Below are 54,819 nucleotides of genomic sequence, written 5' to 3'. Positions count from 1 at the left end.
ACCGAGATCACCGCGCGGATCGCCGCCGGCTCGGTCCCGCTGGAGGAGGTCGTCCGACGGCTCGCGCTGTGCGCCGACCCGGAGTGGACGCACAAGCGGCGCGTCGCCGACGAACTGTTCGCCTACCTGGTGGTCGAGCGCCCTGCGCTGCCGGCCGGCTGGCTGGAGGAGCTGACCGGCTGGTGCGCCGAGCGCGGCTGGGCGGTCTCGCTGCAGGGCCGCAAGGTGTACGCCGTCCCGGCGCCGCTCACCAAGAGCGCCGCCCTCGCCGAGGTCGTACGGCGCGGCGGCGCGACCACCGTGCTCGCGGCCGGGGACTCGTTGCTCGACGCGGACCTGCTGCTCGCGGCGGACGCGGGGTGGCGGCCGGGGCACGGCGAACTGGCGGACAGCGGCTGGACGGCCCCCGGCGTCACCGCGCTCGAAGAGGTGGGGGTGACGGCGGGGGAGGAGATCGTCCGACGGTTCCTGGCGGGGGCTACGGCGGGTTAGCAGTCCTGGGCAGCGCGCTCTGGCCAGTGCTGTGGCTGACGCTTTGGCCAGCGTTTGGGTCGGCGTTTTGGCCAGCGTTTTGGTCGGCGCCCTGGTCAGCCCCCGCAGCAGCCGCCGCCACAGCAGCCGCCCCCACCCCCGCCGCCCGGGGCGGGGGCCGGTCGGCCGGCGGCCGCGCCGGTGACGGCGACGGTGGACAGCAGCTTCACGGTGTCCTCGTGGCCCTGCGGGCAGACGGCGGGGTCGCCGGCCTGCGCCATCGGACGGCGGAGCTCGAAGGTGGCGCCGCAGGAGCGGCAGCGGAAGTCGTAGCGTGGCATACCGGCAGGGTACCGAGGTGACCCGCCGGTTTCCCGCGGTCACCGGCTAGTGGTGTCCGCCCAGGTCGCCGCGGATCAGCCCGATCACCTGCGTGGCCGTCTCCCGCACCGCCGCCAGCTCGGTGAGGAAGACCCAGTAGTCGGGATGCCTGCCGGCCGCCTCCAGCGTGGCCACCGCGCGGTCCAGCCGGGCCACCGCCTCGTCCAGCGGGGCGGCGTGCCGCGGGTCCGGCGCGCTGCGCCCGGCCATCGCCAGCCGCTGCGCGTCCCGGATGGCGAAGCGAGCCCGCTCGATCTCCCGGTTGGGGTCGTGCTGCACCTCGTTCAGCTGCCGCAGCCGGTCGTTCACCGCGACCACCGAGCCGTCCGCGGCGTCCAGCAGCGCGCGAACCGTCCCGATCGCGGCCGTGGCGTCCGCCCAGCGCTGCTCGTCCCGGGCACGGGCGGCCTCGGCGAGCTTGCGCTCGGCGGCGCGCCCGGTCTCCGCGACCTGGTCCGGCACCCGCTGCAGATCCTGCCAGCAGGCGGTGCTGAAGCGGCGGCGCAGCTCGCTCAGGGCGGGCTCGACCGTCGTGGCCTTGGTCTCCAACGCCTGGATCCGGGTCCGCAGGCTCGCCACCCGCCGGTCGATCTCGCGCGCCCGCTCCGGCAGCTGCGCGGCGTCGGCGGCGATCGCCTCGGCGCGCTGCTTCACGTCGTCTGCGCGCCGCAGCGTGCCGGCCACCCCGTGCCGGGCCGGGCCCTCGTTCAGCCGCCCCAGCTCCGGAGCCAGCTCGGCCAGCCGGGCCGCCAGGTCGTCCGCCCGCAGGCCGGCGCCGCGCGCCTCGTCCAGCGCGTTGGAGGCCGTGAGCAGCGCGCGCTTGGCCTGCTCGACCGCCGGGGTGACCCGCATCAGCTGCTGCTCGGCGTGCTGGATGGTCGGCTGCAGGCGGCGCAGGAAGTCGTTCAGTTCGGCGCGGGCGGAGCCGAGTTGGCCCTTCACGTCCTCCAGCTGGCGCCTGGCCTGCGCGGCCGCGCCCGCGTCCAGGGTCTCGCTGTCCAGGTTGTGGGCGTCGAGCGCGCCCAGGTAGTTCACGGTGACCTGGTCGACCCGGCCGGAGATCGCCGCCAGATCGGCCAGCGCGCGCTGCGTCGTCGGCCCGTCCTCCGCCGCACGGACCGTCTCCACCGCGAGCTGCACCTCGCGCTGGGTCTCCTCCAGCTCGTAGAACGCCTCCTGCGCCGCGGCCCGGGCCTCCCTGGCCCCCGCCCGTACGCCCTCCCCGCCGCCGCGTCGGCCCCACCAGCCGCCGGTCCCGGCCGACGCCAGGCCGACCGCCCCCAGCGCACCCGCCAGCACCACGGGCAACACCAGCGCGTCCGCCAGCGCACTCCCCGCCCGACGCCGCCCCCGCCCGCTCCCGCCGGCCACCGTCACTGCGCGCTCCCTGCTCCGACCCGCTGATCCGGCCCCCATTCTCCCCGATCACCCCGCCGACCCGTCACCCCCTCCCACCCCTTTCGCCCCCGCCTCGCCGCCCGTGCCCCGCCCCCTCCACACGCCACCCGGACTCCCCTCCGCCGCCGCCAGTCCGCCGCCACCACGGCCCTCCGCCACCACGGCCCCCGCCCCCAGCCCTGCACCGCCAACCCCCACCCCACCCGGGCGCCTGGCCCCCACCACCCCCCGGGACCAGGTACCCTAGGCACTCGTCGTGCGCCCACCGGGCCACGACCGGGGGCGCGTAGCTCAGCGGTAGAGCGCTGCTCTTACAAAGCAGATGTCGGCGGTTCGAAACCGTCCGCGCCCACCAGCGCAAAAGGCCCGCAGCGATCATGCTGCGGGCCTTTTGACTGCAACAACTGACGGCAACGGCTGATGTCAGCCCGTCTTGCGCCGCCTCTTGAGGAGGCGGTCCATGTGCGCGAGCGCCTCGCGCCGGGTCTCCTCCGTGCTTGTAGACGTTCACGTCACGGCGATCTGCGAGTGCCCCAGGATCTCCATCACCACCCGCGCGGCGACGCCGGCCGCGAACAGGATGGTCGCGCAGCCGTGCCGCGTGTCGTGGAGGCGGATACGCGGCAGACCGGCGTCAGCACCGATCCGCTCGAAGGACCGGCTGAGGTTCCGGGGCTCGATCGGCCGGCCGGTCCGGGTGGTGAACACGTACTCCGGGTCCTGCCACTCCCTCCCCGCGGCCTCGCGCTGCTGGGCCTGCTGGAGCCGTCGCCAGCGGAGCGGAGCGACGCACATCGACGGCAGCGGGATCACCCGGGTCCGCCGGTTCTTCGTGCTGTCGGCGTACAGCTCCTTCTGCACCCGCTGGAGCTGGTTTCGAACCGTGAGCGTGCGGTGGTCCAGGTCGATGTCGCTCCAGCGCAATCCCAGGATCTCCCCACGCCGCAGGTCCAGCGTGATGGCCAGCACGAACGCCGTGTAAGCGGGTCCGGGCGAGCTGCCTCCAGGAAGGTGATCGTCTGGTCCAGCGTCCACGTCTTCATCTCGCGCACCTCCACACGCGGGGCCGGAACAAGGGTTGCGACGTTCCGGCTGATCAGTTCCTCGCGGCACGCGGCCGTAAGGGCCGTACGGAGCACGCGGTGCGACTCCTTCGCCGTCGCGGTGGAGGCCTGACGCGTCACCGCGCCGACGAGGCGCCGAACGTCGGGAACGCTCACCGACTCCAGGCGCTTCGTTCCGAGGTGCGGGATCAAGTAGAGCCTCATGTGGGTCTCGTACTTGGCGTACGTGGTCTTCTTGCGCTGCGGCCGGATGAATTCGTCCCGGGCACCCTTCACCAGCTCCTGGCGCTTGGCGTCGCACTCCTCCCACGTGTCGCCGTAGACGGTCTTGCGCTTGCGGGTGCCGTCCGGCTGCGGCACGTTCACGCGCCCCTCGTAGCGGCCGTCCTTGCGCTGCCAGGTGCTGGCGGCGCCGTTCGGGTTCGCACCTGTGTGAGCGCGGCCAGGTGGGACCCAACACCTGAGTCAGGCGCAGGAGTTCGTCCATGTTCTTGATCACGCGTTTCCCGCGTTCCAACAGTGAGACGTGCGACTGGTCGTAGCCGAGCAGGTCGGCGAGGTCCTGCTGCTTCAGCTGGTGGAGCGCGCGGTAGGCCTTCAGGACGTCTCCGAGGTTGGACCCATCCGGCGGCGCGGTGCGCTCTGCCGGGGCGGAGAGCCAGCTGACCGGCTTGGCCACCGGGCAGCCTGCGCGACTGCAGCAGCCGGCCCGATCGCACGGCGGCACGGGCTGCACACGGTGTCGGTGTTGGTGCGGCTCAGGCGGGTTCCGCACCGGCCGCAGGTGGCGGGGACTTTCGAAGTGATGGTCACGAGGCATCCTTCCTTCGAGGGATCGACTGATCATCTGGGGGAAAGGTCTCTGCCCAGCAGGCAGGCGGTGTCCACGCCAGAAGCATTCAACTGCACAGATCGCGCGCCGATGAGCGGTTCACCGAAATGAGGACAAGAGGTCCTGTCCTCCCGCTCATGCGCCCTTTCTATAGGGGAGCGGGTCAACCACCATGGGCCGCGAGCGGATCTCATAGCGAAGTGACACGTTGTCTCCCAAGCTCGCCGCGACCCTCACCCTGCGCAGTCGTATAGCTTCCAGGCCGTCGGCGCCTGTCAGGCCAGCGAAACTCCAGCGGAGCGGGGCGCTCTTTCGCTTCAACTCGCTTGCCCACACTGCCTTTCACATCAATCCGAGGTCACCACACTAGGGTTGGCCAGTCATGCCGCAAGGCGACTATGCTCTCAGCACCCAAGGGTGAGGGCGGATCAATCTTTCTATGATTGAACAGACTTGAGGGGGCAGCTTTGGAGACAGCTCGCGTTGCACTTGGCATCGCTGCGGCCGTGCTTGTCCCATGGGGACTGGGATTGAACGGGCCGCCAAGCGCTACCGGCGAGCCCAAGCGATACCCCCGACTGACCTTGGCGTTCTTTGCCGTATACGCCTGTTACACCTTGGTGGGTACGCCAAAGCATCTCTGGCCCGTCGCGCTTGTCGGAGCGTGTCTCGCACTTGTCTCCGTTCTTCGATCAAGGCCGTGGCCCCCACGCAGTACAGACCTTCACCAGCGCCTCTCAGATGCCTCCGCCAGTATCGGACGCGCTGCTGTCACGCTTCTCGCACTGGCTCTACTGATCGGCATCTGGGCAGCCGGGCCATGGTCAACGATGCGCGCACACCACATCGCCCTTGACGACCGAGTCGCGGTGATTTCTTCGTGCCTTCTTCTCACGGTCTTCTGCGGCGGGAAGGTAGCACTGTGGGTGACGCATCACGTCAAGGTGGAAGTCGAAGCGCTAAGCGATGCCAACCAGAGGACGCATGCGCTGGACTTCATGCATCGAGGGCTCGTGATCGGGTGGCTGGAACGAGGTGTGCTCTTCGCGTTCCTGATTGCTGGACACTCCGAGGCAGCGGCCCTGGCCCTGGCGGCGAAGTCCCTGGCCCGGACTCCTGAGCTCGACAAGGGGGGCAAGTACGTGTCGGAGTTCTTTCTCCTCGGTACGCTGACGAGCGTCTCCACCGCACTCGCTATGGGTGTGGTCGCCCGCTTGGCGATGGGACTGTCGCCGCTATAGGAGGTCCAGTGGACCTGAGCCAGCACCCGCTAGTGCAGAAGCTCATGTCCCTGCACCTGCCAACCTGCGACTATGTGGTCGCAGGGAGCGGACCCCTGCTCGCACACGGCCTCAAGCTGGACGTTGGCGACCTGGACATCGTGGCCCGCGGTCAGGCATGGGAGATCATCACGGCGCTCGCGCCCCCGGTTTCCGCACCTTCGGGCCACGGACGAATGGCCCTGCTGTTCGATGGCGCGATCGAAGCCTTCGACATGTGGCTTCCGGGGACGTGTGAGCGCGATGAACTGATCGAAGAAGCAGAACTGATCCATGGCATCCCATTCTCACCCCTTCGTCGCGTACTCCGCTGGAAGCAGCTCTACGACCGCAGCAAGGACCGCGCTGACGTCGTACGGATCCGCAAGCATCTCGCAGGCTCGGGCGAGCCGCTGCTTTGATCCGTGGCACCTTCCGCCCTCCTCAGTCACCCCCGTCGCTAGCGGGCGAGGCTCTGAGAACCGCGCCGCGGCCTCACCACGGGCACGGACGCCGTGCTGGCCGTTCTGGAGACCGAAGCCGTCCGGGTCGGCCGGCGACACAGCCCTGTTCCCCGATGCGGTCCACACCCAGGCCTGGGAGAATTCCGGGAGAAGATCTTGAGATCAGGGCCCCTCCGACCAGGGCATAGCCAACGTGGACCAACACTCTGACCAGCGCGTTCGAGTATCTGTTCAGCTTGGCCGCCGACCCGGACCTCATTCGGGACGAAGAGGTTGCGGGTTCAAGCCATCTCCGCTGCTGGACTCCGCTGACGGCAGATCCTGACGGCAACACCGACGGACGTGAGGCGGCAGCGGAGGCTGCCTGCGCCCGGCTACCGGCAGGGGCGTGCGGCTTCGCCAAGCCTGCCCGGGGCGTCGAACGAGCTTTCAAAGCAGATGTCGGCGGTTCGAAACCGTCCGCGCCCACCAGTGCGCTGAGGGCCGGTCCGGGAGGTACTCACCTCCGGGGCCGGCCCTCGGGCGTTGTCGGTGGCGGGGGTTGCGGTCGGCCTGGTGCGACCGGTTGCCGGGAGATCCAGCTCCGTAGGGCAGCTGTCCCCCGGTCTTTCCGGGGGGCCGGGGGAGACCCGGGCCCAACTGTCGGCCGGGGTTAGCCGAGGGCCAAGAGTGGGCCTCGTCAGCGCCGGCCGCACCCCGTACCCCGTACCCCGGTCTCCGGGTGTGGTGCTGCTGCTGGTAGGGAGGCGGGATGACTGCCAGGGCGTTTGATGCGGTGCTGTGTGACGTGGACGGTGTGATCCGGTTCTTCGACGGGGCCGGGGTGGCGGCGTTGGAGCGGGCGGCGGGGGTGGGGGAGGGGAGTACGGCGGGTGTCGGGTTCGCGTCGGAGAATGACCTGCCGTTGTTGCTGGGGCGGATCGGCAAGGCGGAGTGGGTGGAGTCGATCGCGCGCGGGCTGGTCGGGCGGGTGTCGGAGGCGCAGGCGCGGGGGCTGGCGGAGGCGTTCGCGAACTCGCCGTTCTGGGCGGACGAGGTCGCGGTGGGGCTGCTGCGGCAGGTGCGGGAGCACTGCCGGGTGGTGCTGGTGACCAATGCGACGGTGTGGCTGGACGAGGACCTGGCGCGGCTGGGGCTGACGGAGCTGGCGCACGAGGTGGTGAACAGTTCCCTGGTGGGCAGTGCCAAGCCGGATCGGAGGATCTACGAGATCGCCGCGGAGCGGGCCGGGGTGGCGCCGGAGCGGTGCCTGTTCGTCGATGACCGGCAGGAGAACGTCGATGCGGCGGTGGCGCTGGGGATGACCGGGGTGCTCTACCGGGGATCGGAGGATCTACGGCGGGCGTTGGCGCCTGTGTTGGGCCGGCGGGTGGTGCGGCCCGGCCGTTGACGCGCGGTGTCCGGTCGGCGGGGTGGCGGGGCGGTGGGTGGTGCGGCCCGGCCGTTGACGCGCGGTGTCCGGTCGGCGGGGTGGCGGGGCGGTGGGTGGTGGGTGAGGATCGGGGGGTCGGTCAGGTGTCGGGGAGTGGTGGGCGGTGGCTGGGCAGGTCGGGGAGACACGGGCGGAGTTGTCGGCGCGCCTGAACTGGCTGCGGGCGGCGGTGCTGGGGGCCAATGACGGCGTGGTGTCGACGGCGGGCATCGTGACGGGTGTGGCGGGCGCGACCGGTTCGCGGACGGCGCTGCTCGCGGCGGGGGTGGCCGGGTTGTTGGCGGGGGCGATGTCGATGGCGGCCGGCGAGTACGTGTCGGTCAGCACCCAACGGGACACCGAGCGGGCCGCGTTGGCGAAGGAGCGGCGGGAGCTGGCGGACGACCCGGAGGGGGGAGCTCGACGAACTCACCGACTACTACCGGGGCAGCGGGCTGACGGACGACCTGGCCCGGGACGTGGCGGTGGCGTTGACCGAGCGGGACGCGCTCGCGGCCCACGCGCAGACCGAACTCGGCATCGACCCGGAGGCGTTGACCAATCCGTGGCAGGCGGCGCTGGCCAGCGCGGCCGCGTTCACGCTGGGCGCGCTGGTGCCGCTGCTGGCGGTGCTGCTGCCGCCGCAGGCGTGGCGGCTGCCGGTGACGGTGGTGTCGGTGGTGGCCGCGCTCACGCTGTCGGGCTGGGCGAGTGCCCGGATGGGCGGGGCCGGTCCGGCCCGGGCGGTGGGGCGCAATGTCGCGGGCGGGTTGCTGGCGATGGCGGTGACGTACAGCGGCGGTGTGCTGCTGGATCGTTTCACCGGCTGACGGCTGACGGCGGGCCGTTGACGGTGGGCCGCTGACGGCGGCTGTGGGAGGCGCCGTCCGACTCGACAGGCGCGGTCGCACGGCCTGTGTTTGTGTGGCTGCAAACCGCTTGGGAAAGGTGAATCGCCGTGACCATGCCCCCGTTCGGATCGAACGATCCGTTCTCCGATCTCCTCAGCCGGTTCTTCGGAATGAGCCCGCTGGCTTCCCCGCCCGCCGTGCAGCGGGTGCCGATCGGGCGGCTGCTCAGCGAGTCCTCGCAGGAGTTGCTCGCACTGGCCGCGCGGCGCGCGTCCGAGGACGGTTCCAGTGACCTCGACACCGCCCACCTGGCCTGGGCGGCCACCCAGGTGGACCCCTCGCGGCGGATGCTGGAGCGCGCGGGCATCGACCCGGACCAGCTGTCCGGCGATCTGGAGCACGCCCTGCCGGTCGGCAACCCCGACGCGGTGGACGGGCAGCCGGCGCTCACCCCTTCGGCCAAGCGCGCGCTGCTCGCCGCGCACGCCCGCTCGCAGGCGGCCGGTGCCTCGTACATCGGGCCGGAGCACATCCTCGGCGCGCTGCTGGACCAGGAGCGTTCGGGTGCGGGCGTGGCGCTGCGCAAATCGGCGCCCTCGCAGGAGGTGCTGAAGTCGGTGCTGGAGGGGCGCGGTACCGGTGGCGAGCGCAGCAGTACGGGCGCGCACCCGAGCGAGACGCCGACGCTGGACGAGTACGGGCGCGACCTCACCGCGGAGGCGCTCTCGGGCCGGCTGGACCCGGTGGTGGGGCGGGCCGAGGAGATCGAGCAGACCGTCGAGATCCTCTCCCGGCGGACCAAGAACAATCCGGTACTGATCGGGGAGCCGGGCGTCGGCAAGACCGCGATCGTCGAGGGCCTGGCCCAGCGGATCGTCTCCGGGGAAGTGCCGCGGAGTCTCAAGGAGAAGCGGGTGGTCGCCCTCGACCTGACCGCGCTGGTGGCGGGCTCCAAGTACCGGGGAGAGTTCGAGGAGCGGCTGAAGAACGTGATCGACGAGGTCACGGCCGCCGAGAAGAGCGTGATCCTGTTCCTGGACGAGCTGCACACCGTGGTCGGCGCGGGCGGTGGCGGCGAGGGCTCGATGGATGCCGGCAACATCCTCAAACCGGCGCTCGCGCGCGGCGAGTTGAGCGTGGTCGGCGCGACGACGCTGGACGAGTACCGCAAGCACGTGGAGAAGGACGCCGCGCTGGAACGGCGCTTCCAGCCGGTACTGGTGCCCGAGCCGAGCGTCGAGGAGACCATCGAGATCCTGCACGGGCTGCGCGACGCCTACGAGGCGCACCACCAGGTGCGGTTCACCGACGAGGCGTTGGACGCGGCGGCGGCGCTCTCCGACCGGTACGTCAGCGACCGCTTCCTGCCCGACAAGGCGATCGACCTGCTGGACCAGGCCGGCGCGCGGGTGCGGCTGCGCAGCCTGAGCGGGTCCACCGAGGCGACCGGGGTGCAGGACCGGATCACCAAGCTGAAGCGGGAGCTGGACGAGGCCGTCGCGGACGAGGAGTTCGTCCGGGCCGCCAATCTGAAGACCGAGCTGCGGCAGACCGAGGACGAGCTGGCGGCGGTCGCCGAGTCCCGCGAGGAGGTCGTCGACGTGACGGCCGACGACATCGCGCAGGTGCTGTCCTCCCGGACCGGCATCCCGGTCGCGGAGCTGAACGCGACCGAGAAGGAGCGGCTGCTCAAACTGGAGGAGCACCTGCACGAGAAGGTGATCGGCCAGGACGAGGCGGTCACCGCCGTCGCCCAGGCGGTGCGCCGCGGCCGGGCCGGGATGGGCGACCCGGAGCGGCCGACCGGTTCCTTCCTCTTCCTCGGCCCGACCGGCGTCGGCAAGACCGAGTTGGCGAAGGCGCTGGCGGCGCTGCTGTTCGGCGACCCGGACCGGATGATCCGCTTCGACATGAGCGAGTTCCAGGAGAAGCACACCGTTTCCCGGCTGGTGGGCTCCCCGCCCGGGTACGTCGGCTACGACGAGGCCGGGCAGCTGACCGAGGCGGTGCGCCGCAAGCCATACAGCGTGCTGCTCTTCGACGAGGTGGAGAAGGCGCACCCGGACGTCTTCAACCTGCTGCTCCAGGTGCTGGACGACGGGCGGCTGACCGACTCCCAGGGGCGTACGGTCGACTTCCGCAACACCGTGGTGATCATGACCAGCAACATCGGCTCGCAGCGGATCCTGGACCACTCCGGGAACGTGGACCAGATCAGGGACGACCTGATGCGGGACCTGCGCGGGCACTTCCGGCCCGAGTTCCTCAACCGGATCGACGAGGTGATCGTCTTCCACGGGCTCACCCGGAAGGACCTGCTGTCGGTGGTGGACCTGCTGCTGGAGCGCAGCCGGCGGCGGCTGCGGGCACAGGACGTCCGGCTGGACGTCACCGAGGCGGCCAAGGAGTTCCTGGTCAACCGCGGGTACCAGCCGGAGTTCGGGGCCCGGCCGCTGCGCCGGACGATCCAGTCGGAGCTGGACAACCGGATCTCCAACCTGCTGCTGGACGGCTCCGTGCGGGAGGGGGACACGCTGATCGCGGACGTGAGCGACGGGGAGCTGGTGGTCACGCTGGCGCGGCCGGAGGCGTCGGCGACCTTCGAGAAGGCGGAGGAGGAGGCGCGGGCTGCCACCGAGGACCGCTAGACCGCCAGACCGTTGAGACGGGCAGGGCGGGGGAGTAGGGCGGCCTTCGGGCGTACTTCAGCGGGAGTACGTCCGAACGCCACCCGTGGAGGACGCGCGGGGGCGGGGAGCGGGTCTAGCTTGTGGGCATGATGCCGCCCACGTCCCAGCCGCCGGAGCCGCCTGCGGAGGAGCCGCCGGAGCCGTCCGCGGAGGATCCGGCCGCGCCGGAGCCGCCCGAGCCGTGGCGCCCGCCGTGGGTGCGCGCGGCCAAGGCGGGCCTGCCGCTGGGGCTGGCGGCGGCGGTCGCGGTGGTCCAGCTGGTCGGCTCGCGGTTCGCCGCGCACAACCAGCCCGGGCGGGCGCCGCTGGACGCGTTCGGCTACCTCCTGCTGCTGCTCGGGCCGGCCCTGCTGGTGCTGCGCTGCCGCCGTCCGGTCGCGGTGGTGGCCGGCACCTCGGTGGTCACCGCCGGGTACCTGGCCGCCGGGTACCCGTACGGGCCGGCGTTCCTGAGCTGGCTGATCGCCTGCTGCGCCGCGATCGCCGCCGGGCACCGCCGGGCGGCCTGGGCCGGCCTGGGCGGGGTCTACCTGGTGCACGTGCTTGTCACCTTCGTGCTGCCCGCGAGCTGGCAGCGGGCCGCCCCGCCGTCCGGCACCGCCTGGCTGCAGGAACTCGGGCTGCTGGCCTGGCTGCTGCTGGTGCTGGCGATCGCCGAGATCGTCCGGTTCCGGCGCGAGCGGATCGCCGCCCACCGGGCCTTCCGCCAGCAGCTGGAGGAGCGCCGGGCCAACGAGGAACGACTCAAGATGGCCCGGGAGTTGCACGACATCCTGGCGCACAGCCTGTCACTGATCAACATCCAGGCGGGGGTCGCGCTGGCGCTGCTCGACCGGCGGCCGGAGGAGGCCCGCACCGCGCTGGTCACCATCAAGTCGACCAGCAAGGAGGCGCTCGGCGAGGTCCGCCAGGTGCTGGCGACGCTGCGCGGGCCCGGGGCGGCGCCGCGCGGCCCGGCCCCCGGGCTGGACCGGCTGGACGAACTCACCGAGCAGGCCGACCGGGTGGGACTGGAGGCCGAGGTGCACGAGCGCGGCGAGCGCCGCGCGCTGTCCGCCACCGTCGACCTCACCGCCTTCCGGATCGTCCAGGAGGGCCTCACCAACGTCATCCGGCACTCGGCGGCCCGGCAGGCGGTCGTGGTGCTGGACTGGACGGACCCCGCCCTGCTGGTGGTCCGGGTCGAGGACCCGGGGCCGACGGTGGTCTCCGACGTCGGCGGGTCCGGCAGTGGGCTGGTCGGGATGCGGGAACGCGCGGCCGCGTTCGGTGGCACCATCACGGCGGGGCCGCTGCCCGGCGGCGGCTTCCGGGTCCGGGCGGAGCTGCCGACACCGAAGGCGGGGAATGAGTGATTCGGGTACTGCTGGCGGATGACCAACTGCTGGTCAGGGCGGGCTTCCGGGCCCTGCTGGACCTGCAGGACGACCTCACGGTGGTCGGCGAGGCGGACGACGGGGAGGCGGCGCTGCAACTCGCCCGCGAACTCGTGCCGGACGTCGTGCTGATGGACATCCGGATGCCGCGGATGGACGGGCTGGAGGCGACCAGGAGGATCGCCGAGGACCCTGCGCTGTCCTCCGTACGGGTGGTCGTGCTGACCACCTTCGAGCTGGACGAGTACGTCTTCGAGGCGCTGCGCTCGGGGGCGGCGGGCTTCCTGGTCAAGGACACCGAGCCGGCCGACCTGCTGCGGGCGATCCGGGTCGCGGTCGCGGGGGACGCGCTGCTCTCGCCGGGGGTGACCAGACGGCTGATCGGCGAGTTCGCCGCCCGCTCCAAGGCCCCCGAGGCGGCGCCGAAGGGGCTGACGGACATCTCGACGCTGACCGAGCGGGAGCGCGAGGTGCTGGCGCTGGTCGGGATGGGGCTGTCCAACGAGGAGATCGCCCGGCGGCTGGTGGTCAGCCCGCTGACGGCGAAGACGCATGTCAGCCGGGCGATGGTGAAGCTCGGGGCGCGGGACCGGGCGCAACTGGTGGTGCTGGCCTACGAGTCGGGGCTGGTGCGGCCGGGCTGGCTGGGCTGAGCGGCGGATTCCGTCCCGGCGCGGACGCTCCCGGTGGGCTACTCCCTGCGTGCCTACGCCCGGGCGTGCCTACTCCCGGGCGCGGGCGCTCCCGGGTGCGGCTACTCCCGGCCCGGCGTGTCACCGGCCGCTCGTACTCTCCCGGGAGTATCCCGACTGCCGCTGCTGGTAGGACGCGTGATGAGACCCCTCGGCGGGACGCTTCGGACACCTCGGGAACCGCCCGAGGTCCTGAAGGCCCACGGCCGAGGAGATGAACCACCATGTACACGCAGCTCGCCGACTGGCACGGGCCTGGACCCTGGATCCTGCTGATCCCCCTGGTCTGGATCGCCGTGGTGTTCCTGGTGATCGTGGTGCTGCGCCGCACGGTCTGGCGGCGCCGCGGCTGCGGCTTCGGGTACGGGGCCGGATCCGCCGCGGAGCACCCGCTGGCCGTCCTGGGCCGCCGCTACGCCGAGGGCGACATCGACGCCGAGGAGTACCGCGCCAAGCGGGCCGTGCTCAGCGAACCGCCGCGGGACGACGCACGGGGAGGTGGCGCCAAGTGACCACCCTCGACGTCGTACGCGGCACCGCCGCGCGGGTCGCCGACGCCGTGAAGATCCACGGCGTCGGCGGCACCGAGGTCCGGGCGCTGGACCACGTCACGGTGGAGTTCCCGTCCGGGCGCTTCACCGCGATCATGGGCCCCTCAGGCTCGGGCAAGTCCACCCTGATGCACTGCGCGGCCGGGCTGGACACGCTCACCGCCGGCAGCGCCTGGATCGGGGACACCGAACTCGGCTCGCTGAGCGACCGGCGGCTCACGCTGCTGCGCCGGGAGCGGATCGGCTTCGTGTTCCAGGCCTTCAACCTGGTGCCCACGCTCACCGTCCGGGAGAACATCACCCTCCCGCTCGACCTGGCCGGGGCCGCCCCCGACCGGGCCTGGCTGGAGGCGCTGATCGACGTCGTCGGCCTCGGCGACCGGCTGCAGCACCGTCCGAGCGAGCTCTCCGGCGGCCAGCAGCAGCGGGTCGCGGTGGCCCGGGCACTGGCCGGGCGGCCGCAGGTGGTCTTCGCCGACGAGCCCACCGGCAACCTCGACTCCCGCACCGGCGGCGAGGTCCTCGGCCTGCTGCGCCGGGCGGTGGACGAGATGGTCCAGGCCGTGGTCATGGTCACCCACGACCCGACGGCCGCCGGCTGGGCCGACGAGACGCTGTTCCTCGCCGACGGCCGACTGGTCGACCGGATGGAGCGGCCCAGCGCCGGGCTGGTGCTGGACCGGATGAAGGCCTTCGAACGGGGGCAAGCATGAGTGGGCGCATGAACACCGCCACCCTCAGGCTCAGCCTGCGGTCGCTGCGCGCCCACAAGCGGCGGCTGACCGGCACCCTGCTGTCCATCCTGCTCGGGGTGAGCTTCCTGACCGGCACAATGGTGCTGGGTGACACCCTGCGGGCCAACTTCGACACCCTCTTCGCCGACGCCAACGCGGGCACCGACGTCGTGGTCCGCAGCGCCGACGTCCTGGACTCCCCGGGCACGGCCGGCGGGGTGCGGGCGCCGGTGGCGGTGTCGCTCGCCGACCGGCTGCGCACGATCCCCGGCGTGGCGGCCGTCGAGCCGTCCGTCCAGGGCGCGGGTCAACTCATCGGGAGCGACGGCAAACCGATCGGCGGTCAGGGCCCGCCCACGCTGGCGGGCAACTGGCTCACCGACGGCCGGCTCAACCCGTACCGGCTGGCCGAGGGCCGGGCGCCGGCCGCCCCGGGCGAGGTCGTGGTGAACCGGGGCGCGGCGAAGTCGGGCGGGCTGCACCTCGGCTCGACCACCGTGCTGCGCACCCCGGACCCGGTGCCGGTCACCATCGTCGGCATCGCGACCTTCGGGGCGAGCGCGGACGGCATGGGGCCGAGCACCTTCACTGCGATGACCTTCGCGGACGCCGAGCGCTACCTCACGCCCAAGGGGGCAGGGCAGGCCGGTTCGATCCAGGTCCGCGCGGCCGGCGGGGTGTCCCAGCGGGAGCTGGTCGACCGGATCGCCCCGCAACTGCCCTCCGGCGTCGAGGCGATCACCGGTACGGCGGCCACCCAGGAGTCCACCCAGCTGCTGTCCGGGCGGTTCCTGACCATGTTCACCACGCTGCTGCTGGTCTTCGCCGGGATCGCGCTGCTGGTGGCGACGTTCACCATCCACAACACCTTCGCCATCGTGGTCGCCCAGCGGAGCCGGGAGAACGCGCTGCTGCGGGCGCTCGGCGCGGTGCGCGCCCAGGTGCTCGGGGCGACGCTGGCGGAGGCACTGGCGGTGGGCCTGCTGGCCTCGCTCGGCGGGCTGCTGGGCGGGATCGGGGTGGCGACCGGACTCAAGGCGCTGTTCTCGGTGCTCGGCTTCGCCCTGCCGACCGGCGGCATGGTGATCAGCGCGGCCGCCGTCCTGCTGCCGCTGCTGGTCGGGACGCTGGTCGCGGTGGGTTCGGCGCTGCTGCCGGCCGTCCGGGCCGGGCGGACGGCTCCGCTGGCGGCGCTGCGGGAGACCGGTGTCGACCGGGCGGCGCAGGGGCGCTCGGGCACCGTCCGGGTGGCGCTCGGCGGACTGCTGCTGGCCGGGGGTGTCCCGGTGGCCGTCCTCGGCGCCACCGACGGTCCGTCCGTCCTGCTGACGGCGGCCGGGGCACTGGCGGTGCTGGCGGGCACGGTGGTGCTCGGGCCGGTTGCCGCGGCCTTCGCGGTCCGGACGCTGGGCGCGCCGCTGCCCAGGCTGCGCGGCGTCTCCGGGGTGCTGGCCCGGCGCAACGCGGCCCGCAACCCGCGCCGGACGGCGGCCACGGCGAGCGCGCTGATGATCGGGGTCGCGGTGGTCACGCTGTTCACGGTCTTCGGCGCGTCGATCAAGGCCACCCTGGACTACACGGTGAGCAAGTCCTTCGCGGGCGATCTCGCCGTCACCACCGCCTCGTTCGGGGCCGGCGGCAGCGGGATCAGCCCCAAGGTGGCGGACGCCCTGGCCGGGCTGCCCGAGGTGCGGCAGACGGTCGGGCTCGGCCGGGGCGTCGCCCGGATCGACGGGCACGGGCGGACGCTGGACGTCACCGACCCGGCCCGGCTGTCCGGCATCGTCGACCTCGGCCGGGTCGACGGTTCGCTCGCCGCGCTCGGCACGGACGGGCTGGCGGTCTCCCGCAGCGAGGCGCAGCAGCACGGCTGGCGGCTCGGACAGACCGTCACCGTGGGTTTCACCGACGGCGCGAGCGGCCCCTTCACCGTCCGTGCGCTCTACGAGGGCGGCGGGCTGGCCGGGGACTACCTGATGACCAGGCAGGCCTGGGCCCCGCACCGGGGGCAGGACGCCGACACCATGGTCGCGGTTGGGCTGCGCGACGGCGTCTCACCGGGCGCCGGCAAGGCGGCGGTCGAGAAGGCGCTGGTCCCGTTCGGCAGTCCGCAGGTGCAGGACCGGGCGGAGTACGCCAAGAGCGCGGCCTCCGGCGTCGACATGATGCTCTCGGTGGTCTACGCGCTGCTGGCGCTGGCGGTGCTGATCGCGCTGCTGGGCATCGCCAACACCCTGACGCTGGCGGTGCACGAGCGGACCAGGGAACTGGGGCTGCTGCGGGCGGTCGGCCAGACCCGGGCGCAGCTGCGCGGCATGGTGCGCTGGGAGTCGGTGCTGGTGGCGGCGTTCGGCACGGTCGGCGGGCTGGGGCTCGGCGCCTTCCTCGGCTGGGCCCTGGTCCGGGCCTCGGACAGCGCCGGGACGGGGTCCTTCGCGATACCGCCCGAGCAGTTGGCCGTGGTCCTGGCGGCCGGGCTGCTGGCGGGCGCGGTGGCCGGCCTGCGCCCGGCGGGCCGGGCGGCGCGGCTGGACGTCCTGCGGGCGATCGCCACGGAGTAGGAGCCGATCGCGACGGAGGAGAAGGCAGAGAAGGAGGAGAAGGCAGAGAAGGAGGAGACGGAGGAGGAAACGGTGGGGTGACGGCGCGAGGAGGGCGTGAGGAGGAAGAGCCGGAGCAGGGAGTCAGTCCGCGGTCTGCGGGAACACCTCGCGCAGCAGCGGGTCCGGCAGGCCGCGCTTGCGCCACTCACGCGGGTAACCCAGCGAGACCTCCTCGAAGGGCACGCCGTCGTAGCTGGTCTTACGGGGGATGTGCAGGTGGCCGTAGATCATCGCCGCGGTGTTGAAGCGGCGGTGCCAGTCGGCGGTCAGCTCGGTGCCGCACCACTGGGCGAACTCGGGGTACCAGAGGATCTCGGTGGGGTGGCGGACCAGCGGGTAGTGGTTGACGAAGACGAGCGGGACGTCCGGGTCGCAGGCCGCCAGCCGCGTCTCGGTCAGCCGGACGCGCTCTCGGCACCAGGAGTCGAGGTCCGGGAACGGGTCGGGGTGGAGCATCCGCTCGTCCGCGCAGACGACGCCGCTCTCGTACGCGGCCGCCAGGGACTCCTCCTTGGTGGTCGTGCCCGGTGCACGGAAGGAGTAGTCGTACAGGAGGAAGAGCGGGGCGATACGGACCGGCCCGCCCGCGCCCTCCCAGACCGGGTAGGGGTCCTCGGGGGTCACCACGCCGAGGCGGCGGCAGAGTTCCACCAGGTGTTCGTAGCGGGCCACACCGCGCAGCTGGACCGGGTCCTCGGGGTGGGTCCACAGCTCGTGGTTGCCGGGCACCCACACCACGCGGGCGAAGCGCTCGGCGAGCAGGCCGAGGGCCCACTCGATGCTGGTGGTGAGTTCGGCGACGTCGCCGGCGACGAGCAGCCAGTCGTCGGGGTGGGTGGGCTGGATCTTCTCCACCAGGTCGCGGTTCTCCTGGTAGGAGATGTGCAGATCGCTCACCGCGAGGAGTCGTCCGCCCGTCGGGGTGGGCCGCGCCGGCTGTGCGTCGCTGCGGTTCTCCGTGGCCACTCCTGCCCCCTGAGGTCGTCCGGCCGATGTGGCCCACCCTATGTGCCGGGCCGGGGGAGCGGGGCGGATTGAAGGGATCAGTTGTTCGACTGTCGGACGGATCGACTGCCCGGCGGTTCGATGGCCCGACGGGTCGACTGTCCGGCGGATCGGCCGAGGAGCTGAGGACGGCTCAGGAGCTGAAGTCCATGAGCACACCGTGGGAGGTGGCGGTGGTGACGGCGAGGATCGCCAGCGAGGCGATGCCGAGCGCGAGGCCGAGGACGGCGCGGCCGCGGCGGCTGGTGCCACGGAGCAGGGCCAGGGTGGCGAGGGTGATGGCGATCGGGCCCAGGACGATGTTGAAGAGCAGCAGGCCCGGCAGGCCGAGGAGGAAGGAGGCGATGGCCAGGTTGTCGGCCTCGGCGGTCTCCCGGCGGCCGGCGTTCTGCGGGGTGGTGACGGTGCTCATGGCTGTGCGGGTCCTCTCTGGGAGTGGTCGCGGGAGTGGACGCGGGCGTGGTCCGGGGAGCGTCCGGGTCAGCGGTGGCGCAGGCGGGCGATGCCCTCGCGGGCGCCGAAGGCGAGCAGCCAGGCGGTGATGGCGGCGGAGGCGGCGAGGAACACCGGGAGCGAGGTGTGGGCGGCGGTACCGATCAGGACGGCCATGGCGACGAGGGCGGAGAACAGGATCACGGCTGACTCCTTCGACGGCGGCTGCGGTGGCGCCGGTTTCGGTTGACAAGTGTTTACTGACTTCGGCACCACTGTACCCCGGCTGGCCAAGTTCGGCAAACAACTGTTTACTGAATGACGTGAGTCACACCGTAGGGGTCAGACAGGCCCAGAAGCAGCAGAGTCGGCGGGCGTTGCTGGACGCGGGGTTGCACCTGCTGGCCGATCAGAACCTGGCGAGCCTCGGCGTCCGCGAGGTCACCCGGGAGGCCGGGCTCTCCCCGGCCGCGTTCTACCGGCACTTCCCGGACCTCGCCGCGCTCGGGGTCGCGCTGGTCGAGGAGTCGCTGGCCAGCCTGCACGTCATGATCCGCTCGGTGCTCGCCGAAGCCGGTGGCGCCGAGGAGCTGATCGACCGCGCGGTGGACGTGATCGAGCGGCACGTCCGCGAACACCGCGCGCACGTCCGCTTCCTGTCGCGCGAGCGGCACGGCGGGGTCCGGCAGGTGCGCGAGGCGATCGACGCCGAACTCGGCCGCTTTGCCGCCGAGGTGGGTGCCGCGCTCGCGCTGCAGCCGGTGTCGCGGGGGTGGAGCGAGCGGGACCTGCGGATGCTCGCCGAGTTGTACGTGGACCACATGGTGTCCACGGCCTCCGCCTTCCTGGAGGCGCAGGAGGCGGACCCGGCCCGGGAGCGGCGGATCGCCGCCACCGCGCGCCTGCAACTGCGCCTGATCAGCCTGGGTCGGCGCCACTGGCAGGGAAGTTGACCCGCGGGGCAGGGGGCACGAAGGCGCCCCGGCCCCGACGGCGGTGCCAACCGGGCATGGCGGATCGGGATGGCCTCTTTGTCGCGCTTTGCCTCTTGACAGGACGTCATGTCCGCGACAGCTTTGGTGGACCCCCACGTGGACCCCCCCCACACCGAGAGGTCTCTCATGAAGAAGCCGCTCATAGGCATGCTCGCCACGCTCCTGGCCGCCGGAGCCACCCTCGCCGGAGCCTCCCAGGTCCAGGCCGCCCCCTCGGCCACCGTCAACTTCGCCGGAGCGGTCGCACTCAGCAACTGCTCCGGCTCGCTGGTGCGGATGCCCGGCTCGGCCGCGAGCGACCCCGCGCTCGTGCTCTCCAACGGCCACTGCCTGGAGTCCGGCATGCCCGGCCCTGGCCAGGTGGTCCTCGACCAGCCCTCCAGCCGGAGCTTCACCCTGCTCAGCGCCAGCGGCGGACGTCTCGCCACGCTGCGCGCGACCAAGGTGGTCTACGGCGCGATGACCGACACCGACGTGTCGATCTACCAGCTGAACACCAGTTACTCCTCGATCCAGTCCCGGTACGGGATCGCCCCGCTGACCGTCGCCACCACCCACCCCGTCCAGGGCGCCTCGATCCGGGTCGTGTCCGGCTACTGGAAGAAGATCTACTCCTGCTCGGTCGACGGCTTCGCCTACCGGTTGAAGGAAGCCGACTGGACCTTCAAGGACTCCGTCCGCTACACCTCGAGCTGCGACGTGATCGGCGGCACCTCCGGCTCGCCGGTGGTCGACGCCTCGTCCGGCCAGCTGGTCGCCGTCAACAACACGATCAACGAGAGCGGCGAGCGCTGCACCCTGGACAACCCCTGCGAGGTCGACCAGAGCGGCAGCGTGACGGTGCGCCAAGGCATCGGCTACGCCCAGGAGACGTACGGGATCCCGGCCTGCTTCGCCACCGGAAACCGGTTCGACCTAACCCTCCCGGGCTGCGCCCTGCCCCGCCCTTAGGCGCCCGCCCCGCCCATAGGCGGCCGCCCCGCCCTTAGGCGCCCGCCCGCGCGTGGGCGAACCAACGGCCCAACGGCCCAACGGCCCAACGGCCCAACGGCCCAACGGCCCAACGACCAGCGCCTTTGCCCCGATGGGCCACCCGCCGACGGCGGATGGCCCATTCGGCCGTCCACCGGGCGGCCGCCGTACCACCCGCACCGCAGAGTTGTGTCCACACGGCGGCAGTCATGTCCGTTGACCAGATGGAGAGTTGATGACCACCACGCTGAGAAGACTGTTGATTTCCACCCTGCTGTTACCGCTGCTCGCGTTCGGCGGGCTGGCGTCCCCGGCGCTGGCCGCCGACGCCCAGGGCGCCCGGGCGGCCGGGTCGGCCCACGGCCGGAGCCCCGCCGACGACCCGAACGCCGACATCAAGGACCGGCTGGTGGCAATCCCCGGGGTGACCATCACCGAGGAGAAGCCGACCGACGCGGACCACCGCTACTTCCTCGCCACCTACACCCAGCCGATCGACCAGTTCCGCCCCTGGCTGGGCACCTTCCAGCAGCGCTTCAGCCTGCTGCACCGCGGCTACGACCGCCCGACCGTCTTCTACACCAACGGCTACACCCTGGGCACCACCCCGTCCCGCACCGAGCCGACCCGGCTGGTGGACGGCAACCAGGTCTCCATCGAGTACCGCTTCTTCACCCCCTCGCGCCCCGACCCGGCGGACTGGTCCAAGGCCGGCATCCGCCAGGGGGCCGCCGACTCGCACCGGCTGGTGACCGCGCTCAAGCGGATCTACCAGCAGGAGTGGCTGTCCACCGGTGCCAGCAAGGGCGGCATGTCCTCCACCTTCTACCGCCGCTTCTACCCGGACGACGTGGCCGGCACGATCGCCTACGTCGCGCCGAACAACACCGACGTCAACGACTACGCGGCCTACAGCGAGTTCTTCCGCACCGTCGGCACCCCCGAGTGCCGGGACCGGCTGAACGCCGCCCAGCGCGAGCTGCTGGTGCGCCGCGACCGCCTGGAGACCCGCTACGTCGCCGACAACAAGGCGGCCGGCTCCACCTTCAACACCCTCGGCACCCCGGACCGCGCGTACGAGGCGGGCGTGCTGGACGTGGTCTGGGCGTTCTGGCAGTACAGCCTGGAGGCGGACTGCGCCAAGGTCCCGGTGGCCGCCACCGCGACCGACGACGAGCTGTACGCCTGGTTCGACGCGCAGTCGGGCATCACCGGCAACAGCGACCAGTCGCTGGCGAAGTACACCGCGTACTACTACCAGGCCGCCACCGAGCTGGGCGCACCGTTCTTCGACGTCTCGCGCCTGAAGGACCTGCTGCACTACGACTACAAGGAGCTCTACTCGGCCCGCACCTACGTGCCGAAGGAGATCCCGACCGCCTTCAACCGGAACGCGATGCCCGACATCGACCGCTGGGTGAAGCGCGAGGGCGAGCGGATCATGTACGTCTACGGCGGCAATGACCCGTGGGGCGCCAAGCCGTTCCACCTCGGCCGGGGCAGTGAGGACAGCTACGTCTACACCGTGCCCGGCGGCAACCACGGCTCCAACATCGGCAAGCTGCCCGCCGAGCAGTCGGCGGAGGCCACCGCCAAGGTGCTGGAGTGGGCCGGCCTGGGCGACCAGGACGCCGCCCGCTCCCTGGCCAAGTCGCCGCAGCTGATCCCGGCCTTCGGCCCGCTGGACGTCGAGGGCCAGCGGCAGGAGCAGGAGCGCCGCCCGCTGTAGCGCGTCGGCGATCACCACGAACTGAGGAGGCTGCCCCGCTGCCCGGGGTGGCCTCCTCGCGTCGTCCGGGGAGACCCGACCCCGGAAACCCCTACCCCGGCAGCCCGGACCCCGGAAGCCCGGCCCCCGGCGGCCCAGCCCCCTCCCCGAAGCGCTGAATCAGTGCTTCAATGCTTCCGTGGCCTACCGACGCACGCCCGCCGTACAAGCCCGTCTGGACGCCCAGCGCGAGGCGGTGCTGCAGTCGGCCGTCCTCCTGCTCGCCGAACGCGGTTACGGCGGCTGCACGATGGCCGCCGTGGCGGACCGCGCCGGGATCGCCACCGGCAGCCTCTACCAGCACTTCGCCAACAAGGCCGAGCTGTCGGTGCAGCTGTTCCGCCGGGTGGTCACCCGCGAGATCGACGCGGTCAACGCGGCCGCCGCCCAGTGGGACACCCCGCAGCGGCGGATCGCCGCCGTCGTCGAGACCTTCGCCACCCGCGCCCTGCGCGCGCGCCGGCTGGCGTACGCGTTGCTGGTCGAACCCGCCGACGCGGTGGTGGACGGTGAGCGCCTGGTGTTCCGGCGGGCGTTCCGCGATGTGATCGCCACCGAGATCGCCGCCGCCGTGGCGAGCGGCGAACTGCCCGAGCAGGACCCGGTGCTGACCGCTGCGGCCCTGGTCGGCGCGGTCGGCGAGGCGCTGGCCGGCCCGCTCGCCGGCGAATCCGCCGAGCCTGCGGGGCCCACCGGGCCCACGCCCACCGATCCCGCCGGCCCTGCCAGGCCCCCCGGGCCCGCCACGCCCACCGATCCCCGGAGGGCCGCCGCCGAGGTGGTCCCCGCCCTGGTCTCCTTCACCCTGCGTGCCCTGGGAGGACGCGATGACAGCGACGCATGAGGTCACCAACCAGGTGCCCCTGCCGTACGGACACGACACCGCCGCCGACCCCGCGCTGCTCGCCGCCCTGCGGCGGGCCGGCGCGGGCTGGGCCGAGCCCGAGCTGCGCGAGCTGGGCCGGCTGGCCGGCTCCGAGCAGGCCGCCGAGTGGGGCCGGCTGGCCAACGAGAACCCGCCGGTGCTGCGCACCCACGACCGCTTCGGTCACCGGATCGACGAGGTCGAGTTCCACCCGTACTGGCACGAACTGATGCGCACCGCCGTCTCGTACGGCCTGCACGCCGCGCCCTGGCGGGACGAGCGCCCCGGCGCCCACGCCGCCCGCGCCGCCAAGTTCTTCGTCTGGAGTCAGGTCGAGGCCGGCCACACCTGCCCGATCTCGATGACCTACGCCGCCGTCCCGGCGCTGCGTGCGACCCCCGCCCTGGCCGAGGAGTGGGAGCCGCTGCTGGCCGCGAAGGAGTACGACTTCGGGCTGCGCGAGCCGCGCACCAAGCGCGGGCTGATCGCCGGCATGTCGATGACCGAGAAGCAGGGCGGCTCGGACGTCCGCACCAACACCACCACCGCGGTCCCGCAGCCGGACGGCACCTACCGGATCACCGGCCACAAGTGGTTCACCTCGGCGCCGATGTCCGACCTGTTCCTGACGCTCGCCCAGGCCCCGGGCGGGCTCAGCTGCTTCGCGCTGCCGCGCGTCCTGCCGGACGGCAGCCGCAACCGCCTGCACCTGATGCGGCTCAAGGACAAGCTCGGCAACAAGTCCAACGCCTCCGCCGAGCTGGAGTACGACGGCGCGGCCGGCTGGCTGGTCGGCGAGGAGGGCCGCGGGGTGCCGACCATCATCGAGATGGTCAACATGACCCGCCTGGACTGCACCATCGGCGCCGCCTCCGGCATGCGCTACGGCGCCACCCGTGCCGTCCACCACGCCCTGCACCGGCGGGCGTTCGGCAAGGCGCTGGTCGACCAGCCGCTGATGCGCAACGTGCTGGCCGACCTGGTGGTGGAGTCCGAGGCGGCCACCACGGTCGCGATGCGGCTCGCCCAGTCCACCGACCTCGCCCTGGCCGGGGACGAAACCGAGTCGCTGGTACGGAGGTTGGGCCTGGCGGTGGCCAAGTACTGGGTGTGCAAGCGCGGTCCGGCGCACGCCGCCGAGGCGCTGGAGTGCCTGGGCGGCAACGGCTACGTGGAGGAGTCCGGGATGCCCCGGCTCTACCGCGAGGCGCCGCTGGTGTCGATCTGGGAGGGCTCCGGCAACGTCGCCGCCCTGGACGCGCTGCGCGCCATGGCCAAGCGCCCGGAGAGCGTGGAGGCCTTCCTCGGCGAACTCGACGCCGCCGCGGGCGCGGACCGCCGGCTGGACGCGGCCGTCGCCGCGCTGCGCAAGGAACTCACCGACCTGACCGACCTGGAGTACCGCACCCGCCGGCTGGTGGAGTCGATGGCGCTGGCCTTCCAGGGCTCGCTGCTGGTCCGGTACGGCGACCCGGCGGTGGCCGACGCGTTCTGCGCCGGCCGGCTGGGCGGCGACCACGGCGCGGCCTTCGGCACCCTGCCGGCGGGGGTCGACACCGAGGCGATCATCGACCGCGCCCGCCCGGTGCCCGCGTGAGCGGCCGGGAAGTGAGCGCCCGAGAGGCGGGCTGCCAGGAGGTGGCGGAGGTCCGCGCGTTCTGGCAGGCCCTCGGGCTGCCCGGCCTGATCGACGTGCACACCCACTTCATGCCGAAGAACGTCCTCGACAAGGTGTGGGCGTACTTCGACGCGGCGGGGCCGCTCATCAACCGCCCATGGCCGATCACCTACCGCGAGGCCGAGGACGAACGCGTCCGGCGGCTAAGGGAGTTCGGCGTACGGGCGTTCACGTCCATGCTGTACCCGCACAAGCCCGGGATGGCCGCCTGGCTGAACGCCTGGTCCGCCGACTTCGCCGCCCGCACCCCGGACTGCCTGCACACCGCGACCTTCTTCGCCGAACCCGAGGCGCCCGGCTACGTGGCCCGGGCGATCGAGGACGGCGCCCGGGTGTTCAAGGCACACCTGCAGGTCGGCGGCTACGACCCGACGGACCGTTCGCTGGACGAGGTCTGGGGACTGCTCGCCGAGACCGGCACCCCGGTGGTCAGTCACTGCGGATCCGGGCCGGTGGCGGGCAAGTTCACCGGTCCCGGCCCGATCGGCGCGGTGCTGGACCGGCACCCCGGGCTGCTCCTGGTGGTCGCCCACCTCGGCATGTCCGACTACCGCGAATTCCTCGACCTGGCCGAGCGCCACCCGGCCGTCCGGCTGGACACCACCATGGCGTTCACCGACTTCGTCGAGGCCGACGACCCGTTCCCGCGCGACGAACTGCCGCGCCTGCGCGAGCTGCAGGACCGGATCCTGCTCGGCAGCGACTTCCCCAACATCCCGTACCGGTACGTCCACCAGCTGGACGCGCTGGCCGGGTTGGGGCTGAGGGAGGAGTGGCTGCGGGCGGTCTGCCACGACAACGCGGCCGCCCTGTTCAAGCTCAGCTGACCTGAAGCTCAGCTGACCGCCCCCAGCACCCCCAGCGCGTCCGCGTGCAGCCCGGGCGCGGCGGCGAGGAAGCTGTCGGCGTCGGCCGTCCAGGCCGCCCCGGCGGCGTCCGTCACCGCCGCGCCCGCCTCGCTCGCGATCAGCGCGCCGGGCAGCAGGTTGCCCGCGTCCAGGCCGTACTCCCAGAACAGTGCCAGGTGCCCGGAGCCGACCTGCGCCACCTGCAGTGCGGTCGGGCCGAGGTTGCGCACCGCCAGCACCGCGCCCGCCATCGCGGACAGCGACTCGCCCGCCCGGCGCAGCGCCACCGGGTCCCCGGCCACCCGCGGCGGCTGGCTGGTGGCGGCGACGGTGGCCGCCAGCTCGCGCTCCAGCGGGGTGATGGCGCGACCGTCCAGCTCGGCTCCGCCGCCCAGCACCGCACGGTAGGTCCGTCCGCCGTTCAGCTCCGGGGCGTGCACCACGGCGAGCACGGCGGCGCCGTCCCGGACCAGCGTGGCGGTGACCGCCCAGTGCGGCTGGCCGAGCAGGTACTGCACCGCGCCGTCGGTCGCGTCGCAGAGCCACCACTCGCCCTCGGCGGGCACCGAGTCGTCCGACTCCTCCGGCACCCAGCCGGCCTGCGGGCGCAGCGCGGTCAGCCGCTGCCGCAGCTCGGCGGCGGCCGGCCCGTCCAGTTCGGCGAAGCGGGCCCCGGCCTCCTCGAGCGTCCGCGCCGTGACGGGTTCGGTGGACCGGCGGGCCGCCAGCTTCGCGCCGACCTCGCGCACCGCGGCCTCCACACCCTGCGCCAGCGTCCACAGCTCGTTCATCACGGTCTTCCTCACCTGCTCACGGCCGGTTCGCTCCGGCCTCCCGAGACAAGTAGTACCGTCAGGGCTGCCGAATAGGACGCTCAAGCCGCCGAGAATGACGGGAATCGGACACCATGGACCTCTCCGCTGCCGATCCAGACGCCGTACTGGACGCGCTCGACCGCCGCCTGATCTGCGCCCTCCAGGTGGACGGACGGGCCGAGCCCGGCCGGATCGCCGAGGTGCTGGGCGTCTCCGCCCGTACGGTCACCCGCCGCATGGCCCGGATGCGGCAGGCCGGGGTGCTGCGGGTGGTCCGGATGCCCGACGTCGAGGACGCAGCCGTGGGTGCGCTGCTGTTGCGGGTCCGGGTGCTCAGCGGCCGGGTGGACACCATCGCGCAGGCGCTTGCCGACCGCTCCGACGTCCCCTTCGTCGACGTGATGCTCGGCGGCCACGAGATCGGCGCCGTCATGATGACCGACGCCAGCGCCCGCGACCGGCTGCTGTACGGGCAGCTGCCCGCGACCGGCGCCGTCACCGAGACCACCACCCACGCCGTGCTGCACGCCTTCGCCGACGCCGGGCAGTGGTGGGCCGGCCACCTGACCGAGGCGGAGGCCGCCGCGCTCGCCCGTCCCGTCGTCCCGCGCCCCGCCGCACCCCCACCGCTGGACGGCCTCGACCGCGCGCTGCTGGATCGGCTGGGCGAGGACGCCCGGCAGTCCCACGCCGTCCTGGCCGCGGCCGTCGGCGCCCCCGAGTCGACCGTGCGCCGCCGACTGCACCGGCTGGACGAGCTCGGACTGCTGCGCACCCACGCCACCGTCGACCCGCGGCTTCTCGGCATGGCTGTCGACGCCAACCTCTGGCTGGACGTGCCGCCCGGCCGGCTCGCCGAGGTCGGTGCGGCCCTGGCCCACCACCCGCAGGTGCACGGCGTGTTCGCCACCAGCGGCCCGACCAACCTGCTGGCGACGCTGTTCTGCGCGGACCACGGCGAGCTGTACCGCTTCCTCACCGACACCCTCGGCCCGCTCGGGGCTGCCCGCGTCGAGACCACGATCACCGCCCGCGCGGTGAAGCGGGCGGGGGTCCTGCTCCGGCAGCCGCCCCGGCGGCCGTAGCGACCGTACCGGCCCCGGAGTCGGTAGCGACCGTACGGCCCCGGAGGCCGTAGCGACCGTACGGCCCCAGCGCCCGGAGCGGCCGTTACCTGCGGGGTAATCGACGCCCGCTGTCGGGCCGGGCAGGGTGGGGGCAACCCGGTGAGGCCGTCAAGGCCCCGGGATCCCACCCCCGACAGGAGGCGATCCGTCATGTCCGCCCACGCGAACACCCTCACCCCCGCCCGGCCGGGTTCCGCGTTCTCGCCGTGGACGGTGCGCGGCGTCCTCGCCCTGGACGCCCTGGTCACCGGCGGCAACGGCCTGGCCTACCTGGCCTTCCCGGGCCCGCTCGGTGAGCTGCTCGGCCTCGGCCGCGCCACCCTGCTCGGCCTCGGGGCCCTCCTCGCCGTCTACGCGGTCGCGGTCGGCGCGCTGGCGGCCCGTCGGCAGCCGCCGCCGCTGGGCGTGCGGACGGTGATCGACCTCAACCTGGCCTGGGTGGTGCTCAGCCTGGTGGCGATGGAGGCGTGGCTGGAGCCGACCACCGCCGGCTTCGTCTGGATCCCGGTGCAGGCCGCGGCGGTCGGCCTGTTCGCCGTCCTGCAGTTCACCGCCCTGCGCCGGAGCGGGCGCAGCGGCGGGAACGACGGCAAGGGCGGGAACAGCCGCAACGGTGGGAGCGCCCGCTACAGCTGACGCTCCGGCCCCACCGCGGACTGCAGGAACCGCACCGTCGCCGCGTCGGCCGGGAGGAAGGTCTCCATGGCCAGCTCGGAGACGGTCACGTCCAGCGGGGTGTTGAAGGTCGCGATGGTGGAGAGGAAGGACAGTACCTGCCCGTCGTGGCGGATCCGGACCGGTAGCGCGAACGGGAAGCCGTCCCCGGCCGCGTCCTGCGCCGGGTCGTCGGCCGGCTCGGGGTAGCCGCGGACCTCCTCGTACAGCCGCCGCAGCGGTTCGGCGCGGACCAGCTCCAGCTGGCGCTCCATCCGCTCCAGCAGGTGGTGGCGCCACTGCCGCAGGTTGACGATGCGCGGCGCCAGCCCGTCCGGGTGCAGGGTGACCCGGATCGCGTTGAGCGGCGGCTCCAGCAGGTGCGGGGCGACCCCGTCCAGAAGCAGTCCGAGCGAGCGGTTGGCCGCCAGTACCCGGAAGCTCCCGTCGACGACGACCGCCGGGTACGGGTCGTGGGCGGCCAGCAGCCGCTCCACGCCGCCGCGCAGCGCGTCCATCGAGGGGTCGTCCAGCGGTGTCTCGGGGTAGTGCGGGGCGTAGCCGGCCGCGAGCAGCAGGGTGTTGCGCTCACGCACCGGGACGTCCAACTGCTCGGCCAGCCTCAGCAGGAGCTCCCGGCTCGGGCGGGAGCGGCCGTTCTCCACGAAGCTGAGGTGCCGGGCCGAGGAGTCCGCCCGCAGCGCCAGTTGCAGCTGGCTGAGCTGTCGTCGTTCCCGCCAGCCGCGCAGCAGCGGGCCGACGCCGGTTCCCGTCGGGCTGCCCATGCCCGCCATGATCGTCATGGCCCAGGACGGTACTCGAACGAGCCCGGTCGGCGGGAGGGGGCGAGGGGCGAGGGGGACGGACGGACCGGACGGGGCCGGGTGAGGCCGGGTGGGCAGGGTGGGGCAGGGGGACCGCGGGGATCCGGGGGATCAGAAGGGATCAGACGCCGGTGCTGGAGCCCGGCCGGATGACCATGAGGACCACGACCACGGCCCACAGCAGGTTGAACACCCCGGCCGTCATCGGCAGCAGGCGCAGGCCGTTGACGGCCTTGGCGCGCTGCTCGTCCGCCGGGTCGAGGCCGAGCGCCTCCACGGCGGCCTGCTGGCCGGGCAGCACGAACAGCAGCAGCGAGAGCGCGGCGATCGCGGTCAGCACCATCGAGACGATCACCCAGGACTGGCCCATCACGTCCATCACCTGGGCCAGGCCGATGCCCAGCACCGGCACCGCGACCCCCAGCAGCGCGTAGACCTGGGTGATCCGGTGCAGGACGCGCAGCACGCCCGCGTCGGAGGCCTGGTCCGGCCCGCCGGCCAGCGCGGCCTTCGCCCGGCGCGGGAACATGCTGACGGCGACCGCGACCGGGCCTATGAACAGGACCGACACGAGGACGTGCAGGCTCAGCAGGAACTTGGCCATGGCGGGGCACCCTTTGGATCCGGTGGGCAGCTGGGAAGCGGGCGCGCGCGGTCGGCGCGCCCACGAGCAGGCACGCTAACACCGCTTATCCACGGGCCCGCCGCTCGGGTCGGCGGTGGCGAGAGCCCGGGCCCGCGGTTCAGCCCGCGGCCGTCAGCTCCACGATCCGCGGCGCGGCGGTGCTGACCGCCGCGACGGCGGCGCCGTGCTCCGGGTCGGTCCAGTCGATCAGGTGCAGGTCTTCGTACCGGCTGCGCACCGGCGCCCCCGGCGGTACGGCCAACGGCAGGGCGGAGAGGTCGATCCGGCCGAGGGTGTCCAGGGTGGCCCGCCCGATCTTGATCAGCGACTCCTTGCGCACCCACAGCCGCAGGAACGCCCGGTCCGGCTCCGGGTCCGCCTCGACCAGGGCGAGCTCCGCCGGGGCCAGTACCCGGCGGGCGACCGCCCGCAGCGAGCCGCCGCGGCCGGACAGTTCGACGTCCACGCCGATCGGCCGGTAGCCGGCGCCCGCCGCGACCACGCCCCGGGTGTGCGACAGGCTCACGTGCACTCCGGGGTGGTCCGGCAGGTACGGCTTGCCGTGGTCGGCGAGCCCGCAGTCCGGGCACTGCTGGGCGAGCACCAGGCCCGCCGCCGGGACACCGAGCAGCCGCGCGGCGCAGAGACGGACCAGCAGGTGCCCGGCGGTGAAGTCGACCCGCCCCGACTCGTGCCGGAAACGCGCGGCGCGTTCCCGTTCGAGAGCGGTCAGCAGGTGCTCGCCCGCCTCGGGGTGCCGCAGCACGGCGTCGGCGGACGCGACGGCGACGAGCGGCGCGCTCTGGTCCTGGGCCTCGGTGGTCATGACTCCAACCTAGAGCTTCGCGGGCAGGGGAGCGCACCCGGGAGATCGCTGGGCCGTTCGTAGGAATTCCGGATCGGACCTGAGGGTCCATAGGGTGCGAATAGTCCGATATAGGGTTGGATGTACCGGATTTGTGGGATCGCCAGCAGATCACACGGACCAGGGCAGGTCATCCGAACCTGCCCTTTTCTCTGCGCGGAGGAACAGTCGATGGGGCAGGCCGCCAGTTCGCCGGATCACCGAACGACCGCCGTGAGAACACCCGCCACCCGCAGCCGTCGGGCCGTCCGCGTCGCGGTGGTGACAGCCGTCGCCGCGCTGCCGCCGGCCGCTGTGCTGACGGTCGGTTCGGCCGCTCCGCCGGCCCCGCCGCTGGGCGCCTGCACCGGACCCGACTGCCCCGGCACCTGGCCGCCGTCGAACAACGGCGACTTCACCGGACGGGACGCCGCTGCGCTCGAAGCTGATGTACAACTTCCCCACCGCGACCACGGCCCAGATCCTCGGTGGCGCCCAGTTCCAGGGCTCGGTCCTGGCCGGCAACCCGGGCGGCACCACCACCATCGCCCAGCCGGGCATGAACGGCCGGGTGTACCTGGCGGGCAACCTGATCCACACGGGGACCGGCGGCTACGAGATCCACAGCTACCCGTTCGACGGGGACCTGCCGGAGTGCACGGTGACGCCGAGCCCGTCGCCGACCTCGCCGTCTCCGTCACCGACCTCGCCGTCGCCGGCGTCCCCGTCCCCGACGCCTCCCTCGCCGACGTCTCCGAGCCCGACCTCGCCGTCGCCCACCTCCCCGAGCCCGAGTCACCACTCGCCGTCGGCCAGCGCTTCGACATCGAGCGCGCACCCGGCCCCGACCAGCCACCATCCGACCAGCCACCACCCGACCGGTCACCCGACCAGCCACCACCCCGGTGGGGGCGGTGAGCTGCCCTCCACCGGCGCGGGCAATGCCCTGGTGGTCTTCGGCCTGGCGGGCGTCGGCCTGCTCGGCCTCGGCGGTCTGGCCGTGATGGCCGCCCGCCGTCGTGGCCGCCACAGCTGACGGCCCGTACGGGACGGCTGAACGGCTGAGCACCTGAAGAGCAGAACGGCTGACCGGCCGAAGAGCAGAACGGCTGAACACCTGAAGAGCTGACCATCGGCCCAGGCCGCCCGCGTCGACCCGACCGGGCGGCCTGCGCCGTCCCGGGCTCCGGCGCGGGACGGCCGGGGGCGGGCCGACGGGGGGCCGAAGGCGGGGTCTACCGCTGCGCCGGGTAGTCCGCGAGCCCCGAGGCGAGCAGGTCGAATGCCTGCTCCGCCGCCGCCCGGACTCGCGTCCGGACGGCGGCGGCCGGTTCGCCGGCCACCATGGCCCGCCGGATCTCGCCGAGCACCGCGCGGTGGGCCCCCGCGATGGCTCCGGCCACCACGTGGGGGAGCGGGTCGTCCTCGGCGGCTCCCGACTGCTCGGCCAGGACGGCTGCCAGTGCCGCCTCGGCCTGCTCGCCGAGTTCCAGGAGCCGGGCCCGGAGTGCCGGGCTGTCCGCGACGATCCGCCAGAACGCCGCCATCCCGGGGCTCAGTCCGACCGTCGGTTCCCCGTCCTCGAGGGCGGCCAGCAGGTCGGCCCGGACGGCGGCCACGGCGGATCTGCCGGCCGGGCGGCGCCGGACCACCTCGGCCAAGTGGGCGACCACGGCGTCCTGCCGGTCGAAGAACAGGTCTTCCTTGGTCGGGAAGTAGTTGAAGACCGTGTTGGGCGAGACCCCGGCGGCCCGGGCCACCTCGACCACCGTGACCTGGTCGAACCCGCGCTCGGCGAACAGGCCCATGGCGGTGTCGGCGAGGAGCTCCCGGGTCTGTTGCTTCTTGAGTTCGCGAAGTCCCATGGCGGGATCCTATGCGCCAGAATCATGGTGTCGCAGCAAATTTGCAGTGACATCAAAAATATCGAGTATGGTCGCGGCATGACCTTCACCTTCGGCATCTATCCCGGCGGACTGCTCGGTGACGACACCGGCGTCCTCGCTCCCGTCCGCCCCGACGACCCGGCGCTGATCACTGCGGCGCTGCGCGAACTCCAGGGCGATGCACCAGAGTTCCTGGTCCGCGCCTACCGCTCGTACGCGGACCCGGCGCACGCCCCCGATCGGCCCGAACAGTACGCCGTGGACGGCCGGAGGCTCGACCTGGTGCTCCAGTACCGTGACCGCAGCGGGGAATTGGCGGGCTGGCTGGACTTCGTCCGGAGCACGGTCCGGGCCGAGGGCCACCGCGTCGCCCTGCTTCAGATCTGCGAGGAGCCCAACCTCGACCTGCCGCCCGTGGACGGCAGCATCCCGAACGTCCGCCGGGCGCTGGTGGCCGGCGTGGTCGCGGCCAAGGAGGAGGCGCTGGCCCGCGGTTACGACCACCTGGCCGTCGGCTTCAACGCGGTGCCGTCCTTCGATCCCGCGGACACTTTCTGGCCCGAGCTCGGAAAGCTCGCCGACGAGCGCTTCCACCGCGCCCTGGACTACGTCGGCCTGGACTTCTACCCGGACGTCTTCGGGCCCGTCCCGCCCGGCGGACTCGCCGACGCGGTACGGGCGGTGGTCACCGGATTCCGTCGCGACTTGCTGCCCAGGGCCGGTATCGGGCCCGCCGTACCGGTGCGGATCTGCGAGAACGGGTGGCCCACCGGCCCCGGGCGGAGCGAGGCGCGGCAGGCCGAGGTGGTCGAGGAGCTGGTCCGGACGGTCGCCGGGCTGGCCGCCGAACTCACCGTCACCGGTTACGCGTTCTTCGCCCTGCGGGACGCCGACAGCGCGGGTGCGGGGCTGTTCCACCACTTCGGCCTGCTGCGCGACGACTACTCGCGCAAGCCGGCCTTCGACACCTACCGGAAGCTGGTGGCCGAACTGACCGGCTGAAAAGGCTAGTTCGCCTCGAAGAAGCGGTCCACCGTGCGGCGCCGGGCGGCGACGGCGTGCACCGGCTCGCCGATCACCCGCCCGGCCAGGGCGACGGCCAGTTCGCCGACGTCCCGGCGGAGCCGGTCGGTGGCCGCGGCCCGGTCGGCGGCGATCTGCGGGTGGGCGGTGGCGAGCAGTTCGTCCCGGTCGCGGAGACCCTCCGCGCGGGCCGCGGCGATCGCCGCCGCGCCGCGCTCGGCGTAGTCCTCCCGGATCCGGGCTGCCTCGTGCCGAGCCTCGGCCAGTTCCCGCAGGTGGGCGTCCCGGACGGCCGCGGCCTCGGCGTGCAGGGTCTCGGCGCGTCCCGTCCGGCTTTCGGTGATCTCCCGACGCTCGGCCTGCACCCGCTCGATGCGGGGGAGCAGGTGCCGGCCGAGTATCCACAGGATCAGGAAGAACTGAGCCAGGCCGAGGAGCACGACCGGTTCGGGCTTGAGTTCGAGGTTCACGCGACCCCCCTGAGTCCGACGTTCCGTCAATCAGGGGTCTCCCCGGGGCCGATCGCGCTGGAACTCCACCCGGGCATGACGTCCGTCACGGTGCCGATGTCCCGAACAGCATTGCCCTGTCCGGCACTTGACGATCAGTCCGGTGGTTCCGAAGCCGTTCGGGTACGCCGGGTCGACCGCTACGTCACCTCGCCCCGGCGGGAGAAGCGCTCTGCCCGCCACTCGCCGCTCTCCAGTACCTCCGCCAGCTGGCGGGCGGCGTCCCAGACCTCGGTGTACGAGAGGTAGAGCGGGGTGAAGCCGAAGCGCATCAGGTCCGGCGCGCGGAAGTCGCCGATCACCCCGCGCTCGATCAGCGCCTGCACCACCGGGTAGCCGTCGGCGTGCCGCAGGGCGACCTGGCTGCCGCGCCGGGCGTGCTCGCGCGGGGTCACCACCTCGATCCCGTCCAGGCCCTCGGTCAGTGAGATGAACAGATCGGTCAGCGCCAGGCTCTTCGCCCGAACCGCCGCGAGGTCGGCCCGCTCCCAGATGTCCAGGGAGGCCTCGAGGGCCGCCTGGCCGAGCAGCGAGGGCGAGCTGGTCAGGAAACGGCCGATGCCCGGCTTGGGGTCGTACCCGGGCTCGAAGGCGAACGGGCGGGCGTGTCCGAACCAGCCGCTCAGCGGCTGCAGCGGACCGGCCGCCAGGTGCCGCTCGGCGACGTACAGGAAGGCCGGCGAACCGGGGCCGCCGTTCAGGTACTTGTAGGTGCAGCCGATCGCGAAGTCCACGTTCGCGGCGCCGAGTTCGACCGGCAGCGCGCCCACCGCGTGGCACACGTCCCAGATCATCAGCGCGCCCGCGGCCTGCACCCGGGCGGTGATCCCGGGCATGTCCAGCAGCTCGCCGGTGCGGTAGTCGACGTGCGACAGGACGACCGCGGCGACGTCCCCGTCCAGGTGCCGGTCCAGGTCCTCCGGCCGGATCAGCACGCTGCGCGCGCCGTCGACCAGGCCGGTCACGCCCTCGGCGATGTACAGGTCGGTCGGGAAGGCCTCGGCGTCGCCGAGCACCGTGCCCCGGCCCGGGCGCAGCCGCAGCGCGGCCGACAGCACCTTGAACAGGTTCACCGAGGTGGTGTCGCAGACGACCACCTCCGCCGGATCGGCCCCGATCAGCGGCGCGATCCGCCGGCCCAGCCGGTACGGCTGCTCGAACCAGCCGGCGTCGTTCCAGCTGCGGATCAGCTCCCGGCCCCACTCCTCCTCGACGACCTGGCGCACCCGCTCGGGCGTGCGCACGGGCAGTGCGCCCAGCGAGTTGCCGTCCAGGTAGATCACCCCGTCCGGCAGGGCGAACTCCTTGCGGAACGCCGCCAGCGGGTCGACGGCGTCCAGCGCCGCGCAGTCCTCGCGCGTGGTCATGCCCATTCCCTCGTTCCCCTCGCTCACAGCTCTTCCCGTCACTGCTCTTCCCGTCACTGCACTTCCCGTCACTTCTCGCGCCGTGACGGACCGTCCCGTCACAGCTCGTTCCGGATCGTCCACAGCTCCGGGAACACGTCCTGCTCGGCCGACTTGCGCAGCCAGGTCAGCCCGCTCGAGCCGCCCGAGCCGGGCTTGCCGCCCATGGTCCGCTTCACCGCCGAAAGGTGCCGCTGGCGCCAGCGGGTGACCCGCTCGGCAACGTCCAGCAGGGCCTCGCCGAGCGGCTGCAGCGCGGCGAACTCCGGCTCGGTGTACACCCGGCGCCAGGCCGCCGCGACCTCCTCGGACGGGTGGTAGCGCTGCTCGGACCACTCCGGGTGCAGCTCCAGGCCGCGCCGCGCCAGCAGCGCCAGCACCTCGTCGTACAGGCCGGGGGAGCGCAGCGCCTCGACCAGCTCGTCCTGGGTGTGCGGCATGCCGTCGTACATCTTCAGCAGCGCGGCGTTCTTGTTGCCGAGCAGGAATTCCAGGTGCAGGAAGGCCGCGGACTGGAAGCCGGAGGCCTCGCCGAACAGCGAGCGGAAGGAGTTGAACTCGTGCGGCGTCATGGTGGCCAGCAGGTCCCAGGAGTCCACCAGCACGTTCTGTGCGTGGGTACCCCGGCGCAGCGCCGCGAGCGCGGTGGGGAGGTCGTCCTCGCGCAGTGCCTGCCGGGCGATCGTCCACTCGTGCCGCAGCAGGTCGAAGAGCAGCTCCATCACCTGGGTGGTGACGATGAACGACAGCTCGGCGGGTTCCTTGCTGCGCGGGTGCTGCAGGCTGTGCAGCTCGTCCAGGCGGGCGTACTGGGCGTACGGGGTGCTCCGAACCGGCGCCCCGCCCCGACCGAACGACAGGTTGGGTGTCTCCACCGTGTCGTGCCCCATCCCGATGCCTCCTGCTCCGTCCGGGCCACGTCGCCCGCTCCCGTGAACCAGACGGACTGCCTGGTTCCACCGGGATGCCCATTGTGCGGCGGTGGTGGCTCCCGCTTGAATGGTCGACGGACACCGCAACCGCCGTTGCAGCTGTCATTCGCGAGGCGTTCAGCCGATTCGCTTTACGAATGAAATTCCCTTGATCCCGACCACTGATCCCGACCACCCGGGGAGCCGCCATGGACGCCGTCGACCGCCGCCTGCTGGCCGAGCTGCAGGCCGATGCCCGGCTCTCGTACAACGAACTCTCCCGCCGGGTGAGCCTGTCCGCACCCGCGGTGGCCGAACGGGTCCGCCGCCTGGAGTCCGAGGGGGTGATCAGCGGCTACCACGCCCATGTGGACCCGACCCGGGCCGGGCTGCCGATCACCGCCCTGGTGCAGATCCAGTGCTACGGCCCGCGCTGCGTACTGCGCGACCCCGACGTGCCGACCTGGCCGGAGGTGCTCCAACTGCACCGGGTCACCGGCGGGGCCTGCTGCGTGCTGCTGGTCGCGGTGCCGACGATGGCCGAGTTCGAGGCGCTCTGCGACCGGCTCGGCGGCTACGGCCAGCCGTCCAGCTCGATGATCCTCTCCAGCCCGGTGCCGTGGCGGCCGCTGGCGCCGCGCTGACCGGGAGCGCGGGCCGCAAGCGCCGGCTGGGAGCGCGGGCCGGGAGCGCAGGCCGAGGCCGTTGGCCTTGACGTGGACGTCAAGGAGTAGGTTCCCCCGCATGTCGAACGAGCGCCACATCCTGCTGCTGCCGGGGAGCCTGCGGGCCGGGTCCACCAACGAGACCGTGCTGCGCACCGCGGCTGCCGTGGCCGCCGCCGCCCCGGGCCTGCGGACCGCGTACTACACCGGGCTGGCCGGGCTGCCGCACTTCAACCCGGACCACGACACCGACCCGCTGCCGGAGCCGGTGGTCGCGCTGCGGGCCGCGATCGAGGCGGCCGACGCGCTGCTGGTCTGCACGCCCGAGTACGCGGGGACGCTCCCGGGCTCCTTCAAGAACCTCCTCGACTGGACGGTCGGCGGGGTCGAGATCTCGGACAAGCCCACCGCCTGGATCAACGCCGCCGGACCGGGGCGCGGCAGCGGCGCCGAGGCCACCCTGCGCACCGTCCTCGGCTACACCGGCGCGGCCGTGGTGGACGAGGCCTGCGTCCGGATCCCGCTGGAGCGCGGGGCGGTCGGCCCGGACGGGCTGATCGCCGACCCGCTGGTGCGCGAGCGGATCGGCGAGGTGCTGGCGAGGCTGGCCGCGGCCTGACCCGCTGCCCGGCCCTGTGTGGGTCCGGGCTCAACGCGCCTCGGGCAGGTGCACCCCGAGCCCGGACAGGCCCTCCAGGAAGAGCTCCACGCCGACCGCCGCCAGCAGCAGCCCGAGCAGCCGGGAGAGCACCTCCAGCGAGGTCCGGTGGGAGCGCTGCAGCAGCGGCGCGAGCAGGGCCACGCAGACGTAGTTGATCATGGTGACGGCCACGTACGCCCCGGCGACGGCGGTCTTCCAACCCCAGTCGTCGTGGTTGAGCGAGGCGACCAGGACGGCGGTCACCGCGAGCGGGCTGGCGATGTACGGCAGGAGCAGCTCGCGGATGCCGTCCACCAGTGGGTTCGGCAGGTGATCGCCTTCCTCGCCGTCGCCGCCGAGGTGGACGCCGAAGACCAGCGCGACCGCGTAGATGAAGAAGATCAGCCCGCCCGCGAGCTGCAGCGACTGGTCGCTGATGTGGAACAGGGTGCTGACCTCGTCCGCCGTGAATCCGAGCACCAGGCCGATCACCGCCGAGATGACCGTGCTCCACGCCGCCAGCCGCCGCAGCTCCCGGGTGCTGCGAGTGGTGGCCAGCCGGGCGAAGGACAGCAGGGTCTTCGGCGGGCCGACCACGGCGAAGAAGGTGATGAACGCGCTGCTCAGGTTGAAGACGAACATGCGCCCAGCATGACCGTGGCGTCCGGGGCGGCCGGTCCGCCACGCCCCGCGACCGGGCGTGGCGTGGGTCTCCCCGGTCGGCGGTCCATTCCCTGTCCGCGGTTCATTCCCGGTCGGCGGTGAATTCGCCCGGATGGCGGCCCCAGCTCGAGCGCGTGGGCGCTCTCGGTTGCTATGGAGGCAGGACCGCCATGCCGGCGGGTCCCGCCGGGACGACCACCGGCCGGGACCACTCCGCCGCGGAATCGAGGATGCGACATGTGCCTGAACCGTAAGGACCTGGGCCTGCTGGCCCTGCGCAGCGCGGTCGGCGGGGTGCTGATCGCGCACGGCACCCAGAAGCTGTTCGGCTGGTTCGGGGGTGGCGGCCTGGAGGGCACCACCCAGGCGATGGACCACATGGGCTTCCATCCGGCCCGGGAGAGCGCGATCGCGGCCGGCCTAGGCGAGGCGGGCGGCGGGGCGCTGCTGGTGGCCGGACTGGCCACGCCGGCGGCCGGCGCGGTGGTGGCCGGGACGATGGCGGGCGCGGTGGCGGTGCACGCCCCGGCCGGCTTCTTCGCCATGTCCGGCGGCTACGAGTACCCGGCCTTCCTCGGCGCGACCGGGCTGGCGATCGGCCTGTCCGGCGCCGGGCGGTACTCGCTGGACCACCTGACCGGGCACGTCTTCGACCGGCCCTGGGTCGGCGTGCTGTCCTTCGTGGCGAGCGCGGCCGGCGCGTACGGCGTGGTGGCGCGGCGCCGGCACGTGGTGCGGCTGCGCGAGGAACGGGCCGCGGTGGAGGCGGACGAGCAGGAGGGCTCCGGGCTGTCCTGACGGGCCGCGCGGACCGTGCGGTGCTCCACGCGCGGTCACCCGGAGGCAGCAGCCCTGCTGGCGGCTGCCCCCGGGCCCTCGGAGGGTGGGCGGGGAGGCGTGCCGGGCAGCCCGGCGCCGACCGGAACCGGACGGTAACCGGAACCGACCGGAACCGGCAGACCGGAACCGGCCCACCGGAAACGAGGGACCGCATGGACCGCATCGATCGCATCGACCACCTGGACCACCTGGACCACCTGGACCACCTGGGCCGCCGGCCGCTCACCCGGGCCGCCTCCCCGAGCCCGAGGGTCACCGCGCAGGACCTGGATGCTCCCCCGCTGCGCCGTCAACGGCTGGCGGTGGCCGGGGTGTTGGCCGCCGCCGTGCTCGGAGCGGCGGCGTTGGCGGGCTGCTCCTCGAGCAAGAGCGCGAGCAGTGTGGCCTCCGAGGCGGCGTCCGCGGTTGAGAAGGGCGCGAGCGCCGCCGCCTCCGCCGCCTCGGCGCTGGCCTCGGCGGCCGGCGGGGCCAGCGCGGTGATCGCCTCGGCGGAGGCGCAGGCCTCGGCGGCGGTGTCGGCGGCCTCCTCGGCGGTGGCCGGGATCAAGGGCGGGCTGGACGCCAAGGCGGACGTGACCGCCGGGGAGGTGACCACCGGCTCGGACGGCAAGGCGCAGGTGCAGCTGACCGTCACCAACCACGGCCAGCAGTCGTACCGGTACGTGATCCAGCTGAACTTCACCGACGGGTCCGGCAAGGTGCTCGACGCGACCGCGGTGACCGTCCAGGAGGTGGCCGCCGGGCAGAGTGCCCAGGCCACCGGAAGCAGCAACCGGGACCTCTCCGGCACGGTCAAGGCGGAGGTGGCCAACGCCGTCCGGTACTGACGCCCGGTAGTGGCGCCTGGCGCTGACGCTCGGCTCGGCGCGCGGGCGGTGGAACCTTAAGCGGGACTCAAGGCCCAACGGGACCCCTTGACGGGCGAGTTGGTCTAGTCCATTTTTATTGCCCAGGTGCAGGGAGCCCCTGAATCGGCGCCGACGGCCTTGTGTCGTCGGCGCCGGTTCGGCGCATCCCGGCGTCCGTCATGGCCTGATCCCGCTCGATTCCCCACCCATTCCTGTCATGTCCCGGTCGTCCGGCCCCACCCGGACGCGCGCCCCCGGCGCGGCGGGAACCCCCACAACCAGGAGTCACGCACCCATGCTGCGCTCACACATCGAAAGGGCCGGGACCCCGGCTCCGCAGGGCGGTCGCCGACGCCGCCCGAAGAGCCTGGCCGCCATCGCGGCCGGCACCACCGCCTCCCTTCTGCTCGGCGCGGGCCTCGCGCTGTCCGGCGGCGGCGCGGCCAACGCCGCGACCACCAACAGCAGCGGCGCGCCCGCCACCAGCGGCGGCATCAAGGTCGCCTACTTCGACCAGTGGTCGATCTACGCGAACGGCTACTACCCCAAGACGATCCAGGACACCGGCGTGGCCGGGAAGCTGGACTACCTGATCTACGACTTCGCCAACATCCACCCGAGCGACCTCGGGTGTTTCGAGGCCACCAAGGCCGCCGACACGAACGACAACAATCCCAACGCGGGCGACGGTGCGGGCGACGCGTTCGCCGACTACCAGAAGAGCTTCGGCGCGGACATCTCGGTCGACGGCGTCGGTGACGTCTGGAACCAGCCGATCGCCGGCAACTTCAACCAGCTGAAGAAGCTGAAGGCGAAGAACCCCAACCTCAAGATCCTGATCTCACTGGGCGGTTGGACCTACTCCAAGTACTTCTCGTCGGCGGCCGGCACGGACGCCTCGCGCAAGCACCTGGTGTCGTCCTGCCTCGACATGTTCGTCAAGGGCAACCTCCCGACCGACGCCGGCTACGGCGGCGCGGGCTCGGCGGCCGGCATCTTCGACGGCGTCGACATCGACTGGGAGTACCCGGGCGGCGGCGGTCACGCCGGCAACATCTCCAGCCCGGCCGACAAGCAGAACTTCACGGCGCTGCTGAAGGAGTTCCGCACCCAGCTGGACGCGCAGGGCAAGGCCGACGGCAAGACCTACGCCCTGTCGGCGGCGGTCGGCGCCGGCCAGGACAAGATCATGAACGTCGAGACCGACAAGATCGGTCAGTACCTGACCTTCCTCGACGTCATGACCTACGACATGCACGGCGGTTGGGACCCGCAGGGTCCGACCAACCACCAGGCGCCGCTCTACTCCGGCCCGAACGACCCCTCGACCCCGGCCAAGCCGGGCAACGGCAAGTACTCGATCGACAACGCCATCAAGGCGTGGACGGTCGGCGACGCGCAGTACGGCATCCCCGGCGGCTTCCCGGCCAACAAGATCAACATGGGTGTGCCGTTCTACTACCGGGGCTGGACCGGCGTCCAGAACAACGGCAAGAACGGCCTCTTCCAGTCCGCCACCAGCCCGGCGGCCGGTGCGGCGATGTCCGGCAACGTCCCCGGCATCCAGATGTTCAAGGAGCTCGCGGGCTTCGTCGACAACCCGTCCAAGACCTTCTGGGACGACGACGCCAAGGCCACGTACTTCTACGACGGCACCACCTTCTGGAGCGGTGAGGACGCCCGGTCGATCCAGGCCAAGATCGACTACGCGCACTGCAACGGCCTCGGCGGCTCCTTCGCCTTCTCGCTGTACGACCTGGGCACCAAGACCGCCCTGTTCGACAAGATGGTGAGCGCCACCAACGGCTCCGCCGCCGGCTGCCCGGCCCCGCCGACCGGCACACCGACCCCGACCCAGACGCCGACCCCGACCCCGACCGGCACCCCCACCGGCACGCCGACGGGCACCCCCACCGGCACCCCGACCGGTACCCCGACCCCGCCGGCCACCTGCTCGGCCGCCCCGAGCTGGGACCCGAACGCCACCTACGCGGCCGGCGGCACCAAAGTCTCGTGGAAGGGTCACTACTACACCAACAAGTGGTGGACCAAGGGCGAGGACCCGAGCCTGAGCGGCCAGTGGGGCGTCTGGGCCGACAACGGCCCCTGCTGACGCACGCACGCACCACCGAGCGGGCGAGGGGCCTGACGGACCCTCGCGGCGAACGCGGGCGGCCCCGGACGAGCATGAATGCGTCCGGGGCCGCCCGTCGTGTCCGGCCGCTCAGATCTTGGCGTAGGTGACCGTGATCGCGGTCGACGAGCCGGTGATCAGCAGGTTGTTCTCGCCCTTCTCGGCGAGGCCCGAACCGTCGCCCGTGGAGGTCACCTCGAAGCCGGCCGCCTTGAGCGCCGAATGCCAACGAAAATTCGCCGGCCCGGCCCTCTCGTCCGGCGGCCCTCTCGCCCGCCGGCCCCCTTGCCCGCTAGCCCAGGTCGGCGGTGCGGCCGAGGGCGTCCGGCTGGCTCTCCTCGATCCGGCGCAGCATCCGGGCCAGCAGGCCGGAGAGCGCGGTGCGCTCCTCACCCACGACGTCCTGGAGCAACTCCTCCTCGAACACCGCCGCCATCCGCATCGACTCCAGCCACTTGTCGCGGCCGGTCTCGGTCAGCTCGATGATCACCCGCACCCGGTTGGACTCATCCCGCTCCCGGGTGACCAGGCCGTCGGCGACCATCCGGTCGATCCGGTGCGTCATCGCCGCCGGGGTGAGCCCGAGCCGCTTGGCCAGCTCGCCCGGTCCCAGCCGGTACGGGCTGCCGGAGACCACCAGGGCCTTGAGCACCTCCCACTCGGCGGAGGTGATTCCGAGCACAGTCAGCTGCCGGTCGTACGCCACGCCCATCCGCCGGGAGACCCGGTTGAGGGTCTGCACGATGGTCTCCACCTGGGGGTCCACGGTGGGGAATTCCCGCTGGTAGAGGGCGACCTGCTCGGCGATGCCGAACTCCAGGGGGGTGGCCGGGGCGGGCTTGTCGGCAGCCGGCGCCGGCTTGTCCGTAGTCATGCGGACCAGTGTCGCACGAGCGTGCACTCCTTAAGCCTTTGACTCCGCAGCCTTCTGGTGCTAAGACTTTATCTCGTCAAACTTTAGCTCTGAAATCTTCTGGACTTAAGAGTATCCAGTTGAAACCAGGAAGGGATGTGCACGGTGGTCGGCACGGTGAAGCAGCAGAGGCAGCAGCGAGGCGGGGCGGGCGGCCCGCTGCGCCGCGTCCAGATCGGCAACGCGCTCAGTGCGTTCGGCAGCGGATTCACGATGCCCTACATGTTCGTGTACGTGGACCAGGTGCGCGGGCTGGGCTCGCTGGCGGCCGGGATGGTGTTCACCGTCTTCGCGCTGGCGGCCCTCGCCGTCCTGCCGTTCACCGGGCGCGGCATCGACAGGTACGGCCCCCGTCCGGTGCTGCTGGCCGGTACGGCCCTCGCCGCCACCGGCGCGTTCGCCTTCGGCCACGCCACCGGCACCCCGGCCCTGCTGGTCTCCTCCTTCCTGTTCGGCGCGGGTGTCACCACCTGCCAGCCGGCGCTCGCCACGATGATCGTCCGCTGCTCGACGCCGGCGACCCGCTCGCACGCCTTCGCGCTGCAGTTCACCCTGGTCAACCTGGGCATGGGCATCGGCGCGCTGGTCGGCGGGCAGATCGTGAACGTGGCCGACCCGGCCAGCCTCACCCGGCTGTTCACCATCGAGGCGGTGACGTTCCTCGGCCTGGCCCTGGTCACCGGCACCGCCCGGATGCCGCGGATCCAGCTGACCGCCGTCCACGGGAAGAACGACGGCCCGACCGGCCTGCGCGCGCTGGTCGCCGACAAGGCGATGCTGCGGCTCTGCGTGCTCGCCGGGCTGATCTTCTTCACCTGCTACGGCCAGTTCGAGTCCGGCGTCGCGGCCTTCGCCACCGACACCGTCGGCACCGCGCCCTCCACGCTGGGCTTCGCGATCGGCGCCAACGCGCTGACCATCGTGGTGCTGCAGATGTTCATGGTGCGGATCACCGCGCGCCGCCGCCGCACCACCGCGATGGCCGCGGCCGGCCTGGTCTGGCTCGGTGCCTGGGCGATGGCCCTGGTGGCCGGTCTGATCCGGACCGAGACCATGGCCGCCACGGTCGCCATCGTCTCGATCTACGCCCTCTTCGGCGTCGGCGAGTCGCTGCTCGCGCCCACCATGGGCCCGATCGTGGCCGACCTCGCCCCGGCCCGGCTGCTCGGCACCTACAACGCCGGGTACTCCCTGGTGAAGCAGATCGCGATCGCGGTCGGCCCGGCCGTCGGCGTGCTGCTGGTCGGCTCCGGCACCTGGCCGCTCTACCTGGCGGCGATGGCGGGTTCGACGCTGCTGATCGTGGCCCTGGCGCTGCGGCTGCGCCCGTACCTCACGCCGGAGCAGGACAACGCCGCCCCGGCCGTGGTCCGCACCGTCCCGGTCCGGGAGCTGCAGACCGCCGCGTAGCGGAAGGGCACGCACGAGCGTTCGAAACGGGCGCCGACCAGGTCACCTGGTCGGCGCCCGTCGCGCTTGGCTTCGCGACCACCGCCACATAGTGTCAGTGGCTGTTGACCGCCCGGATCCGGCCACCGCGCCGGGGTCCGGGCAGAGCAGACAGGCGAATCGGCGAGGCTATGACGCAAGCGGCGCTCACGCACCCCCCGGCGGCCCCGGCCCCAGCCGCCCCCGCACTGGCCCCGCGCGGGGGCCTGGTCCGCTGGGCGGCCGACCGCTCCGGCTGGCTCGGGCCGATCGCCGTCGCGCTCTTCGCCGGCTTGCTGCGGTTCTGGCACCTCGGCTACCCCAACTCCTTCGTCTTCGACGAGACGTACTACCCCAAGGACGCCTGGTCGCTGCTCCGACAGGGCTACGAGGGCACCTGGCCCGACCACGCCAACGCCGACATCCTGGCCGTCCCGCAGTCCATCCCGCTCGGCTCCGCGCCCGAGTTCATCGCACACCCGCCGCTCGGCAAATGGGTGATGGCGATCGGCGAGCAGCTGTTCGGTCTGCACCCCTTCGGCTGGCGTTTCATGACCGCCCTGCTCGGCACCGTCACGGTGCTGATGCTCGCCCGGATCGGCCGCCGCCTCTTCGGCTCCACGCTGGTCGGCTGCACCGCCGCGCTGCTGATGTCGGTGGACGGCCTGCAACTGGTGATGAGCCGGGTCGGCCTGCTCGACGGCATCCAGATGTTCTTCGTGCTCGCCTCCTTCGGCAGCCTGCTGATCGACCGCGACCACGTCCGCGCCCGGCTGGCGGCGGCCTCCGACGGCGACCTGGTGCGGCTCGGGTGGCGCCCCTGGCGGATCGCCGCCGGGGTGTTCGTCGGCGCCGCCTGCGCGGTCAAGTGGAACGGCGCCCCGATCCTCGCCGCCTTCGGCGTCCTGACCGTCCTGTGGGACCAGTCCGGCCGCCGCGGGGCGGGCGCCCGCCACCCCTGGCGCTCCATGCTCCGCCGGGACGCCGGACCCGCCGTCCTCGCCATGGTCGGCTCCGCCCTGGTGGTCTACGTCGGCGCCTGGGGCGGCTGGCTGGCGAGCGGAGGCAACGGCGAGGGCGGGTACGACCGGCACTGGGCCGACGGCCGCGCCGGGCTCTCCCCGGACAGCTTCCTCGGCATCCCGCTGCCGCAGGTGTCGATGAGCTGGGTGCCCGCGCCCCTGCGCAGCCTGTGGCACTACCACTCGCAGATGTACGACTTCAACACCGGCCTGAGCACCCCGCACACCTACCAGTCCAACCCCTTCGCCTGGCTGGTCGACGGCCGTCCGGTCTCCATGTACTGGGAGCAGGTCCCGAACGGCACCCGCGGCTGCACCTCCTCCGGCGGCTGCGCGGCGCAGATCCTGGGCCTGGGTACCCCGTTCCTGTGGTGGGCGGCCTGCCTCGCGCTGGTCTACCTGCTGTGGCGCTGGTTCTTCCGGCGGGACTGGCGCTCGGGCGCGGTGCTGTGCGCGGTCGCCGGGATCTACCTGCCCTGGTTCCGGTACCAGGAGCGGACGATCTTCTCCTTCTACATGGTCGTGCTGGTGCCGTTCCTGTGCCTGGCCGTCGCCCAGATGCTCGGCGCGATCCTCGGCCCGGCCGGCTGCAGCCGCGAGCGCCGCCGGATCGGCGCGATCGGGGCCGGGGCGGTCGTGTTGGCGATCGTCGGCTGCTTCGCCTTCTTCTACCCGCTGTACACGGCGGAGGTGATCCCGATGTCGTCCTGGCAGGACCGGATGTGGTTCACCAGCTGGATCTGATGCCCCTTGCGGCGTCCGTAGGCGAGCCGGATGTTTCGGGCCTCGCGGCGTCCGGCGGCCAGCTGCTGCCGGTCACCCCGGTGCTCGGGGTGGTCACCGCCGTCCTGCTGCTGGCCGCCGTCGCGGTGGCCGGGCGGGGGCTGCTCGGCCACGGGCACGCGGTGCTGCGGGCCGGGCTGCGGGCGGTGGTGCAGCTGGCGGCCGTCGCCGTGGTGATCACCTGGGTGGTCGGCTCGCTCTGGTGGTCGGCGCTGTTCGTGCTGCTGATGTTCACGGTCGCGGTGCGCACCGCCGGGCGGCGGATGACCCCCGGGCCGGACTGGGTCTGGGCGGCCGCCCCGATCGGGGCCGGGGTGCTGCCGGTGCTCGCCCTGCTGCTGGGCGTCGGGCTGCTGCCGGCCAAGGGCCTGTCCGTCATCCCGGTCGCGGGCATCCTGATCGGCGGTGCGCTCACCGCGACCTCGCTGGCCGGACGGCGCGCCCTGGACGAGCTGCGGCAGCGGCGCGGCGAGGTGGAGGCGGCACTGGCGCTCGGCTTCGAGGAGCGCGAGGCGCGGCTGGAGATCTGTCGTACGGCCGCAGCGACCTCGCTCGTCCCGGCGCTGGACCAGACCCGCACGGTCGGCCTGGTCACCCTGCCCGGGGCCTTCGTCGGGATGCTGCTCGGCGGGGCCTCGCCCGCCCAGGCGGGGACGGTGCAGCTGTTCGTCCTGGTCGGGTTGCTGGCGGTGGAGTCGGTGGCGATCGTGGTGGTGCTGGAACTGGTCGGCCGAGGCCTGGTGACGGTCGGGCCGGTCGACGCCGTCCGGTAGGCTTGGGCGCGTTGAAGGGGAGTAGCCCTCCACCGGACCGTCGACATACTGGCCCCCAGGGGCCCGGCGCCCGGGGCACCGCTCGCAGAGCGTTGCCGGCGAGACCTTCGGCCGCAGTGCTGTGACCATGACCAGTGCTGTCGGGCCGAAGCGTCCCCTGACGGAGCTGCGGAGGCCGGGCAGCCCGACCGAGGAACTCCCTGATGAGTGAGCGAAGCGAACGAGCCGTCAAAAGGCGCGTCCGGGCGAATGCCCCTGCCGAGCGCAGCGAGGCGGGCGCATGAGTCTGACCGTCGCCGCGTTGACCTTCGGCATCATCTTCCTGGCCGAACTGCCGGACAAGACCGCGCTGGCCAGTCTGGTGCTCGGCACCAAGTACCGCGCGAGCTACGTCTTCGCGGGCATCGCCGCCGCTTTCGCCCTCCAGGTGGGCATCGCGCTCGTCGCCGGGCACCTGCTGTCGCTGCTGCCGCACCGCTGGGTGGAGGGCGTCACCGGCGCGCTGTTCCTGGCCGGCGCGGCGATGCTGCTGTTCCACGGCGGCGGGGACGAGGACGAGCACGCGGCCAAGGAGCCGTCCTCGGACAGCTTCTGGAAGGTGGCCGGGGCCAGTTTCGTGGTCGTCGCGATCGCCGAGTTCGGCGACCTGACCCAGATCATGACCGCCAACCTGGCCGCCAAGTACGCCGATCCGCTGGCCGTGGGCGTCGGCTCCTGGCTGGCGCTGTGCGCGGTCGGCGGGGTCGCGATCGTGGGCGGGCAGAAGCTGCTCAAGTACGTGCCGATGAAGCTGATCATCCGCGTGGCGGCGGCGATCATGGTGGTGCTGGCGGGCGTCAGCATCTTTGGGGCGATCACCGGCTGACCGGGGCACCCCCGGCGTGACCGACGGGCGGCGTCTGCTGATCGGCAGGCGCCGCCCGTTCGCATGCCCGGGGCGCGGCAGTCGGGCAGCAGTAGCCAGGTGGGCGGGGAGCAGTAGCCAGGTGGCTGGGGGGTCAGCAGCCCGGGTCGGCGGTGAGGACGGCCTGGGTCTTCGGGCCGTAGACGTCGTTCTCGCCCTTGATGCGGTTCTCGCGCTGGTAGTCGTTGAGCACCGTTCGGGTCCAGTAGTCGAAGGTGCCGGTGATGATCGACTTGTCGACGTATCCGCACTCGGCGGCGTAGAGGCGCCGCTGCATGTCCATGACGTCGGACCCGCTCATCCCCATCTTCAGCACACGCGCCGTGGGCGTGGGGGTCGGGGTGGGCGTCGGTGTCGGGGTGGGGGTCGGGGTGGGGGTCGGGGTGGGCGTCGGTGTCGGGGTGGGGGTCGGCGTCGGGGTGGCCGTCTTCGTCGGCGTCGGCTTGCGGGTGGGCGTCGCCGACGGGCTCGGCGTCTCGCTGGTCGGCGCCGGCGTGGTCGGCACCGCAGCCGGAGTCGGCTCCACCGGCGCGGGCGCCAGGGTGGTGGTCGGCAGCGGCTGCGCCTGCTTGGCGCCCGGCTCGGCGGAGGGCGTCACCGCGTACGCGACGCCGATGGTGAGCGCCACCAGCGCGGCGCCGATCCCGACGAGCAGCCCCTTGCGCTCGGCCAGCGGGTTCCTGGCGGCCTGCTCGGCTGCCCGGCGTGCGGCCCGGCCGCCGCCGACGGCCTCCGGCTCGGGCCCGGGCTCGGGGGAGGTCGGGGCGTTGTCGAAGGGGAAGAGGCCGATCTCGTTGCCGTGGCCGCCGTTGCCGCCGCCGTTGCCAGTGCCGCTCCCGTACCCGTACCCGGTCCCGGCGGGGGGCCGCGGCGGTCCCGGCGCGTACGCCCCCGGCCCGGAGGGCGGCACCGGCGGCATCACGGTGGTGGCGTAGGCGTCGGCGTCCGGTCCGAGCGGGGGCCGGCCCGGGAGGACGGGCGGCAGCACGGTGGTGGCATAGGCGTCCGCGTCCGGTCCGAGCGGGGGAGTGACCGGCCCGCCCGGAGCGAACGACTGCCCCGCAGCGAACGGCTGCCCCGGGGCGACCGGCGGCAGCACGGTGGTCGCGAACGGGTCGACGACCGGGGCGTGCGCCGACGACTCCTCGGCCACCTGGTCGGCGGTCTGCGGGACGTACGGGCGGACCAGCGGCGGGCCCTCGAGGTGGGGGAGGACGGCGGTCTCGGTGAGGCTCGGGTCCGGGACGCAGCCGCACCCGGTTGAGCGTGCGGTGCCGCACGTCGGGCAGTGCCGGTCCGGCATCGGCCGGTCCTCCTCGGTTTCGGGGCGTTCTCGGAGCGGTTTCGGCGGCTCCGGGGCGGGGCCCGGGCGCACGATCGCGCCTGATTATGCAGGACGGCCCGGAGGGTGGACAGGGGCGTCCGGCCTCCGGCGGGGGTGTTGTGCCGGTTGGTGCCGGTTGGCTCCTCCGAGAACGCCCCGAAGGCCGCGGAAGTCCCCGGTGCTTACGTTCGGCTCAACCCGGCGGAACAAACCGGGACGAATCTGCCAGCATGGTGAGCCGGGAGTGATCATCCGCACGGGCCCGGCAGCCGGGGCCCGCGACCCTACGGAGACGCCTTGCCCACGGAGACGCCATGACGGATCCGCTCGCCGCGCCCGACCGGAGCACGGCGAGCGAGCCCGGCCCGCCGGAGGCCGCCGTCCCCAACCTCTGGGTGCCGATCGGCGCCCTGCTGCTCGCGATGCTGCTCGCCGCCCTCGACCAGACCATCGTCTCCACCGCGCTGCCCACCATCGTCAGCGACCTCGGCGGCCTCGAACACCTCTCCTGGGTGGTCACCGCCTACATGCTGGCCGCCACCGCCGCGACCCCGCTCTGGGGCAAGCTCGGCGACATGTACGGCCGGAAGCGCTTCTTCCAGGCCTCCATCGTGATCTTCCTGCTCGGCTCGGTGCTGTGCGGGATCGCCCAGAACATGGGCGAGCTGATCGCCTTCCGTGCCCTGCAGGGCCTGGGCGGCGGCGGGCTGATGGTGCTCTCCCAGGCGATCGTCGGCGACCTCGTCCCGCCCCGGGACCGGGGCCGCTACCAGGGCCTGTTCGGTGCCGTGTTCGGCGTCACCAGCGTGCTCGGGCCACTGCTCGGCGGGCTGTTCGTCGACCACCTGAGCTGGCGCTGGGTCTTCTACATCAACCTGCCGGTCGGCGTCGTCGCCCTGGTCGTGATCGCCGCGGTGCTGCACGGGCGGGAGGTGCGGCGCAAGCACCGGATCGACTACCTCGGCACCGTCCTGATCGCCGCCGTCGCCACCTGCCTGGTGCTGATGACCTCGCTCGGCGGCACCACCTGGGACTGGAACTCCTGGCAGATCACCGGCCTCGGCGTGCTCGGGGTGCTGCTGCTGCTCGCGTTCGTCCTGGTCGAGCGGACGGCGGCGGAGCCGGTCCTGCCGCTGCGGCTGTTCCGCTCGCGGACCTTCAGCCTGGTCGCGGTGATCTCCTTCGTCATCGGCTTCGCGATGTTCGGCGCGCTCACCTACCTGCCGACCTTCCTCCAGGTGGTCATGCGGGTCTCGCCCACCATGTCCGGCATCCACATGCTGCCGATGGTGCTGGGCATGCTCGTCACCTCGATCGGCTCCGGCCAGATCGTCGCCCGCACCGGCCGCTACCGGATCTTCCCGATCGCCGGAACCGCCGTGACGACCGTCGGGCTGCTGCTGCTCTCCCGGCTGGACGAGCACAGCAGCACCGCCGAGATGAGCGGCTACTTCCTGGTCTTCGGGCTCGGGCTGGGCCTGGTGATGCAGGTGCTGGTGCTGATCGTGCAGAACTCGGTCGGCTACGAGGACCTCGGCGTGGCCACCGCGGGCGCGACCTTCTTCCGCTCCATCGGGGCCTCCTTCGGTGTCTCCATCTTCGGGACGATCTTCGCCAGCGGGCTGCGGGACCGGCTCGCCGACGCCCTGGCGGGGGTGCCGCTGCCACCCGGGTTCCGGCCCGAGGCCATCACCGCCGACCCGAGGGTCATCCCCCGGCTGCCGACCGCCGTCCAGGCGGACGTCTACCACGCGTACGCGGAGTCGATCACCCGCGTCTTCCTGTACGCGGTGCCCGTCGCGGCGGTCGCCTTCGTCCTGTCGCTCTTCCTGCGCGAGCAGAGGCTGCGCTCCACCGTCACCGCGCCGGACCTGAGCGAGTCCATCGGGCTCAACCCGGTGGAACGCACCTCCCTGGACGAAATCGCCCGCGCTCTGTCCGTACTGAGCACCCGCGAGGCCCGGCGCGACCTCTTCCGGCGGATCACCGCCACCGCCGGGCTGGACCTGCTGCCCGCCTCCAGCTGGCTGCTCCTGCAGATGCACCAGCACGGCGCGGTCGAGCCGGCGGAGCTGGCCGAACGGCGGATCGTCCCGGTCGCCGTCATCGAGGAGGCCGCCCGGGAAGTGGAGGGCCGGGGCCTGGCCGCGCGGGCCGGCGGGCTGCCGCTGCGGCTCACCGAGCCGGGGGAGCAGGCGGCACTGCAGCTGGTCGCCGCCCGGCGCGCCCAACTCGCCGACCTGCTGGGGGACTGGGACGAGCAGCAGTACGCCGATCTCGCCGAGCTGCTGACCAGGCTCAGCTCCACCCTGTGCGCCGACCTGCGGGACCGGCCCGACCCGGTCGGACCGGAGCCGCCGTACCGGGGCGAGGGGAGATCGTTCTGAGTGCGGTCGCGCGGTCGTGCGGTCGTGCGGTCGTGTGGCCGTGCGGCCTGTGGGTTTGTGGGGCCGTGGAGGTGGTCCGGTGGAGCGGCGAGGCGCGATCGGGTGACGTATCGTCGCCTGACCGGTCCCGGCCGCGTCGGCTGCCGGGGGAATTCCGTCGAGAGGGTGCGGCATGCCACTCGAGATCGAGCGCAAGTTCCTGCTGGGCTCCTTCGAGCCGCCGGAGACCGCGGTGCGGCAGCACATCGAGCAGGGCTACATCGCGATCAAGGACGACGGGACGGAGGTGCGGCTGCGCCGGATCGGCGGCAGCTGCGTCCTCGGCGTCAAGCGCGGGAAGGCCGGCTCTCCGGTGCGGGTCGAGGTGGAACGCGAGCTCGGCGAGGAGGAGTTCACCGAGCTCTGGCCGGCCACCGCCGGTGCCCAGCTGGTCAAGGACCGGTACACCTTCGAGTCGGCCGGCGTCACGGTCCACGCCGACGTCTACCAGGGCGAGTTGGCCGGGCTGCGGACCGCCGAGGTGGAGTTCGGCTCGGAGGCCGAGGCGGAGGCCTTCAGCCCGCCGGACTGGTTCGGCGCCGAGATCACGGGCGTCAAGGCGTACAAGAACCAGACCCTCGCGACGCGCGGGCTGCCCTCGGAGGCCTGACTGCTCTATCCGGGAGGCCGGTCAGGCCTCCGAGGGCAGCCGGCCGCGCTGGACCGCCCGCACGCCGGACTCGAACCGGCTGCGGGCGCCCAGCCGCTCCATCAGCTCCGTCGCCGACCGGCGGGCCGTGCGCACCTCGCCGCCCAGCCCGGCCAGCCAGCGGACGTACGCCACCGTGGGCTGGTTGTTACGCGTACCCGCGATCTCATGGCGCGCCGAACCAGCGGGGGGTGTCGAGGCGGAACGGGTCGCCGGGGGCGAGCCGGCGCAGGCCGTCCTCGACCTGGCGGAGCTGCTCCTCACCCAGGGTGGCGGACCACTCGGTGCGCAGCTCGTCGAAGATCCGGGCCGAGCGGACCAGGCAGTCCACGCCCCGGTCGGTGAGCCGGACCACCTTGCGGCGGGCGTCGGCCGGGTCGCTGCCGCGCTCGACGTAGCCGAGCTGCTCCAGGTTGTCGATGGTCTTGCCCGCCGCCTGCTTGGAGACGCCGAGGCGGCGGCCGAGTTCGACGGCGGTGGTGCCGTGCGGGCCGATCGCCTGGAAGACGAAGCCGTGCATCGGCCGCAGGGCCGGGTGCCCTTCGCGGGCGATGCGCTCGTGCAGTTCGTCGATGATCGTCCGGAAGGCGAGGAGCAGCCGCAGCGGCAGCTCGAAGCCGGGCGGGGCCGGTTCACTTGACACGATAGACAACCTCATTGACCATATAGACAATGTCATTGACCATCTTAGGGGAGTCCATCACCATGTCCGTGATCCGCCGAACCGACGCCCGCCAGACCGAGACCCCGAACGCCGCCATGACCACCTTCGCCTCACCCACCCAGGGCTCGACCACCCTGGCCATGTGGCAGGTCGAGATGCGGCCCGACAGCCAGGGCCCGCTGCACGCCATGGAAGCCGAACAGATCTGGACCTTCCTCGCCGGCTCCGCCACGGCGGACCTGGCGGGCGAGCACTACACCCTCACCGCCGGCGACACCCTCGTCCTCCCCGCCGACACCGCCCGCCGCATCACCACCACCGAGGGCTTCACCGCCATCGTCGCCTCCACCTCCCCCTCCCGCGCCTACAACCCCGACGCCATCACCCCCGAAGGCGCCTGCGCCGCCGCCCCCCGCGACGCCGAACGCATCCTCCCGGCGTGGATCGCCTGAACCACGGCACGCGGGCCCGCCCGGCGTGAGGTGTAGCAGACTGCTGGCAGTGACCGAGCCGGCGGCCGCACCAGAGGCCCCGGCGGACCAGTAAGGAGCGGCATGTCCGTCGTCAAGATCAACGTTCTGACGGTGCCCGCCGAGCAGCGCGAGGTGCTGGAACAGCGCTTCGCCTCCCGCGCCGGCGCAGTGGAGAACTCGGACGGCTTCGAGTGGTTCGAACTCCTCCGCCCGGTCGAGGGCACCGACGAGTACCTCGTCTACACCCGCTGGCGCAGCGAGGAGGACTTCCAGGCCTGGATGGAGGGCCCGATGAAGTCGGCCCACCAGGGCGGTGGCGAGGGCGAGGCCCCCAAGCGACCCGCCGCCTCCGGCTCCACCCTGTGGTCCTTCGAGGTCGTCCAGTCGGCCGGGCCCAAGGGCTGACATTCGTACGGCAGTTGCGCGCCCCGGGGCTCGACGGCCCCGGGGCGCGAGGCTGTCCGGGCGACCTCGGCGACCCCGGGCGCTGCTGAGGCGGGTTCACGCCGAGGCGGCGTAGAGGACTTCGCGCAGGCCCGGGACGGATTCGCGGTCGGCGCGCCAGACGAGGCGGAGGTGGAGTGGCGGGGGATCGAGGGGGAGGCGGATCAGGGTGCCGGCGGCGAGTTGCTCGTGGACGGCGAACTCGGGCAGGAGGGCGATGCCGAGGCCCTGTTCGGCGCAGGCGCGGGTGACGGCGACGCCGCCGGTGCGGACGCGGTCGACGTCGTGGCCGAGCAGGCGTTCCCCGGCGAGGAAGAAGGAGCAGGCCGGGGTGTTGACGAGGAGGCGCCGGCCGCGCAGGTTCTCCCGGGTGAGAGCGGTGGCGCCGGCCAGCGGGTCGGTGGGGGCGGCGACCAGGACGAGCGGGACGTCCTGCAGGTCGACGTGGTCGAGCGGGGCCGGCGGCAGGTAGAAACCGAGTTCGCCGAGCGCGCCGGCCGTGTCCAGGATCAGCGCCGCCTCCAGCGCACCGGCCGCGACCCCGCCGAGCAGGCCGTCCCGGGCGCTGTCGGTGTGCAGGGATATCTCCAGGTCGGGCCGGCGCTCGGCGAGGCGGGCCAGAACGGTGGGCACGTGGGTGGCCGCGATGGTCTCCAGCGCGCCGAGCCGCAGCCGGGCTCGGGCGGTGACCACCTCCCGGCGCGCCTGCTCGGCCTGGTCGAGCAGCCGCCGGGACCACGGCAACAGCCGCTCCCCGGCCGGGGTAAGGGTCATGCCACGCGGGGCCCGTTCGAACAGGTCGGTGCCGAGACTGCGCTCCAGCGTGCGGATCTGCTCCGAGACGGAGGACGGGGCGAGGCCGAGCGCCACGGCCGCGCCGGTGACGGTGCGGTGGGCGACGACGGCCTCGAAGACGCGCAACTGACGTAGTTCCACTGGTATCCCCGACTCCCGAACGTCCTCGCGTGTCCCGTCCGTGTTGCGGGACAGCGTACGGGTGCGGGCACGGAGCCGTACCAGGGCGTTCGGAAAATCCGAACGGTGCGTGAGGCTCCGGCGGTCGAACGGACGGCGGTGGCACGGCCAGAGTGGGCGGCCGTTCCACCCGTCGATCAGGAGACCTCTCGATGACCGCCCCCGCCGCCCCGCCCGCCGTACCCCCGGTACCCCCGGTACCCCCGGTACCCCCGGTACCCCCGGTACCCCCGGTACCCCCGGTACCCCCGGTACCCCCGGTACCCCCGGTACCCCCGGTACCCCCG

At 72.7% G+C, this 54,819-nt stretch carries 51 protein-coding genes, 1 tRNA gene and 5 pseudogenes (1 of these 57 only partly in view); 36 read left to right on the top strand and 21 right to left on the bottom strand.

What is annotated here, in order from left to right; translation table 11 throughout:
- Positions 1 to 492, top strand: the 3' portion of a protein-coding gene (locus ACIBEC_RS08525; protein ID WP_360492922.1) for an HAD family hydrolase. 330 nt of this gene lie to the left of the window's left edge; 492 of the gene's 822 nt are visible here — the last part of the coding sequence; its start codon lies off the left edge, out of view; it ends in the stop codon at positions 490 to 492.
- Positions 493 to 587: 95 nt separating this feature from the next.
- On the opposite strand, the gene ACIBEC_RS08520 is transcribed toward ACIBEC_RS08525, so the two are convergent.
- The gene (locus ACIBEC_RS08520) at positions 588 to 812 is read right to left on the bottom strand and encodes a zinc ribbon domain-containing protein (RefSeq protein ID WP_360492919.1); all 225 of its coding nucleotides are present in this window, start codon (positions 810 to 812) and stop codon (positions 588 to 590) included.
- A 46-nt stretch (positions 813 to 858) separates the two neighbouring features.
- On the bottom strand, positions 859 to 2,268 hold the full coding sequence (locus tag ACIBEC_RS08515) for a hypothetical protein (RefSeq protein ID WP_396287795.1): 1,410 nt from the start codon (positions 2,266 to 2,268) through the stop codon (positions 859 to 861).
- Between the two features lie 262 nt (positions 2,269 to 2,530).
- Here ACIBEC_RS08515 and ACIBEC_RS08510 point away from each other — a divergent pair.
- Positions 2,531 to 2,605, top strand: a tRNA-Val gene (locus ACIBEC_RS08510).
- A 68-nt stretch (positions 2,606 to 2,673) separates the two neighbouring features.
- Here the strand turns inward: ACIBEC_RS08510 and xerC are convergent.
- Both xerC and ACIBEC_RS08500 read right to left on the bottom strand, forming a co-directional pair.
- Positions 2,674 to 3,737: pseudogene (gene xerC, locus ACIBEC_RS08505) on the bottom strand (tyrosine recombinase XerC); the annotation flags it as partial.
- 40 nt (positions 3,738 to 3,777) lie between these two features.
- Positions 3,778 to 4,134: pseudogene (locus tag ACIBEC_RS08500) on the bottom strand (helix-turn-helix domain-containing protein); the annotation flags it as partial.
- Between the two features lie 938 nt (positions 4,135 to 5,072).
- On the opposite strand from ACIBEC_RS08500, the gene ACIBEC_RS08495 reads away from it, so the two are divergent.
- The 10 genes and pseudogenes from ACIBEC_RS08495 to ACIBEC_RS08450 all read left to right on the top strand — a co-directional run bounded on the left by ACIBEC_RS08495 (position 5,073) and on the right by ACIBEC_RS08450 (position 16,735).
- Complete coding sequence (locus tag ACIBEC_RS08495; RefSeq protein WP_360492913.1) at positions 5,073 to 5,387, top strand: hypothetical protein; 315 nt, start codon at positions 5,073 to 5,075, stop codon at positions 5,385 to 5,387.
- 8 nt (positions 5,388 to 5,395) lie between these two features.
- Positions 5,396 to 5,827, top strand: a complete 432-nt coding sequence (locus tag ACIBEC_RS08490; RefSeq protein ID WP_360492911.1) for a hypothetical protein — start codon at positions 5,396 to 5,398, stop codon at positions 5,825 to 5,827.
- Positions 5,828 to 6,620: 793 nt separating this feature from the next.
- Positions 6,621 to 7,259, top strand: a complete 639-nt coding sequence (locus ACIBEC_RS08485) for an HAD-IA family hydrolase (protein ID WP_360492908.1) — start codon at positions 6,621 to 6,623, stop codon at positions 7,257 to 7,259.
- A 145-nt stretch (positions 7,260 to 7,404) separates the two neighbouring features.
- Positions 7,405 to 8,110, top strand: a pseudogene (locus ACIBEC_RS08480) (VIT family protein).
- A 134-nt stretch (positions 8,111 to 8,244) separates the two neighbouring features.
- Entirely contained in the window at positions 8,245 to 10,779 is a 2,535-nt protein-coding gene (locus ACIBEC_RS08475; protein ID WP_396287819.1) for an ATP-dependent Clp protease ATP-binding subunit, read from the top strand.
- A 128-nt stretch (positions 10,780 to 10,907) separates the two neighbouring features.
- The gene (locus ACIBEC_RS08470; protein WP_360492901.1) at positions 10,908 to 12,176 is read left to right on the top strand and encodes a sensor histidine kinase; all 1,269 of its coding nucleotides are present in this window, start codon (positions 10,908 to 10,910) and stop codon (positions 12,174 to 12,176) included.
- Entirely contained in the window at positions 12,173 to 12,850 is a 678-nt protein-coding gene (locus tag ACIBEC_RS08465) for a response regulator transcription factor (protein WP_360492898.1), read from the top strand. The genes ACIBEC_RS08470 and ACIBEC_RS08465 overlap by 4 nt, the downstream gene beginning before the upstream one ends.
- A 263-nt stretch (positions 12,851 to 13,113) precedes the next feature.
- Complete coding sequence (locus tag ACIBEC_RS08460) at positions 13,114 to 13,401, top strand: SHOCT domain-containing protein (protein WP_360492895.1); 288 nt, start codon at positions 13,114 to 13,116, stop codon at positions 13,399 to 13,401.
- Complete coding sequence (locus ACIBEC_RS08455) at positions 13,398 to 14,153, top strand: ABC transporter ATP-binding protein (protein ID WP_360492892.1); 756 nt, start codon at positions 13,398 to 13,400, stop codon at positions 14,151 to 14,153. Before ACIBEC_RS08460 ends, ACIBEC_RS08455 begins: the two co-directional genes overlap by 4 nt.
- An 8-nt stretch (positions 14,154 to 14,161) precedes the next feature.
- On the top strand, positions 14,162 to 16,735 hold the full coding sequence (locus ACIBEC_RS08450; protein ID WP_360492889.1) for an FtsX-like permease family protein: 2,574 nt from the start codon (positions 14,162 to 14,164) through the stop codon (positions 16,733 to 16,735).
- Positions 16,736 to 16,858: 123 nt separating this feature from the next.
- On the opposite strand, the gene ACIBEC_RS08445 is transcribed toward ACIBEC_RS08450, so the two are convergent.
- The 3 genes from ACIBEC_RS08445 to ACIBEC_RS08435 all read right to left on the bottom strand — a co-directional run bounded on the left by ACIBEC_RS08445 (position 16,859) and on the right by ACIBEC_RS08435 (position 18,418).
- A complete protein-coding gene (locus ACIBEC_RS08445) occupies positions 16,859 to 17,743 on the bottom strand; it encodes a metallophosphoesterase (RefSeq protein ID WP_360492886.1) in 885 nt (294 codons plus the stop codon).
- A 172-nt stretch (positions 17,744 to 17,915) separates the two neighbouring features.
- Positions 17,916 to 18,194, bottom strand: coding sequence for a DUF4190 domain-containing protein (locus ACIBEC_RS08440; RefSeq protein WP_360492883.1), 279 nt, complete (start codon positions 18,192 to 18,194; stop codon positions 17,916 to 17,918).
- Between the two features lie 68 nt (positions 18,195 to 18,262).
- Entirely contained in the window at positions 18,263 to 18,418 is a 156-nt protein-coding gene (locus ACIBEC_RS08435) for a hypothetical protein (RefSeq protein ID WP_189918519.1), read from the bottom strand.
- A 119-nt stretch (positions 18,419 to 18,537) separates the two neighbouring features.
- Between ACIBEC_RS08435 and ACIBEC_RS08430 the strand changes: the two genes are divergently transcribed.
- The 6 genes from ACIBEC_RS08430 (at position 18,538) to ACIBEC_RS08405 (ending at position 25,319) form a co-directional block, all read left to right on the top strand.
- Positions 18,538 to 19,167 carry a TetR family transcriptional regulator gene (locus tag ACIBEC_RS08430; RefSeq protein ID WP_360492881.1) on the top strand — a complete coding sequence of 210 codons (630 nt, stop codon included), beginning with the start codon at positions 18,538 to 18,540 and terminating at the stop codon, positions 19,165 to 19,167.
- 168 nt (positions 19,168 to 19,335) lie between these two features.
- A complete protein-coding gene (locus tag ACIBEC_RS08425; protein WP_360492878.1) occupies positions 19,336 to 20,160 on the top strand; it encodes a serine protease in 825 nt (274 codons plus the stop codon).
- Between the two features lie 256 nt (positions 20,161 to 20,416).
- A complete protein-coding gene (locus ACIBEC_RS08420) occupies positions 20,417 to 21,910 on the top strand; it encodes a S28 family serine protease (protein WP_360492875.1) in 1,494 nt (497 codons plus the stop codon).
- Between the two features lie 178 nt (positions 21,911 to 22,088).
- Positions 22,089 to 22,793, top strand: coding sequence for a TetR/AcrR family transcriptional regulator (locus tag ACIBEC_RS08415; RefSeq protein WP_360492873.1), 705 nt, complete (start codon positions 22,089 to 22,091; stop codon positions 22,791 to 22,793).
- Positions 22,777 to 24,411 carry an acyl-CoA dehydrogenase family protein gene (locus tag ACIBEC_RS08410; RefSeq protein WP_360492871.1) on the top strand — a complete coding sequence of 545 codons (1,635 nt, stop codon included), beginning with the start codon at positions 22,777 to 22,779 and terminating at the stop codon, positions 24,409 to 24,411. Before ACIBEC_RS08415 ends, ACIBEC_RS08410 begins: the two co-directional genes overlap by 17 nt.
- Before the next feature lie 11 nt (positions 24,412 to 24,422).
- Positions 24,423 to 25,319, top strand: a complete 897-nt coding sequence (locus ACIBEC_RS08405) for an amidohydrolase family protein (RefSeq protein ID WP_360492868.1) — start codon at positions 24,423 to 24,425, stop codon at positions 25,317 to 25,319.
- A gap of 8 nt (positions 25,320 to 25,327) precedes the next feature.
- On the opposite strand, the gene ACIBEC_RS08400 is transcribed toward ACIBEC_RS08405, so the two are convergent.
- Positions 25,328 to 26,131, bottom strand: coding sequence for an inositol monophosphatase family protein (locus ACIBEC_RS08400; RefSeq protein ID WP_360492865.1), 804 nt, complete (start codon positions 26,129 to 26,131; stop codon positions 25,328 to 25,330).
- Positions 26,132 to 26,247: 116 nt separating this feature from the next.
- Here ACIBEC_RS08400 and ACIBEC_RS08395 point away from each other — a divergent pair, with 116 nt between their 5' ends.
- Positions 26,248 to 27,240: an Lrp/AsnC family transcriptional regulator gene (locus ACIBEC_RS08395; RefSeq protein ID WP_360492862.1), complete on the top strand. Its 993-nt coding sequence runs from the start codon at positions 26,248 to 26,250 to the stop codon at positions 27,238 to 27,240.
- Between the two features lie 192 nt (positions 27,241 to 27,432).
- Positions 27,433 to 27,918 (top strand): hypothetical protein, encoded by a 486-nt coding sequence (locus tag ACIBEC_RS08390; protein WP_360492860.1) that lies wholly within the window; start codon positions 27,433 to 27,435, stop codon positions 27,916 to 27,918.
- On the opposite strand, the gene ACIBEC_RS08385 is transcribed toward ACIBEC_RS08390, so the two are convergent.
- From ACIBEC_RS08385 to ACIBEC_RS08375, 3 genes are all read right to left on the bottom strand, one after another.
- Positions 27,909 to 28,739 (bottom strand): helix-turn-helix transcriptional regulator, encoded by an 831-nt coding sequence (locus ACIBEC_RS08385; protein ID WP_360492858.1) that lies wholly within the window; start codon positions 28,737 to 28,739, stop codon positions 27,909 to 27,911. The two genes, ACIBEC_RS08390 and ACIBEC_RS08385, sit on opposite strands and share 10 nt — an antisense overlap.
- 142 nt (positions 28,740 to 28,881) lie before the next feature.
- Complete coding sequence (locus ACIBEC_RS08380; protein ID WP_360492856.1) at positions 28,882 to 29,364, bottom strand: hypothetical protein; 483 nt, start codon at positions 29,362 to 29,364, stop codon at positions 28,882 to 28,884.
- A 139-nt stretch (positions 29,365 to 29,503) separates the two neighbouring features.
- On the bottom strand, positions 29,504 to 30,211 hold the full coding sequence (locus tag ACIBEC_RS08375) for a 4'-phosphopantetheinyl transferase superfamily protein (RefSeq protein WP_360492854.1): 708 nt from the start codon (positions 30,209 to 30,211) through the stop codon (positions 29,504 to 29,506).
- A gap of 448 nt (positions 30,212 to 30,659) precedes the next feature.
- On the opposite strand from ACIBEC_RS08375, the pseudogene ACIBEC_RS08370 reads away from it, so the two are divergent.
- Together ACIBEC_RS08370 and ACIBEC_RS08365 are read left to right on the top strand one after the other, a co-directional pair.
- Positions 30,660 to 30,860: pseudogene (locus tag ACIBEC_RS08370) on the top strand (choice-of-anchor A family protein); the annotation flags it as partial.
- Between the two features lie 30 nt (positions 30,861 to 30,890).
- Positions 30,891 to 31,265, top strand: coding sequence for an LPXTG cell wall anchor domain-containing protein (locus ACIBEC_RS08365; protein WP_360493029.1), 375 nt, complete (start codon positions 30,891 to 30,893; stop codon positions 31,263 to 31,265).
- Between the two features lie 199 nt (positions 31,266 to 31,464).
- Here ACIBEC_RS08365 and ACIBEC_RS08360 read toward each other — a convergent pair whose 3' ends face one another.
- Positions 31,465 to 32,094, bottom strand: a complete 630-nt coding sequence (locus ACIBEC_RS08360) for a TetR family transcriptional regulator (protein WP_360492852.1) — start codon at positions 32,092 to 32,094, stop codon at positions 31,465 to 31,467.
- Positions 32,095 to 32,172: 78 nt separating this feature from the next.
- Between ACIBEC_RS08360 and ACIBEC_RS08355 the strand changes: the two genes are divergently transcribed.
- Positions 32,173 to 33,117, top strand: a complete 945-nt coding sequence (locus ACIBEC_RS08355; protein ID WP_360492850.1) for a hypothetical protein — start codon at positions 32,173 to 32,175, stop codon at positions 33,115 to 33,117.
- Between the two features lie 5 nt (positions 33,118 to 33,122).
- Here ACIBEC_RS08355 and ACIBEC_RS08350 read toward each other — a convergent pair whose 3' ends face one another.
- From ACIBEC_RS08350 to ACIBEC_RS08340, 3 genes are all read right to left on the bottom strand, one after another.
- Entirely contained in the window at positions 33,123 to 33,608 is a 486-nt protein-coding gene (locus ACIBEC_RS08350) for a F0F1 ATP synthase subunit B (RefSeq protein WP_360492848.1), read from the bottom strand.
- A 179-nt stretch (positions 33,609 to 33,787) separates the two neighbouring features.
- Positions 33,788 to 35,014 (bottom strand): kynureninase, encoded by a 1,227-nt coding sequence (kynU, locus tag ACIBEC_RS08345; protein ID WP_360492845.1) that lies wholly within the window; start codon positions 35,012 to 35,014, stop codon positions 33,788 to 33,790.
- Positions 35,015 to 35,112: 98 nt separating this feature from the next.
- A complete protein-coding gene (locus ACIBEC_RS08340) occupies positions 35,113 to 35,943 on the bottom strand; it encodes a tryptophan 2,3-dioxygenase family protein (protein ID WP_360492843.1) in 831 nt (276 codons plus the stop codon).
- 230 nt (positions 35,944 to 36,173) lie between these two features.
- Between ACIBEC_RS08340 and ACIBEC_RS08335 the strand changes: the two genes are divergently transcribed.
- On the top strand, positions 36,174 to 36,608 hold the full coding sequence (locus tag ACIBEC_RS08335) for an Lrp/AsnC family transcriptional regulator (RefSeq protein ID WP_360492841.1): 435 nt from the start codon (positions 36,174 to 36,176) through the stop codon (positions 36,606 to 36,608).
- Positions 36,609 to 36,708: 100 nt separating this feature from the next.
- On the top strand, positions 36,709 to 37,248 hold the full coding sequence (locus ACIBEC_RS08330; RefSeq protein ID WP_360492838.1) for an NADPH-dependent FMN reductase: 540 nt from the start codon (positions 36,709 to 36,711) through the stop codon (positions 37,246 to 37,248).
- A 30-nt stretch (positions 37,249 to 37,278) separates the two neighbouring features.
- On the opposite strand, the gene ACIBEC_RS08325 is transcribed toward ACIBEC_RS08330, so the two are convergent.
- Entirely contained in the window at positions 37,279 to 37,911 is a 633-nt protein-coding gene (locus ACIBEC_RS08325; protein ID WP_360492835.1) for a MarC family protein, read from the bottom strand.
- Positions 37,912 to 38,169: 258 nt separating this feature from the next.
- Here ACIBEC_RS08325 and ACIBEC_RS08320 point away from each other — a divergent pair, with 258 nt between their 5' ends.
- The 3 genes from ACIBEC_RS08320 to ACIBEC_RS08310 all read left to right on the top strand — a co-directional run bounded on the left by ACIBEC_RS08320 (position 38,170) and on the right by ACIBEC_RS08310 (position 41,733).
- Positions 38,170 to 38,730, top strand: a complete 561-nt coding sequence (locus ACIBEC_RS08320; protein WP_360492833.1) for a DoxX family protein — start codon at positions 38,170 to 38,172, stop codon at positions 38,728 to 38,730.
- A gap of 194 nt (positions 38,731 to 38,924) precedes the next feature.
- On the top strand, positions 38,925 to 39,599 hold the full coding sequence (locus tag ACIBEC_RS08315; protein ID WP_360492831.1) for a hypothetical protein: 675 nt from the start codon (positions 38,925 to 38,927) through the stop codon (positions 39,597 to 39,599).
- Positions 39,600 to 39,915: 316 nt separating this feature from the next.
- Complete coding sequence (locus tag ACIBEC_RS08310) at positions 39,916 to 41,733, top strand: glycosyl hydrolase family 18 protein (protein ID WP_360492828.1); 1,818 nt, start codon at positions 39,916 to 39,918, stop codon at positions 41,731 to 41,733.
- Positions 41,734 to 42,046: 313 nt separating this feature from the next.
- On the opposite strand, the gene ACIBEC_RS08305 is transcribed toward ACIBEC_RS08310, so the two are convergent.
- Positions 42,047 to 42,628, bottom strand: coding sequence for a MarR family transcriptional regulator (locus tag ACIBEC_RS08305; RefSeq protein WP_360492825.1), 582 nt, complete (start codon positions 42,626 to 42,628; stop codon positions 42,047 to 42,049).
- Between the two features lie 156 nt (positions 42,629 to 42,784).
- Between ACIBEC_RS08305 and ACIBEC_RS08300 the strand changes: the two genes are divergently transcribed.
- The 4 genes from ACIBEC_RS08300 to ACIBEC_RS08285 all read left to right on the top strand — a co-directional run bounded on the left by ACIBEC_RS08300 (position 42,785) and on the right by ACIBEC_RS08285 (position 47,538).
- Positions 42,785 to 44,077: an MFS transporter gene (locus tag ACIBEC_RS08300; protein WP_360492822.1), complete on the top strand. Its 1,293-nt coding sequence runs from the start codon at positions 42,785 to 42,787 to the stop codon at positions 44,075 to 44,077.
- Positions 44,078 to 44,247: 170 nt separating this feature from the next.
- Positions 44,248 to 45,861 carry a phospholipid carrier-dependent glycosyltransferase gene (locus ACIBEC_RS08295; protein ID WP_360492819.1) on the top strand — a complete coding sequence of 538 codons (1,614 nt, stop codon included), beginning with the start codon at positions 44,248 to 44,250 and terminating at the stop codon, positions 45,859 to 45,861.
- On the top strand, positions 45,861 to 46,673 hold the full coding sequence (locus ACIBEC_RS08290; RefSeq protein WP_396287818.1) for an ABC transporter permease: 813 nt from the start codon (positions 45,861 to 45,863) through the stop codon (positions 46,671 to 46,673). The genes ACIBEC_RS08295 and ACIBEC_RS08290 overlap by 1 nt, the downstream gene beginning before the upstream one ends.
- 280 nt (positions 46,674 to 46,953) lie before the next feature.
- Positions 46,954 to 47,538, top strand: a complete 585-nt coding sequence (locus ACIBEC_RS08285) for a TMEM165/GDT1 family protein (protein ID WP_360492814.1) — start codon at positions 46,954 to 46,956, stop codon at positions 47,536 to 47,538.
- Positions 47,539 to 47,671: 133 nt separating this feature from the next.
- Here the strand turns inward: ACIBEC_RS08285 and ACIBEC_RS08280 are convergent, their stop codons facing one another.
- Positions 47,672 to 48,880: a peptidoglycan-binding protein gene (locus ACIBEC_RS08280; RefSeq protein WP_360492811.1), complete on the bottom strand. Its 1,209-nt coding sequence runs from the start codon at positions 48,878 to 48,880 to the stop codon at positions 47,672 to 47,674.
- A gap of 335 nt (positions 48,881 to 49,215) precedes the next feature.
- Here ACIBEC_RS08280 and ACIBEC_RS08275 point away from each other — a divergent pair, with 335 nt between their 5' ends.
- Together ACIBEC_RS08275 and ACIBEC_RS08270 are read left to right on the top strand one after the other, a co-directional pair.
- Positions 49,216 to 51,288: an MFS transporter gene (locus tag ACIBEC_RS08275; RefSeq protein ID WP_360492808.1), complete on the top strand. Its 2,073-nt coding sequence runs from the start codon at positions 49,216 to 49,218 to the stop codon at positions 51,286 to 51,288.
- 172 nt (positions 51,289 to 51,460) lie between these two features.
- On the top strand, positions 51,461 to 51,937 hold the full coding sequence (locus ACIBEC_RS08270) for a CYTH domain-containing protein (protein WP_360492805.1): 477 nt from the start codon (positions 51,461 to 51,463) through the stop codon (positions 51,935 to 51,937).
- A gap of 21 nt (positions 51,938 to 51,958) precedes the next feature.
- On the opposite strand, the pseudogene ACIBEC_RS08265 reads toward ACIBEC_RS08270, so the two are convergent.
- Positions 51,959 to 52,084 (bottom strand): annotated as a pseudogene (locus ACIBEC_RS08265) (helix-turn-helix transcriptional regulator); the annotation flags it as partial.
- Positions 52,085 to 52,142: 58 nt separating this feature from the next.
- Positions 52,143 to 52,634, bottom strand: a complete 492-nt coding sequence (locus ACIBEC_RS08260; RefSeq protein WP_396287794.1) for a MarR family winged helix-turn-helix transcriptional regulator — start codon at positions 52,632 to 52,634, stop codon at positions 52,143 to 52,145.
- Positions 52,635 to 52,648: 14 nt separating this feature from the next.
- On the opposite strand from ACIBEC_RS08260, the gene ACIBEC_RS08255 reads away from it, so the two are divergent.
- Positions 52,649 to 53,092 (top strand): cupin domain-containing protein, encoded by a 444-nt coding sequence (locus ACIBEC_RS08255; RefSeq protein ID WP_360492799.1) that lies wholly within the window; start codon positions 52,649 to 52,651, stop codon positions 53,090 to 53,092.
- A gap of 102 nt (positions 53,093 to 53,194) precedes the next feature.
- Positions 53,195 to 53,518: an antibiotic biosynthesis monooxygenase gene (locus tag ACIBEC_RS08250; protein WP_360492796.1), complete on the top strand. Its 324-nt coding sequence runs from the start codon at positions 53,195 to 53,197 to the stop codon at positions 53,516 to 53,518.
- A 96-nt stretch (positions 53,519 to 53,614) separates the two neighbouring features.
- On the opposite strand, the gene ACIBEC_RS08245 is transcribed toward ACIBEC_RS08250, so the two are convergent.
- The gene (locus tag ACIBEC_RS08245) at positions 53,615 to 54,493 is read right to left on the bottom strand and encodes a LysR family transcriptional regulator (protein WP_396287793.1); all 879 of its coding nucleotides are present in this window, start codon (positions 54,491 to 54,493) and stop codon (positions 53,615 to 53,617) included.
- Positions 54,494 to 54,819: the final 326 nt, after the last annotated feature.

The organism is Kitasatospora sp. NPDC051164 (genome assembly GCF_044455625.1).
Classification (GTDB): Bacteria; Actinomycetota; Actinomycetes; order Streptomycetales; family Streptomycetaceae; genus Kitasatospora.
Note: the sequence above shows the minus strand (reverse complement) of the source record. Positions and strands in the feature narration are given on the sequence as shown.

Excerpts from the sequence above, each read along its gene's own strand:
- ACIBEC_RS08475 (WP_396287819.1), top strand. The coding sequence starts at position 8,245 with ATGCCCCCGTTCGGATCGAACGATCCGTTCTCCGATCTCCTCAGCCGG.
- kynU (WP_360492845.1), bottom strand. The coding sequence starts at position 35,014 with ATGACCACGCGCGAGGACTGCGCGGCGCTGGACGCCGTCGACCCGCTG.
- ACIBEC_RS08270 (WP_360492805.1), top strand. The coding sequence starts at position 51,461 with ATGCCACTCGAGATCGAGCGCAAGTTCCTGCTGGGCTCCTTCGAGCCG.
- ACIBEC_RS08440 (WP_360492883.1), bottom strand. The coding sequence starts at position 18,194 with ATGAGCACCGTCACCACCCCGCAGAACGCCGGCCGCCGGGAGACCGCC.
- ACIBEC_RS08275 (WP_360492808.1), top strand. The coding sequence starts at position 49,216 with ATGACGGATCCGCTCGCCGCGCCCGACCGGAGCACGGCGAGCGAGCCC.
- ACIBEC_RS08385 (WP_360492858.1), bottom strand. The coding sequence starts at position 28,739 with ATGACGATCATGGCGGGCATGGGCAGCCCGACGGGAACCGGCGTCGGC.
- ACIBEC_RS08290 (WP_396287818.1), top strand. The coding sequence starts at position 45,861 with ATGCCCCTTGCGGCGTCCGTAGGCGAGCCGGATGTTTCGGGCCTCGCG.
- ACIBEC_RS08425 (WP_360492878.1), top strand. The coding sequence starts at position 19,336 with ATGAAGAAGCCGCTCATAGGCATGCTCGCCACGCTCCTGGCCGCCGGA.
- ACIBEC_RS08330 (WP_360492838.1), top strand. The coding sequence starts at position 36,709 with ATGTCGAACGAGCGCCACATCCTGCTGCTGCCGGGGAGCCTGCGGGCC.
- ACIBEC_RS08380 (WP_360492856.1), bottom strand. The coding sequence starts at position 29,364 with ATGGCCAAGTTCCTGCTGAGCCTGCACGTCCTCGTGTCGGTCCTGTTC.
- ACIBEC_RS08280 (WP_360492811.1), bottom strand. The coding sequence starts at position 48,880 with ATGCCGGACCGGCACTGCCCGACGTGCGGCACCGCACGCTCAACCGGG.
- ACIBEC_RS08395 (WP_360492862.1), top strand. The coding sequence starts at position 26,248 with ATGGACCTCTCCGCTGCCGATCCAGACGCCGTACTGGACGCGCTCGAC.
- ACIBEC_RS08400 (WP_360492865.1), bottom strand. The coding sequence starts at position 26,131 with ATGAACGAGCTGTGGACGCTGGCGCAGGGTGTGGAGGCCGCGGTGCGC.
- ACIBEC_RS08340 (WP_360492843.1), bottom strand. The coding sequence starts at position 35,943 with ATGGGGCACGACACGGTGGAGACACCCAACCTGTCGTTCGGTCGGGGC.
- ACIBEC_RS08520 (WP_360492919.1), bottom strand. The coding sequence starts at position 812 with ATGCCACGCTACGACTTCCGCTGCCGCTCCTGCGGCGCCACCTTCGAG.
- ACIBEC_RS08485 (WP_360492908.1), top strand. The coding sequence starts at position 6,621 with ATGACTGCCAGGGCGTTTGATGCGGTGCTGTGTGACGTGGACGGTGTG.
- ACIBEC_RS08320 (WP_360492833.1), top strand. The coding sequence starts at position 38,170 with ATGTGCCTGAACCGTAAGGACCTGGGCCTGCTGGCCCTGCGCAGCGCG.
- ACIBEC_RS08285 (WP_360492814.1), top strand. The coding sequence starts at position 46,954 with ATGAGTCTGACCGTCGCCGCGTTGACCTTCGGCATCATCTTCCTGGCC.
- ACIBEC_RS08255 (WP_360492799.1), top strand. The coding sequence starts at position 52,649 with ATGTCATTGACCATCTTAGGGGAGTCCATCACCATGTCCGTGATCCGC.
- ACIBEC_RS08375 (WP_360492854.1), bottom strand. The coding sequence starts at position 30,211 with ATGACCACCGAGGCCCAGGACCAGAGCGCGCCGCTCGTCGCCGTCGCG.
- ACIBEC_RS08295 (WP_360492819.1), top strand. The coding sequence starts at position 44,248 with ATGACGCAAGCGGCGCTCACGCACCCCCCGGCGGCCCCGGCCCCAGCC.
- ACIBEC_RS08335 (WP_360492841.1), top strand. The coding sequence starts at position 36,174 with ATGGACGCCGTCGACCGCCGCCTGCTGGCCGAGCTGCAGGCCGATGCC.
- ACIBEC_RS08260 (WP_396287794.1), bottom strand. The coding sequence starts at position 52,634 with ATGAGGTTGTCTATCGTGTCAAGTGAACCGGCCCCGCCCGGCTTCGAG.
- ACIBEC_RS08420 (WP_360492875.1), top strand. The coding sequence starts at position 20,417 with ATGACCACCACGCTGAGAAGACTGTTGATTTCCACCCTGCTGTTACCG.
- ACIBEC_RS08315 (WP_360492831.1), top strand. The coding sequence starts at position 38,925 with ATGGACCGCATCGATCGCATCGACCACCTGGACCACCTGGACCACCTG.
- ACIBEC_RS08325 (WP_360492835.1), bottom strand. The coding sequence starts at position 37,911 with ATGTTCGTCTTCAACCTGAGCAGCGCGTTCATCACCTTCTTCGCCGTG.
- ACIBEC_RS08450 (WP_360492889.1), top strand. The coding sequence starts at position 14,162 with ATGAACACCGCCACCCTCAGGCTCAGCCTGCGGTCGCTGCGCGCCCAC.
- ACIBEC_RS08310 (WP_360492828.1), top strand. The coding sequence starts at position 39,916 with ATGCTGCGCTCACACATCGAAAGGGCCGGGACCCCGGCTCCGCAGGGC.
- ACIBEC_RS08460 (WP_360492895.1), top strand. The coding sequence starts at position 13,114 with ATGTACACGCAGCTCGCCGACTGGCACGGGCCTGGACCCTGGATCCTG.
- ACIBEC_RS08515 (WP_396287795.1), bottom strand. The coding sequence starts at position 2,268 with ATGGGGGCCGGATCAGCGGGTCGGAGCAGGGAGCGCGCAGTGACGGTG.
- ACIBEC_RS08390 (WP_360492860.1), top strand. The coding sequence starts at position 27,433 with ATGTCCGCCCACGCGAACACCCTCACCCCCGCCCGGCCGGGTTCCGCG.
- ACIBEC_RS08410 (WP_360492871.1), top strand. The coding sequence starts at position 22,777 with ATGACAGCGACGCATGAGGTCACCAACCAGGTGCCCCTGCCGTACGGA.
- ACIBEC_RS08470 (WP_360492901.1), top strand. The coding sequence starts at position 10,908 with ATGATGCCGCCCACGTCCCAGCCGCCGGAGCCGCCTGCGGAGGAGCCG.
- ACIBEC_RS08250 (WP_360492796.1), top strand. The coding sequence starts at position 53,195 with ATGTCCGTCGTCAAGATCAACGTTCTGACGGTGCCCGCCGAGCAGCGC.
- ACIBEC_RS08360 (WP_360492852.1), bottom strand. The coding sequence starts at position 32,094 with ATGGGACTTCGCGAACTCAAGAAGCAACAGACCCGGGAGCTCCTCGCC.
- ACIBEC_RS08305 (WP_360492825.1), bottom strand. The coding sequence starts at position 42,628 with ATGACTACGGACAAGCCGGCGCCGGCTGCCGACAAGCCCGCCCCGGCC.
- ACIBEC_RS08355 (WP_360492850.1), top strand. The coding sequence starts at position 32,173 with ATGACCTTCACCTTCGGCATCTATCCCGGCGGACTGCTCGGTGACGAC.